We start from the raw sequence: 57,671 nt of genomic DNA, 5'->3' as shown, positions 1-57,671 counted from the left end.
GATGCCGGCAGCGGCAATCCCAAAGCTGAGGGCGTAGCCGAGGCTTATTTTGGTTCCAATCTTCAGGCGGCGCACCTGCCGGTTGAGCCAGCCTGAGTTCTCCGATGAGTGGGCTTGCGAAGGGTTGGAAGCGGGTTCAGTTTTTGTTGGGTGAGGCTGAAAAATCATAGTTGTGCCATCCGTGGGCGAGTGGGGAATGGGCGGCTGGGCGGGCAGCAGATTTTAGCCAGCCAGCAGCCGGGTATCCAGCTTGCTGATTGACTGCAGGAAAGTCCCCTTGACCCCAAGCCAGGGTAGATGCTTGAGATTTGTAATTTTATTGTTTAATGTTTTGTAACAGCGCGGTGTGATTTAGCGCAATATTCCCAGGGTACAGCCCCACCGGCAGCTGCCGGTGTTGGGTGCCGGTGGCTCAACCGCTGGGGAAGGGTGGGCTTTCCTGCCCGAACAATCACGCCTGCCGGTGCCTTTGAGCGGTGTGCGGGCAGCGGGCACAGGGGGCTCCCACCCCACACCGCCCCACGATTTGCCACAACCGGCAGGCTCAAGCGGGCCACCCCTCGCTCCCCGGCTGAGGCGGGGAGCGCGAAAAACCAGAAAACGCACTGCTGCCTGAAAATCTGGTAGGTTGGGATAGGGCTTGGGCGGTGCGCCGCCAGAGCGGATTAAGGCCGGTGGCTTGATAAAATTAAGGTCGTCTGTTGGATCGCGCGCTCGAACTACTGGCAGCCGCCCGCAGGCTGAATTGATGCAGCAAGTGCTGGCCGCTCACGAGATCCCCACCCGGATTGTAGATTTGGGAGCGGGGTCTTATTTGGGTGCCGGCTGTCGGGCGGCGCTGCAAGGCAAGCTCACAAGACCGCTGGAGGGCGCTGCTCCTCCTCAGTCCTGTGGAGGGGGAAGAGTCTGGCTTGCCAGAGTGACTGGGTGTCGCTTTCCGGGTATAGGATAGAAAGTCTAAGGGTTTGACCGGCAGGGGAACTGCATGCGTCTAGTAAGGAATTAACCGCTTTCATGTCTCTATTTGATTGGTTTGCAAATCGACGGAAATCTGGCCCAATTAGCAAAGACCGGCAGGAGCGCGAGATTGCCGACGGTCTTTGGAATAAATGCGAGGCTTGTGGGGTGCTCTCCTACACTAAAGACTTGCGGGCGAACCAAATGGTCTGCCTGGAGTGCGGCCATCACAACCGGGTGTTCAGTGAGGAGCGCATCCGCCAGCTAATTGACGCCAACACCTGGACGCCCCTGGATGAGGAACTGCGCCCGACTGACCCGCTGAAGTTTTATGACCGCAAGTCCTATGGGGACCGCTTGCGCGAGTACCAGGAAAAAACCCGCCTGGCCGATGCGGTGCAGACGGGGGTGGGGCAGCTGGATGGGCTAACGGTGGCCCTCGGGGTGATGGACTTCCGGTTTATGGGCGGCAGTATGGGCTCGGTTGTGGGGGAAAAACTCACCCGTTTGATAGAGCACGCCACAAAGATGGGCTTGCCGGTGATTGTTGTCTGCGCCTCTGGCGGTGCCCGCATGCAGGAGGGGATGCTGAGCCTGATGCAAATGGCCAAAATCTCTGGGGCTCTGGAGCGCCACCGCAGCGCCGGTCTGCTCTACATGCCGGTGCTGACTAACCCGACTACGGGGGGGGTGACGGCTAGCTTTGCTATGTTGGGCGACATTATTCTGGCTGAGCCAAAGGCCACTATCGGCTTTGCCGGTCGCCGGGTGATCGAGCAAACTCTGCGCGAAAAGCTGCCCGAGGATTTTCAGAGCGCTGAGGACTTGCTCTCGCACGGCTTTGTGGATGCAATTGTGCCCCGCACCCAGCTGAAGCCAACTCTGGCTAAGCTGATTTGCCTGCATTTGACTCCCCTGCCACCGGCAGCCCACCGCCTGCAAATCCCCCAAGCTATCCCCCTCGAAGAGAGCCGGTCTGGAAAAGTCACCAGTGACCGCTGAGCGGTGAGCTTCAGCAGGACTGCCCTGTTGAGAGTGCCGGTTCAGCCTGACAGACAGGCTGCTAAGGAAAATGCTTTTAATTTGCTTATTCCTGCAATTATCAGATCCGCCTAAAGCTGCTTGAAGCGATGCTCATGGGACTTGGAAATTGGCTATAATAGTGTAAGTTAAATGCATAATTTCCTGATGTGGGCCAGCCCGAGAGCCCCCTCTCACTCCCCCTCCCCGCCTGCGGGGAAGGTGGGGCCCCCTCTGGGGATAAGAGGCAGGGGGTTGGGGTGCCGGGTTCAACATCGCTTGGAATATGCAGCGCCGGCCTGCCGGCTCCCTTGACTTTGACGCTCCGGTGTGGTAGGGAGTTCTGGCGGCGCAACCGGCTGCCGGTGAGTCTGGGGTGCGAAAATCTGACGCGGGATGTCAGCAGTGGGAGTGAATCCCGCAAACGGGATTGAAATTTGACACAGGTGCATCGAAAGGTGCGTAGAAGGTGGCATTATATTGACGTGGCTCTATCAACTCCTTTCAGCTAACCATCATCATTATGGGGTTTGCCGATTTGTCTATAGCAGAAATCGCCTCCGATTACAATCTTCCTGTAGAGGAGGTTTGCCGGCTGTGCGACCGGTTGGGCATTGCCTACAAACACCCCCAGACCCGTCTGGCGTTGGAGGATGCCAAGGCAATTATGTCTCACATCATCGCTCAACGCCAGGAGAGCGGTTCTGATGGGTAACCCCCAGCAATGCCCGGGGGAAAAGTTCTGCTTCAGATAATGTCTGGGGACATGTTTGTCAACCCCGAGATGGCCGGTGTGCTGTCAGAACGGTTCGGCGGCTCCGCAGCGTGCTGGGCGGCCAGAACAGGAGTAGATACCACCGATCTAAAGCTGTGTTGAGCGTCCAATAACTAAGGCTATTTTTTGAGGAAAACCATGCGGAAAAGGTACATCTGGCTTGCTGTGGCCACTGTATTTTTGGCGTTTCAGATGTTTGTGGGTGGGGCTAGTGCGGTGCAGCTGGATGCAGCAACCCGCACGGTGCTGCTGAACGAGCAGGGTGACACTGTTGTGTTGAGCTTGAAACAAGTCGAACAGGGCAAACGCCTGTTTAACGATACTTGCTCTCAATGTCATGCGGGGGGCAAAACGAAAACAGACTACAATGTGGGTCTGTCAACAGAGACTCTGGCTGGAGCCAACCCGCCTCGCAACAATCTTGAAGCCCTGGTGGATTATCTGAAACACCCCACAACCTATGATGGGTTTGACAATATTGCTGAGTACCACCCGAGTAAAGATAGCGCTGATCTTTTCCCGGAGATGAGAAATCTCTCGGAAGATGACCTGTATGCCATCGCCGGTCACATTCTCGTCCAGCCGAATATTATTGGGCCAGCCTGGGGAGGCGGCAAGGTCTACAATTAAGAACCTGCCACAAAAATGTAAACAGTAAAATGTAAAAAGTCAAAAGTCAAATGCTTTCCTGGATCTTTTGCCTTTTTACTTTTTACTGGCATCAGAAGAGGTTGATATCCAATGCTGCGCCGATTGTTCTCAGTTCGCGGTGTTCTAGCGGTTTTAGCTGCAGTGCTTGCCGTGATGGTGGCCAGCTCGCCGGCTTGGGCGGCGAGTGTGGACCCCTATGTGTTCCGGTACTTGAAAGCTCGCGAGCCGGTGCCGGTGGAAATGGACGGACAGGGTAGCACACGCCTGTTTTCTCCGGCGGACCTGACCGCCGGCAAGCGCCTGTTTGAGCAAAGCTGCATCAACTGCCATGTGGGGGGAGCGACTTTGCCCGATCCGAGCGTGTCTCTGTCCCTGGGCGATCTCAAAGGGGCGACGCCTCCTCGCGACAATATTAACGCTCTGGTGGCCTATTTGCGCCAGCCCATGATTTATGACGGCAGCGACATCACTTTTTGGTGCCGTCAGGTGCCTGAAAGTTGGCTGTCCCAGCCAGAGATAGAAAATTTAGCGGCTTTTGTTTTGAGATCGGCGCAAACCGCCCCGGGATGGGGGACGGAAAGGTTTGATTAATTTGCCGGAATCAAAAAAATTACGCTTGGCGCTTTAGTCGGGATAAAGCAGGATTATGGTTTTTTGGCCATCTCTAGAACAGCGCATTTCCGTTAAAAAAATTATGGTTTAGCCCGGGGCGGGCTCAGGGCTTACAGCTGGTTGAGACTGCCGAGAGGTTTCTCAACCCGGGGCTGTAAGGAGTGGGTTTCCCCGACGGCAAAGGCCGGGGGCTGCGCCATCTGGAGGCGATTGCGACCCTGCCGTTTGGCCTGGTACAGGGCTCTGTCCGCCTGGTGCAATAAGTCTTGGCTGCTAAGCGGGTTGGATTGGCTGGCGATTGCGCCCCCTATGCTGATGGTGACCGGGATCGCTAAATCTTCAGACACCTGGATGGGGTTACTGGAGATGGCAGCGCACAAGCTCTCACCATAGGCCCAGGCGCTGTTTGGGCTGATTCCTGGAGCAATGCAGACGAATTCTTCCCCGCCGTAGCGATATAAAAAACTGCTGGGGCGAGTGCTGCCCTGCAAGCGTCCCGCGAGGGCGCGCAATACCCAGTCTCCCGCCTGGTGGCCGTAGTTATCGTTCACGAGCTTGAAATGATCCACATCAATCACGAAGGCGCATAAATACCGGTAGCGAGCGCCGGCCTGACGGGAGCCCACTTGCTGCAGCAGGTGGGGCAGGGTTTGCTCCAGAGCCCGCCGGTTCAGCAAGCCTGTCAGCTGGTCGGTGAGGGAAAGAGACTCTAGCAGTTCGTTGCGAGCGGAGAGTTTCTGGTTGGCCGCCAACAGGTCCCGATTGGCCGCACTCAACTGCTGCATTAACCGTCCCACGCGGAGTCCAGCTCGCACCCGCGCTTGCAATTCATTCATATCTATCGGTTTCCACAAAAACTCGTCAGCGCCAGAATCGAGCCCCTCCACCCGATCTCCGACGCTGTTGCGCCAAGTCAGCAAAATAAAGAACGCGGCTGTCAGCTGCTCATCCGCCTTCAGCTGCCGGCACATTTGCAAGCCATCCATCACCGGCATCATCCAATCGCAAATTATTAAGTCCGGATGCAGCTGCCGCGCTAGCGCCAGACCCTCTTCGCCGTTTCTGGCCACTGTGACCTGATAGCCTTCTGTTTGCAGGGTTCTTTTGAGCAGCAACCGAGTGGCCGAATCATCATCAACAATCAAAATGTGTGACATGAGATGTGGCAGCCCTGTTGAATATTAAAAAATTGTTACAAACAAGGCGACGCTGGGAGTTTTATGTATTAATATCATAGCTTTCATTCCATACCCTTCATCGCTCTGCCGGCTTGGCTTCTCAATCCAAAACTCTGCGCCATCTCCGAGGGGGACAGGCATGCCGGCGAAGTGGGAAGCCTGACGCGAAGCGCCTCCTTTCCGCTCAGGACTCGATCCCGAGCTGCCGCCAACAGCCATCAACCACCGGCCTCTGGCAATCTATTGCGGCAATGTCGCAGTCGCTTTGGGCTAGCAGAACTAGCACTCCGGGGAACCGCGCCGCCCTCTCCCGACTGTTAAAGATTTTGAATGGATTGAGCGTGAGTTTTCCACTGTTCGAGCTGTCTTCTGCCACCATAACTTGGCCTGAGAGGTTATTCATCAAGAAAAAGTGAAGTCACTTGAAACCGGCTTTCTTCTCGTGGGCACGCCGGAAGTAGGGGTGGGGCAAGCTCACATCCGAAAAAACCCAGAGACATTTTTGCAGTGAGTCCGCAGTTAGCAGGGGCGAGCTCACTCACATCCGGAAAAACCCATAGACATCTTGCGCGCACCGGCCCCTATAACGTCAGCAAGATTCCCGGTTTCTGGTCCCGGTGCTATCTTAACAATTATTTTATAAACCGGCTCCCAGTCCTGCTGAGAGCCCTTCGCCCCCCGCAGGATTGCGGCTCTTGCGGATTGACCCAGGTATTTTTCGAGCTGGGGCGTTCCCACTGACCCCGCAGCCACCCCCCCCGGATCTTAGATAATGCAATCCTCCGGATTGCTTGTCGCAATTATCGCCGGCGGGCGACTTATAGCCCTTTCTTGCGGGGAGTCTGCGCCAGCAGTGCCAACCCCGCAAGAGGAATAATCTGTTTAATTAATCTTATTAAGACCTCCCCCTCTCACCATCTCAGCCTCAATCCCAGTCGCAAGTAATTAAACGGAAAATAGGCTAGGGGTGAGGTCTGCGGCCAGATTGAGGCGCGGAAAGAACATCAGGGCTGAGAGCGAGCCAATGGTTGCGACCCTAAAGGTTTTTCCGAGGGAGTATTGACAAAATGCGACATAATTTGATATAAGCAAAAATTTTAAAAAGACGAATAGATTTTTCCCCTTTCCCCTCTCGCCTGGGTTAAGAAGTGGGCTTTTTGCCGGCTTGCGGGTGTAGCTCCGCATGGTGTCGCGTTTTGTGTCAGCGAAGCGGATAAAATGAGGTCTTAGAAAAATTTCCTGTGTTTAGTAGAGGAGCACTATGTTGAAGAGACTCTTATCCGCTGTCCTGATCGCGCTGGCAGCGCTGACCGTTTTCACGGGTCAGCCGGCTCTAGCTGACGGCGCTGCCGGTGCCAAGATTTTTAGCGCCAACTGTACAGCTTGCCACGCCGGCGGCGGCAACGTGGTGATGCGCAACAAGACTCTGAAGAAGGAAGCTCTGGAGAAGTACAAGATGAACTCTGCAGCGGCAATTATCAAGCAGGTGACGAACGGCAAAAATGCCATGCCGGCGTTTAAGGGTCGTCTGAATGCAAAGCAAATCGAGGACGTTGCCGCTTACGTTTTGGACCAATCGGCAAAAGACTGGAAATAGGGCCATCCGAACGACTGAACCGGCAACCCACTGAATGGGGTTGACAAAATGATTGGTTAAGAATATAATCCTCCAGCCTGTCTGGAGGTTTTTTGTTTTGGGGGGTGCCGGTTGGGAGGGGGGGTGGACAGGCGGGGGATGGGGTGGACAGGGGAGAACCCCACCCCCAACCCCCGATTGTCCGCTGCGGGGAGGGGGCTAAGAGACGCCTGGACTGCGCCGGGACGCCTGCGCCGGGACAGGGGAGATGCCGGTCCAAAGTCGGGGTGGGGGGGACAGGCGGGGGGACAGGTAGCGGGACAGGGGAGAGGCCGGTGCAAAGTTGGGGTGGGGGGACAGGTAGGGGCGTAGGACAGGCGTCTCGCCTGTCCTACGGTCCGCGCCCCAAGTCAATACTGCGATAAAAGTGCTGATTGCAGAGGTGGTTGCCCAGCAGCTGGCTCACTCGCTGCAGTCCGCTTCTGCCGGCTCAAAGAATCCGTCGGGTCATTATGTACTTCCCAAAAGAACGCCGGAAGAACAGATGGAGAGGAATAAAGCTGCGATTGAAGGGTTAGACAAGTGAGCAGAAGAGGGAGACGAAGAGGAGCAGCGAGAGACATTTGAATATCTGCAACAAGCATGAGATGAAGACCGGCTTTCAAATCGACCTTTATTTACAAAACAATAATAATTGTGTTATAATTAGGTTCTTGGAACCTATTAACAAATCCAGGACTTACGCAAAACCTCTATCTGTAGGGTGGTTTAGCGGTAGCGTAACCCACCACACACCACATTAAGTGGCGTAAGTCCTGAAATCTCAAGGCGACACCGTTAAGGATAGAGTGCCGGTTCTGGGTGCGATGTTTGATGTCAAAGGGCTATAGGGTGATATAGCAGCAGTCACTTAAGTTAGGACGTAGGACAGGCGTCTCGCCTGTCCCTATCCTTACTAGCAAGTGAGATGCCTTGTCCATTACTGAGCTGCCTATTGCTATACTGCCTGAGATAGCAGATTGGAAAGTGTGGCGGGAGTTGCGGCGGGCGAATAAGACTGCCGGCATTGCAAGGCTTGATGAGTTTTGTTAGAAAAACTGCTAGTCGGACAGAAACTTGGGAAACTGGGCGCGGGGTTGCCGGTGGGAGAGGTTGCGCTGGGAATTGGGCGCGTAGTGCGTTCCTGGCAATCATCACTTGGGATATTCGCCGGTGTCTGGGGCGTCTGTTTTTTGGGATTCTGAAGGGGCAGGCAATTCAAGTCGAACCTTGATATCAATTGTTATTGTATTGTTGTTCTCCAAGCCTATATTAACTATATTTACTAAAGGTTCTAATGGCACATACTTTTTTGATTTAGATTCAGGAGGCGACTGAGTTTTATATCCTGCTGACTCTAGCCAGGTATTGATATTTCTCCAATTTCCTATTGGCTCATCTGGGGAATTGGCCATCTTTTTAAAGTATTGGTATAAAGTTTTACACAAAAAAACCTCAACTCCCTTGGGACTCTGGAGGAGTTTGCGGGCCATTTCAGCGGGGCTGTTACCGCACAGCAGCCCTCGCAGGTAAAGCTTTTCCGTGTTTGTCAGCCCCTTTCTGGCGCGAGGGGCCAGTTGCCGCTTGGCCTCGGCCAGGGCTTGGTACAGCCTTTGCAAGTCCCAGTAATGGGCCGCCTCGGCGAACATCTCCTCCTTATTATTTGCCATTGCAGTGCCGGGAAATTGGTAACGTGAGCCTAACTGAAAATTATAGCCTCTGTTAGTCGCCAGTTAGGTGGGGGGAGTTTATTATGGGTGTAAGCGATGAGGTTGAGCCTGCCGGCTGGTTCGCTAGCCAGTAGAAATACTCAAGCAGTGGCCAGGAGCGCGGTAGGGCTTGCGATTGGATCGCGAGACGACCGGCACCCTGATTAACCTTTAGGTTCTTCATCAAAGCACAGGTGCCAAAGCCCTCTCCTCTCAGTCCTCCAATTTAGGGAGGAAGGGGGGATAGCCCACAAGGAGTCAAGAGAAATGGTTTGGGATATTCTGCTGCAAGCCGCTGCAGCCTTTGTCCTGGGTGCAGCAGCCGGTTATGCTTTCGCTACCATTGTTGAGGCTTTATCAAGAGCTTTTGCTAGGTTATGGGAGAACCTGGTTGCAGCAGTTAAGGAGATTTGGGGATATGTAACAGAGGCAACCAAATACTATCTGGCCTTGATAGCTCAGTTTTTAGATAATAATTGGCCAGAGATTGAATCCTACCTGCGCCAAGAGTTTGGTTATAGTAGGGAGTGGCTGTTGGCTGTTTTTCAGGACGGTCTGGATACCATTCTCGCATTCATAGACCCAAGGCAAACGTATCGCGAGCCTTTTTTAATGTCAGTGAGGCCGGTGAATCAGGAGGAAGGTGTTCAGTTACCTACAGTGCAGAACCCAATGGTCACTAAACTGACGGTATAGTAAGTAAGTTTGGAGGTAGCTTAAATGGGCTTTTTCGCATGGCTTGGCGGTCTGGTAGATCAGTTGATTGACTGGCTGGGACGAGCTGCGGCTGCTTTTGTAATATCTTTAGTTTCCATCATACAAGCAGTATGGCATACCGCGATTGTCGGGGTTCTGATTCCAGCCTTTGGGATGGCCGATATTTTATGTGCAATCGTTTACGCAGGAGCAATTCTCACTGAAACTTTAATGGAGATTTGGGACCCCAAATCTCTCAACAAACCCTCACAGCTTTTCAGCATTGAGCAAGCACCTGAGAATACTCCCTTGCCCAAGCAGCGGTCAGAAGTGACAAAAGTAATGGTTCTGAAAAATCTCCAGTATTCTGAAGATCATTAAGGCCGCGATCTACATTCCGCATTAGGATTGAACTATGCCCCGCAACTCTGAACCAGAAAAGCTATGGAACCCGGAATCGGAAACTATCTATACTGTTTTAGATTTTCGCTCACCTTACCGTGAGGGTAGTTTGAGAAGGATTGAACTGTTTGGCCTACCAGGACTTAGACTGAATAACGGTCAATCTGTTGTTCCTGAGGAAACACAGCGCTTTTTCGATGATTTACTTGTTGGCCCCTTATTTAGGTCAAGTATTCGTGTCCGCGACTGTAATTTTAGGCAGCTAAAGATATGGCTGTATGACACACATACAAGACCGGAAGAAAGAGAGTATGAAGTCCCATCTATTGACAGTCGCGATTTGCCGATTGCCTCGAATGTACTGTTTTCTAAGCTAGAAGCGATTTATGTTCTTGATAATGAGTTAACCGGCCCAGAATACCAAAAGTGGGCGAGAGACGCTAAAAAACTGCTCGCGCCTCTTTTTAAGAAGTTTATCGCCCGGCCAGAACCCTGGGATATCTTGGCCAACAACTCTGTTGTTCAGTTTTTCCAAGACTTAGGTGAAACCTTAGGTAAAAACCTAGAGCCGTACAGCAAAGCCAAGAAAAAAATTACTTTCAATGCTTTGATTGTCCAAATCGACTGAAGGAGCTGATAATTGCCATGCCCAGACCTGATAGAGCGAGAGAGTTTATGGAGGCGCTTGGCTGCACCGGCATCTCTGGAAATGAGAGAAACGGTGAAGGCCAAAGAGCCAACCAAAAACAAGAAGTTGAGGGGGTTGATAAAGCCCCTGACTCCTCAATAGATTTTACCCCATATCTGAGAGATCCAAAATACACTCTAGATGATGTCATCCTGCCGAATACAACCAGACATCAGGTAGAATCAATAATAGCTGAACTGGAGTTTCAAGACTTAATTTACAGGGAGTGGGGGATGGGTGAAAAGCACAAGCTGGACAAAGCCCTCTCCGTCAACTTTTCGGGTCCGTCTGGTACAGGCAAAACTCTCACCGCTGAAGCCCTCGCTCATGCGCTAAAGCTGAAAATTTTGGTGGTTCCTTACCAGCAGCTTGAGTCTAAGTATGTTGGCGACACCCCGAAAAACATCGCCAAAGCCTTTGAGTTTGCCACCAGTCAAAAGGCAGTCCTCTTCTTCGATGAAGCAGATTCGTTCTTAGGTAAACGTCTGGAAAATGTCAGCCAATCCACTGACACTGCGGTTAACTTAACCCGCAGCGTTATGATAATGCAACTCTCTTCCTACGAGGGGATTGTCATTTTCGCCACAAACTTAATCCGTAACTACGATCCGGCTTTCATCAGCCGTATCCGGTGGAAGGTTCAGTTTGATTTACCGGATGAAGAAGCACGCGCCCAGATTTGGCAAGCTCAGATTCCCCGCAAACTTCCTTTAGATGATAAGTCGGTAGATTTTGCTGAACTTGCTAAGCAGTTTGATAAAATATCCGGTAGAGACATCAAGAATGCTGTCTTAAAAGCTGTAGTGGCTGCTGCCAAAGAAGACAAGCCCAAAGAAAAAAAGCGTGTCACCCAGTCTCATTTTAGCGAGGCAATGACTGAGATAATTGAGGCTAACAAGGCGGCTGAGAAGCAGGAATTCACAATAACGCCCGTCAATGGGAAGGTTGAGTTGCCACCTCAACCGCCTCAGTGAGAAGTGAACAAGTACCCCAGAAAAAGGATATTATGGCGACTGAATCGTTTAAAGTTTTGCAAACATTTGGCATCGATTATACCAAGTATAAAATTCTGGTTCAGGCTAAGAGCAGCAATCGTTACTTTGTCTGGTATGAAGACAAGATTGAGGCAGATGTAGGTCAAGAAGTTCTTATAACTTATGAAGGCGACAGTTGGCAGACGATAAATAACCCCTCAAATGGCAGGAGATCCAGGATAACTCATTCAGAAAAAGTGAATTAGCCGGGAAGCGCAAGCGCCCTTCCCCTCTCTCACCCCCCAATCCCACCGGCACTCCCACCCTACCCCACCCAAAAAAACTAACCTCCCCTAACCTCGCGTTGCAATAATTCCTGCAACACCGGCACTAGGGGAGGTAAATCATCGCGGATGGTTCTCCAAAGTCTTTCTGGATCTATTTGAAAGTATTCGTGAGCCATTACATTCCTCATGTCACCCATCTGACGCCAGGGAATCTGGCGATACCGCGACTGAATTTCATCAGGCACATTTATAGCAGCTTCACCGATGATGATAAAATTATACAGAATCCCTTGCCTCAAAATTCATTCCAGTCTGGCGAAATCCTCAAAAGTCATCCCAGCGGTAGTTTGCTGAATTCGCTCAATCGCTTGCAAGATATCCTGAATCCGCAGTGGCCATTCTCTAGAGGGCACGGATAGCCTCCTTGAGAACGGGTTCCCGCAAATGTTTCCTCAAAGCGTTCTCGGTTCCCAAATCTACAGAACACCCCAAGATATCCTCTAAGTAGTGCTGCACTCGTAAAAGTTGAAATAGCCCGCCAGGTTCAGCAAACTCCACTAAAAAGTCGGCATCACTGTCGGGGCGTGCTTCATCCCGCGCCACCGATCCAAACAAATCCAGCGACTTCACCCCCAAAGCTTTTAATTCTTGCCGGTGCGCCGCCAAAATTGCCAGTACCTCGTCTCTTTTCATCCTCCCTCCTGCCAATCACTTACGTTTAGTTTAGCACATCCCCGAACAAACGTGGCAGGATTTGCCGGCACTGCCGGTGCGGGATGCCGGTGTTGCCATTCCCCGGCGTTGCAGTAAGACAAGATTATATCACCAAAAACCCTATCTCTTTCTCCCCCTCCCCGCGTGTGGAGAGGGGGTTAGGGGGTGGGGTTCATTCCCCGAATATTCAACGCCATTCCCCCACCGAACCAAACACCGGCTCGCCCCGCCCCAACCCCCTACAGGTTGGCAATCTTTTGGGAAAACTAGAAAGCCGCACTGCCATTTTTCCCCTCATTCAACTGAGCTAAAGTCCGCTCTGTCAGAGCAATTGGCAACCCCTCCAGCGCCACAGAATATTCGCACTGCTGGTATTTGCCATCCTCCTGCAACCGAAACGCCAGCACCCTTTCGCCCCTGATATATACAATTCAGTATTCCGGAATTTCTAGATCCGCATACAGTTCCTTTTTTTCATCCAAATCAGTCGCAAGAGTAGTGTCAGCCTGCAATACTTGCCAACCCGCTCGAGCGGTGTTTCCGGTTCAGGAGGCGGTGACCGAGCGATCGCGCCCTAGGATTTTAGCGCGGTAGAGCGCCGCATCAGCGGCTCGGATAACCGCCTCGCCGGCCAGACCGTGCTCTGGGAAGACCGCCACGCCCAAAGAAAGGGTAATTCCGCCGAGGGGCTGCCGGTGATGCTCCATATTCAAGTGCTTAACGCCCTCACGCAGCCCCTCGGCTCGCTCCTGGGTGTGTTCCAGAGACGCTTCCGGCAGAATCAGCATGAATTCCTCACCGCCATACCGGCAGGCAATATCAGAAGAGCGGATATGCTGTTTCAAGAACAGGCCCAACTCTCGCAGCACAGCATCACCGGCTTCGTGACCGAAGGTGTCATTAAAGCGCTTAAAGTGGTCAACATCTAGCATGATAATCCCCAGGGATTGCTGTTCTCGCGAAGCGCGGTGTATTTCTCGGGTCAGCGACTCTTCCAGATAGCGCCGGTTGAACAAACCCGTAAGCGGGTCGCGAATGCTCTGGTGCTGGAGGGATTCGTACAGCTTTAAATTGGCAAGCGACAGAGAAATCTGCCTGGCCACCGTCACCGCTAACTGCTGTTTGGATCTGGTTAATTGCCCCGGTTCCATAAAACTCAAATACAGCACCCCCAGAGTTTCCCCTTGCGCCGCCATCGGGATGCAGAAATACCCGCTAGGCAAGAAATCGCGCTCCAGGTGGTTGCAGAGCAAACCGCTGCGGGTGTCTTCAACAAGATGAGGCTGCCCCCGGCGCAGCCCGATGCATTCATGGGTAGAAAACAGCGTCTGGCTAGTCACAGGTCTGCCCCAAGTGGTTATCGCTTCCACAAGGTTTCTGGAATTGCTGATTGTAAACACCGCTCCAGAATTATTAGGGAATAAGAGCGGCACCACTTGGGCAATCACCTTACAAGCCTCCTCGCGGGTCAGGCAGGTTTGCAGCAAATCGCTCATGTGGCTGAGCAAACTGATTTCGTCGTTGCGCTCCTCCAGTTCCTTCACCCAAGCCTTGAGTTGCTGGTTAGCTTGCTGCAGCGCCTCCTCCGTCCGCTTGCGCTCCGAGATATCTCGATGGATAGCAATCAGAAACAGAGGTTTGCCTGCCGTGTCGCAAAAAGCTTTAGCCGTCGTTTCGATTTCAATAAACGCTCCATTTTTTTTGCGGCTGAGGAGTTCATCGCCAAACACGCCTGTTTCCTGGATTTGGTTGATAATATTGGCAGCAGTCACCCCCTTACTGTCATGCCGGTAGAGAAAATTCAGCGGCTTGCCAATCACTTCCGAAGCCGCAAACCCAAAAATTTGTTCTGATTTGCCCATCCATTTTTGAATAGTTCCCTCCAAGTCTGTGAGGACGATGGAATCAGGCATTTGTTTCAGCAGTTCATCCGAAAAACGCAGCACCTCTTCCGCTTGCTTGCGCTCAGTGATGTCGAAAAACGAAAACACTACCCCATACGGCTCCCTCTGTTTCGGTCGGAACAGAGGTCGGGCATTCACAGAAATCCAGGTCACGATTCCTTCCGGTTTGCGAACCCCCATCACCACATTAGACTGCGGTTCGCCGGTGCGCAAAGTCACCATCGCCGGGTGAATCTCAGCCGGGAAAGGAGAGCCATCTTCGTGAATCGCACTCCAGCGCAAAGCCAGGGACGTCCGGCCCGTCATCTGATGGGCGGAAAGTCCGAGAATGCGCTCAGCGCTGGCATTGCAAGTGCTGCTCCTGCCATCTGCGTACAGCAGGACAATCCCCTCAGCTGCCGTCTCGATGGCAGAGCGATAGCGCTCTTCGCTTTCCCGCAGCGCTTCGGCAGCCTGCTTGCGCTCCGTGATGTCGCGGGTCATTTTTGCGAAGCCGCGCAGGACTCCGCTATCGTCTCGCAAGGCTGTAATCACCACATTTGCCCAGAACCGCGACCCATCTGCGCGGACGCGCCACCCTTCGTCTTCCACCTTGCCGCTGGCTGCCGCTCGCTCCAGCAACCGCTGCGGCTTGCCTTGCTGAATGTCTTCGAGTTGGTAATAGCACGAAAAATGCTTGCCAATGATTTCTTCTGTCCGATAGCCTTTAATCCTTTCCGCTGCGCGATTCCAACTCACCACATGCCCGCTTGGATCTAGCATGAAAATCGCGTAGTCTCTGACACCCTCCACCAGCAAGCGATAGATTTCTTCGCTCTGCCGCAGCGCCTGCAGAACCCGCACGCGGTGGGTAATGTCTCGATTTATACCCCGATAGCCGAGCAATTTACCCTCTGAATCGAAGACGGGGACCCCACTGGTTTCCAGAACAACCAGCCGCCCGTCTTTGTGGAGATTTGTGTTTTCCAGGCATGAGAATGGCTGGTGCTTGGCAACTATCGGGCCGAACATGTTGGCAGCGCGAAACGCCTCTTCTGGAGGCATGAGATCGAAGGGGGTTTTGCCCAGCACTTCTTCCGGCAGGAAACCCAATAAGTCGATCACTTTGGGGTTGCTGTAGGTGTAGGCACCACTTTCGTCCACTTCCCACACCCAGTCGCTGGCGGTTTCCACTAAATTGCGAAATCGCCGCGCTTGACTGTGCGGCGCTTCCTGCGCTCGGGCTGCCACAAGGGCAGCCCCTACGCTCTGGGTGATGTCGCGGATAGCCGCAATGCTTTCCTGTATCGCTGCTGGCTCATCTGTGAGTGGGGTTGCGCTCGGCCCCGCCCAAATCCCCTCGGGCGCTGGCGAGTTGGTTGCGGAGATTTCGGCTTCACTTGCCGCCGTTGCGCCCGGTTCCTGGTTTCCCCCTTCCAGGGCGACTGTCGCGCCGTCGCCGCTGCGCTCAAGAATGGATTGCAAGAAAAGCGTTTGATTGCGCAGCGTTTCGCAGAGTGCCGCCAGTTCTTCCGCCCGCGCTAAGGCATCTGCGACAGCCCGCTCTCGTGAGGTGATTTCTGTTTGCAGCTGCTGGCTAGTTGCTTCTAGTTGCTTCCTGCTGAAATGCGCTGTTTGTGCGAGACGGACTGCTAATGTCAGGAGAAAAGCCACTGCAATTCCTGCGCCTAGCGCTACCTCCGGGAGAGGGGATCGCTGCAAAGCCAGTAAGTCGGGTGCCGGCATGACTCGCACGCGCCAAGTGGTTCCATAAAACTCTATTTTTTCTTCTTTGACCCACTTCGGATTGGGCTTGCCGGCGCGATTGCTGCGGTAGATTTCTCGGTCGCCCAGGAAAATAGATATGGTGTATCCGCGCCTGATGTTCTGGTTGAGGGTGCCATCGAGCAATTCCTGAGTGCTCAAGACTCCGAGAATGTACCCGTCGGGCGTTTTTGGATTTTGAGTGGCGGATTTGGGATTGGGCAATCTCCCCCCCACTTCAGGTGCAGGACCGCGAGTCGCGCCTGTACATTGCGGCGCTTGCGAAAAAATGGGGACAGACACTAGGAAAGTCTTGCCACCCTGCGCCAGGTTGGCAGAGCCGGTGACGGTGAGGTCTTGCCGGCGGCTGGGAAGGGCCACAAGGGCCTGGCGCTGCGCTGCTAGTGCGGGGCTGAGTTTTTCCGCCGCCTGATACGCCTGCCGGCGCACAGTCCAGCTGGTGTTCAGCTCGGAGTCCGCCCACTGGATGGCAAGGTATCCGCTCCGCTGCAGGACATAGAGTGCTGCCTCGGCTTGCCATTGCTTTTGGGACGGCTTTGAGCAATTCTCCCAGCGCTTTCCCAGGGAGACTAGGGCCACGAAGAGCTGCTGCATTTGATTCGCCAGTTCGATTTTGACGCTCGCCGCTTCTAATTGAGTCTTCCGCTGAATTTCAGCGTCTTCGTGCGCCGCCAGTGCCTGCCAGAAGAAGAGAGTGATGGTTAGGGCGACGCCGCCGGCCAGCCGGTGCAGAAAACGCGACGCTGCGGACGAGAGTCTCCCCAGGACAGACGCCCTCAGGGCTGGCCAGCGCTGGGACGGGCTCTGTTTTTTCATGAAAAGTTTAGATACTTTTTTTGTTTTCATCCAGGCTGAATCAGATTATCTATATTTAGAGTTTCTTAATAAGATGATGCCTCTGTTTGGCCTCTGGCAAGACCTTTACTGCCCTTTCCGCAAAAATTATTAAACTTTCTAATGTCTTGCATATTATAGCGATATTGCGCTATAATAAAAAACCCCTCCACTGGGTAAAGAGGGGCGGCGTTCGCGCAGGGGGGGAGAGGGGGAGAACTTTTCTTGTTTGTTCCTTGTTCCTTCTTCCGGAGAGAGGAACAGAGCGAGAGTGGGGGAGAAGATGATGCTAAATTCCCCTGTCGCCTCAGGCGCTCAAACTGACGCAGGCCCAGACGCAAGCTTCCCGCTTCACCCTGGGGAGACGGCTCTTTTCAGTCCGCAGGCGTATATTCAGCCCTGCTGGGCTTGTTTTTGACTCCCGGGCTTGTGGCCCCTGAATTGCAGCGTTCACGTCCCGGTCTGTTTCAATGCCACAGCACTTGTCACACTATAATTCCTTTTCAGATCGACAATCCTAGACATGAGCGATTGGCACCCTACTGGGGGTTTCAGCAACGCTTGTGCCTTGCCCAAGTATGAAGGGAACACAGGCGTTATCTGCCGGGGATTTACTGCCAGACATCCCCTAACCCTCTTGACCGTTAAGTCATAGGGATTTCTTTTTGTCGGAATTGGGATATAGTCCGTATCTTTTACTGGGTTGTGAAGACCATAAGTCCGAGCGTCCATCTACATTCTCGTCAATCAAAGTCTATTACTGTCTGCTCTGTGAAGGAAGTTTTACAATACTCGCTCGCTCAACGACATTGGTTGAGTCCGGTAAAAGCCGCAGCGCGTAGAATCCTGCCTGTGCGGTGATTTTTCTAGTTTAGCTCCAATAAGCCGCAAGCTTAACTAATTTTGGATAAATTTTTGTAACCTGCTGCCAGCCCCCCCTCACCCCCCTGACGGCGACGCCGTAACCGCCCGGTCTCGCCCTGTCTTCTTGGCGCGGTACAGGGCGGCGTCCGCCGCTTGCAGCACCTCCTCCCGGGTGAGGCCGTGTTTGGGGAAGCTGGCCACGCCCAGCGACAGCGTTACCGGCCCGAGGGGCTGCCGCCGGTGCTGGACGTTCAAGTGCTTGACGCCAACGCGCAGCTGCTCGGCTCGCTGTTGGGTGAGCTCCAAGGACGCCTCCGGCAGGATCAGGGTGAACTCCTCGCCCCCATAGCGGCAGGCAATATCTGAACCCCGGATGGAGCCTTGCAAAAACATGGCCAATTCTTGCAGCAGGGTGTCACCGCCGTCGTGACCGAAACTGTCGTTGAAGTGCTTGAAGTGGTCAATGTCAATCATGATAATGCCTAAGGGCAGGCCGGCGCGAGCGGCTCGGTGCAGCTCTCGCTCCAGGAACTCTTCCATGTAGCGCCGGTTGAACAAACTGGTGAGCGGGTCGCGAATGCTCTGGGTTTTGAGGGTTTCCCGCAGTTTTAAGTTAGCCAAAGCTAGGGCAATGTGTTCGGAGACGGTACTGGCTAAATGCTGTTTGCCCTCGGTTAATTTTCCTGGCTCTGGCGAGCTCAAATACAGCAGCCCCAAGGAAACCCCCTGCGCCATCATCGGCACGCACAAACACTGCTCGGGCAGGGGCTGCTGGTAGTGCTGGCACGCCAGTCCGCTGCGCGTGTTTTCAAACAGGTGCGCTCGCCCGCAGCGCAGCGCCCAGCAGTCATTCGGCGCGAACACCGGCTGGCTGGTTGGGGGCGAGCCCCAGGCCGTCGCGGTTTCCACCAGATTTCCTGAGGCACTTATTATATAGATAGCTCCTGAGTGATCGGGGAACAGTTTTTGCATCAGCCGGGGAATCACCCTGTAGGCTTCCTCGAGGGTGACGCAAGCTTGCAGCAGATCGCTGAGCCGGCTCAGCAATCTGATTTCAAAGTTGGCTTCCGACAGTTCCCGGACGAGCTGCTCAACTCGGGAGGTGTGACGCTGGTATCTCAGCAAATAGGCAGTCACAAGGCCACTGAGAATTAACCCGCCGGTGAACGCCGTCCACGCCAAGTGGTATTTTTGCGCCCCTCGATACTCCGGGGTGAGTGTGAGTTGCAGTGACCAGGTGCGGTTGGCGACATTTAGCCTGCGCCGGCAAGCCGCTGGCTCCGGACATGAAAACCGCGCCCGGTGCTGGATTTCTTCGCTGTCTGGACTTACAGTGGCCCGCTGCGTTTTGGAGTCATAAAAGGCCTGGAACCTGTCTCCTGCCGCAGCTGTCTCGTCCTCCAGTAAAAAATTGAGCTTTTCCCAGTCGGGACCGTCTGACGATGCCCTGACAAATTTCGCCAGATTAAAAATGCCGGTGACAAACCCTTTTAGGTTCTGGCGGCGCGTTTGGGGGGTGTTGTGGGGGCGTCCGCTCGCGTAAATGGGCAGCGCCACCGCTATGGACGGCTGCTCTCCCCCCAGCAAAAACCGCCCCGTGGCTGTGAGGGTGCCGGTATCTCTCGCTTTTTCTAAGGCTGAGCGGAGTGTGGCGTCGGAGCCAAAGTCGAAGCCTGCCATGTTGCGAGCTGCTGGCTCGATGTAGGTGGCCGGGAAATATTCCTGGCGCGGCGCAGCCCGGCTCGTCGTCCCCTGAGGCTCTCCTTCCACTATTTGGAAGTTGGGATAGTCAGCGGAAGTTTCTGCCTCATAAGTTTGCCTGCCGGCATGGGTCACGCGAGGCAGCCACGCCAGCGCTTCCGCACTCGGATGGCGAGACAGGGTGCCGCCGGCAAACAGCCTGAACTCTTTTTGCCCCACCGTCGCGGAGGATGCCGCGTAAAAGTCCCCAACGCTTTGGACTGCTTCCAGATGGCTGTTGATACTTTTCTGCATGGCCGCAGCCAGGTTGTCCGCTCGTTTCTGCAGTTCGGCGCTCAGCCGCTCCCGCTCCCAGTCCCACGCCAGAAAAGACGCTGCAATAGAGAGTGCAACCCCGGCGCACAGCACCGCTCCTGCCTGGATGTAGCGTGGCAGAAAGGATACCTTCATTACGCCACTGACCCCCCGGCGCTCCACATTCATTAGAAGTCCCTGCTGCATATCTAATTCAGTTATAGGCGTTCGGTGCATTGGAAAGTGTGTCGCTGCTGATTCCATTCTTGTGAAGCCCCTGTGCATTATGCGAAATCTCCCTTGCGGATCGGAGCGCTGGCATCCAGTCTATTCATAATGCTCGCACTATTTTTCCGCTGAAATGGTTTTCTTTTTTATCCCGCTCTCACACCTTCTCAAACCGCTCCAACTCGCTCGCTCCCGCATCAGGGAGCGCCATTCTATGTTAGCCAAAACTAGGGCCATTGGTGAGGGCAGTTCGGTCGCCCCAGCCCGCTGTTTGGGTTTGGCTTGCTGTCCACCGATATAGGCTTGTAGCGCGTGCGATCTGATTCCACTAAAGTTAAGGGACAGTGCCATTAACTTTTAACTTCTCACTATAGAGAAAACTTGTGAAGGAACTGTGAAGTTTTTTGAAAACCGTTAGCAATTCTTGCAGATTTAGAAGCTATAAAAACCCGATCTGGGGAAATTGTCCGGTGCTTTATATCTCAAACCCACGTTAAATAAGTCACTGCACTCAAAGCCGCCCCGGCTGTCCCCACGTCTCGCCCGGCTGGAGGGATCTGGGGACTTAGACACGCTACCATCCTTTTTTGCGCTTTGAAGGCCGGCGGGAAACATTTTACGTTTAATTTTCTTCCCCTCGCTATATATAGCGCGTCTAAATCATTCGTGTAAATTTCAGACCCCCGATTTCTTAAAGAAACCGGGGGGCTGGGCCATAATTCATCCAACTGTGAGCCCCTATCGCTCGCTCAACCGGACAGGGTGCGCAATTCACTGCTCTGCTGCGTTCTAATGGCACCCCACAGCTGGCAAGCTTTTTAGAATCACCCATTACCGAGTTTTAAGAAAAAAGTCACCATGCCCATAAGTGCGGTTATCTGTCCAGGTATCCACGACCCAAAGCTAACTGAGCGGTTTCTCGAAGAGTTACTGTCAGAAGTAAATAATACATTTCCTTGCGCTTGTCAATCCGCAAATATACTGGTTTTTCCAGCCGAGTCCTGTCCGGCATACTCAGCAGCGCACATTTTGCAGTTTATCAGCGATCGTCTGGGCACTGGGCGCTGCCCCCGGCTCCCTGGGGAGCGGGGGGGAGGGAGCGCGCACAGCAGCGGCAGAGAGGTGATTTTGATCGGCTTCAGTGCCGGTGCCGCCGGAGCCATAGGAGCGGCGACCTGGTGGCAGGCGATGGGCGGCAGCGTTGCGGCGCTGATCGCCCTCGATGGCTGGGGGGTGCCGCTGTATGGCAACTTTCCCATCTACCGGCTCAGCCACGACCGCTTCACGCACTGGAGCTCGGCGCTCCTCGGTGCCGGTGAGGACAGTTTCTGTGCCGATCCGCCGGTGGAACATTTAGAATTGTGGCGAGCGCCAAAAACTGTTCAAGGTTGGTGGAACCCTAAGGCAGGTAGGGAATGGCAGCCACCGCGCCCGACAAATGCCGCCCGGTTTTTAGTTACCCTATTAGAGCGTCACGGTGCTCTCCTCCCACCTGTCTGTGAGCAATGAATCGTTTTCTGTCCCAATAGCGCTAGATAATTGCTATGCTTCCAGCCAGTCCCCCCCCCGCTGGTAGCGGGTTTCGAGCTCTGTTCAAGAATCGGCCCTTCCTGATGCTTTGGAGCGGTCAAATCCTCTCCCAGATCGGCGACAAGGTGTTTTTCGTCCTCCTGATCGGAATCCTGTCGGACTACAGCTCGCCCGATGCCTTGAAAAATTCCATGCGCTCGGCTTTAATGGTGGCTGTGACGCTGCCAGCAATTCTCTTCGGCTCGGCGGCAGGCATCTTTGTTGACCGCTTTGACAAAAAGCAAGTGCTGATTGTCACCAATGCCATGAGAGGGCTGCTGACACTGGCCATACCCATGCTGCCCAAGGAGTTTGTCATCCTGCTGGCGATCGCGTTTCTAGAATCGGTGCTGACGCAATTTTTTGCGCCGGCGGAACAAGCGGCAATTCCCCTGCTGGTGCGCAAAGAGGGGCTGCTGAGCGCAAACGCCCTGTTCACCACCACCATGCTCGGTTCTTTAATCGTTGGCTTTGCAGTGGGGGAGCCCGTACTCAGCCTCAGCAGCAAGTTGGGCGGGGACTACGGTCAGGAAATCACAGTCGGAGGGCTGTACCTGCTGGCCTCAGCGATATTTTATTTGATTCCGGTAAAAGAAACACCTCACGCCGAGCCGCCGCTAGCCTTAAACCCCTGGACTGATTTCAAGGCCGGCCTCCACTATCTCAAGCAAAACCGCTTGGTGAGCAATGCCATGCTCCAGCTAACCATTCTCTATTCCGTCTTTGCCGCCCTGACGGTTCTGGCAATTAATCTGGCGGAAGATATTGGCCTCCACTCCAACCAATTCGGCTTTCTGCTAGCAGCAGCTGGCATTGGCATGGTATTCGGTGCCGCGCTCTTGGGCCACTGGGGCGACCGCTTCCACAACAAGCCCCTGCCCCTGACTGGGTTTTTGCTCATGGGCTTTGTCCTGTGCGTGTTCACCTTAATTAAAGACCTCTGGCTGGGTTTGGCACTGAGCGCCCTGTTGGGTGTGGGAGCCTCCCTGATTGGCGTGCCCATGCAGACCCTAATCCAGCAGCAAACACCGGAACCAATGCGGGGTAAGGTTTTCGGGTTTCAGAACAATGCCGTCAATATTGCCCTGAGCGTGCCCTTGGCGATAGCCGGCCCGCTGACGGATGCCGTGGGTTTGCGGGTGGTGATGCTCGGCATGAGCGTCACTGTTTGCATCGTCGGCGTGTGGGCTTGGCTCAACACCCGCCGCGTGCTGCAAGACGTAATCTAGAGGTGTTGCCCGCCGGGCAACAAATAGCGGCTGCTTTGGGACAGGGATATCCAGGCACCGGGGGAGAACCGTTCACACTAGACACTACACGGCAGTGAAGCCGCGAGCTTTCGGCTGTGCCCTTGCCTGTGCCTTTTTCTCCCCCAAACGCACCAGAGCGACCTGCGTTCCGCCCTCTGCCGGCGGGCGAACTCCCGCATAGCGCGACGCGCGCCGCTGGCGTTACCCCCTTGCCTGTGAGTTGCTGCACAGCAGCTTTTCTAAAATTATTATCAAAATAAGATTGGAAGGTTCAGTCCTAAGGCATGATTGAAGATAAAAGATATGAAGCAATATCTAAAGTGAGGTTTTTCCGTGCAATTGCAAAGAAGTGTTGCTCTCCGGCGGGCGACTGGCGCTTTCGCCTTAATTGACAGTCTCAAGCGCCACGGCGTCAAGCATATTTTTGGCTATCCGGGCGGCGCGATTTTGCCGATTTATGACGAGCTGTACCGCGCTGAAGCGGAAGGCGGCATTGAGCACATCCTGGTGAGACACGAGCAAGGAGCCGCCCACGCCGCAGATGGCTACGCTCGCGCCACCGGCAAAGTGGGCGTCTGTTTTGGCACCTCAGGTCCGGGAGCGACCAATTTAGTCACCGGCATCGCCACCGCTCACATGGACTCTATCCCGATGGTGGTGGTCACCGGCCAGGTGGCGAGAGCGTCGATTGGCACTGATGCCTTTCAGGAAACCGATATCTGGGGCATTAGCTTGCCAATTGTCAAGCACTCTTACGTCGTGCGCGACCCCAAAGACATGGCCCGGATTGTCGCGGAAGCCTTTATGATTGCCAGCACGGGACGCCCCGGGCCGGTGCTGGTTGACGTGCCCAAGGATGTGGGTTTGGAAGAATTTGACTACCTGCCTGCCGACCCGGGCTCGGTGAAGTTGCCCGGATACCGCCCCACCGTTAAGGGCAATCCCCGCCAAATTAACCAAGCTATCAATCTCATCCGCCAAGCGCGGCGTCCTTTGCTGTATGTCGGCGGCGGGGCGATCGCCGCCGGCGCTCACGCGGAAATTCAAGAACTGGCAGAATACTTTAATATTCCGGTGACGACAACCCTGATGGGCAAGGGTGCGTTTGAGGAAAACCACCCCCTGTCTGTGGGAATGCTGGGCATGCACGGCACAGCCTACGCCAACTTCGCCGTCACCGACTGCGACTTGCTGATTGCTGTCGGTGCCCGATTTGACGATCGCGTCACCGGCAAGCTCGATCAGTTCGCCTCCCGCGCCAAAGTCATCCACATCGACATTGACCCCGCTGAGGTGGGGAAAAACCGCGCCCCAGACGTTCCGATTGTCGGCGACGTGCGGCAAGTCCTGCAAGACCTGCTGCGCCGGCTTCGCGAACTCAACGAGCCGGCTGACCCCAGCCAAACCCAGCAGTGGCGGGAGCGCATCGACCGCTGGCGCGAGGACTATCCCCTCGTGGTGCCCCACTATCCCGACAGCATCTCCCCCCAAGAGGTGATTGTGGAACTCGGGCGTCAGGCACCAAACGCCTACTACACCACAGACGTGGGCCAGCACCAAATGTGGGCGGCGCAATTCCTCAAGAATGGCCCGCGCCGGTGGATTTCTAGCGCCGGTTTGGGCACCATGGGCTTCGGAATGCCGGCAGCAATGGGCGCTAAAATAGCCCTGCCCGATCGCCAGGTGATCTGCGTTGCCGGTGATGCCAGCATCCAAATGAACATTCAGGAGCTGGGAACCCTAGCACAATATGGCATAAATGTCAAGACTGCCATCCTCAATAACGGCTGGCAAGGGATGGTGCGCCAGTGGCAAGAGGCGTTCTATCAAGAGCGCTACTCGTCCTCCAATATGGAGGCGGGGATGCCAGACTTCGTGATGCTCGCAAACGCTTACGGGATCAAAGGAATAGTGATTCGCGACCGCGCCGAACTCTCCGACGGGATAGCCGAAATGCTGGCCCACAATGGCCCCGTCCTGATGGATGTGCGCGTCAAAAAGAATGAAAACTGTTACCCAATGGTGGCTCCCGGCAAGAGCAACGCTCAGATGATTGGTTTGCCAGAGGTGAAAAAGAAGCTGGAAACAGAGATTTACTGTACCAACTGCGGGGCGAAAAATAGCTCTAACAACAGCTTCTGTCCCGAATGCGGCACCAAGCTGTAACCCCACCCCGAAGATCGCCGGCACCGGCGCACCCTACGTGGCCCTGCGCCCCGCCAGGGTTGCCACCGCATCAGCCAGCAGCGCCGGCTCGACCGGCTTGGCCAGGTGAGTCTGGAAGCAGGCTTCTAGAGCCTGCCGGCGCTCCTCCTCCCGGGCGTAAGCCGTGAGCGCCGCCGCCGGCAGATAACCCTCTTTTGTCACTTTGAGGCAATTTGACGAATTTGCGCCATTTCAGGCAACGACAGATTGGGCTTTCACCCTTGTGTGACAGAAGAGGGATATTCGTATGACAGGCGTAGGGCAGGCGTTCCCTTCAACCTCAAGCTCTAACGACCGACAAGGCGAGCGATCGCATCCGCCAGAAGGGCCGGCTCGACCGGCTTGGAGATGTGCGCCTGGAAACCGGCTTCCAGAGCCCGCTGGCGCTCCTCTTCCCGGGCGTAAGCCGTCAGAGCGGCAACCGGCACGAGTGGCTCCCCGCGCTCCTGCTGTAGCGCTCGCAGCTTGCGAATCAAACTGTAGCCATCTTCTTCTGGCATGCCGATGTCGCTGAGGATCGCGTCCGGTTTCCACTCGAGCAGCACCTCAAGCGTCTGGCGAACCGACGCCGCCGCCCGCACCTCAGCCCCGTACTCCTCAAGGATCGCCTCAAGCAATTCGCGCGTGTCGGCGTCATCATCCACCACCAGCACCCGCACGCCGGTGAGTGGGCGATCGGGAATGGGACACGGATCGCCCGGCGCTGGGGGTTCTTCCCCGATGCCCTTTTGCCCATGCCCGCTGCTCGATACCGCAAGTGGCAGCCTCAGCGTGAACGTAGCCCCCTTTCCCTCCCCCGCACTGGCAACTTCGATCGTTCCTCCGTGCAGTTCGGTAATGTGGCGCACGATTGCCAGCCCCAGTCCCAGTCCGCCGTGGGCTCTGGTGCTGCTGCTGTCCGCTTGGCGGAAGCGCTCAAACACAAATGGCAGGAACTCGGGGGAGATTCCCGTGCCGGTGTCGCTGACCTGGATTTGGGCATAGGGCGCAGGGGATTGGGGGATTGTGGATTGTGGATTGTGGATTGTGGATTGTGGATTGTGGATTGTGGATTGTGGATTGGGGATTGGAGATTGATTGTTTTCCTCGATGCTTGGTGCCCCATGCCCCATGCCCCATGCCCCATGCCCATTGCCCGACGCCCAATCGCCCATTTCCAGGGACAGCCGGACCCTCACCCGCCCCCCTGCCGGTGTGAACTTAATCGCGTTGGAGAGCAAATTCCAGACCACTTGCTGCAAGCGAGCCGGATCGCCTTTGATGGGGGAAACAGACCCAACTTTGACAAACTCCAGCTCAATGCCCTTATTCTCCGCCGCCGGACGCACAGTATCAGCCGCCGCCTCAATTACCTTGGCCAGGTCAACCGGCTGCAACTCCAGGCCCAGCTTGCCGGTAATAATCCGCGAAATATCCAGCAAGTCTTCTATCAGCTGTGACTGGCGCACAGCATTGCGCTCGATCGTCTCCAGGGCGCGTGCCGTCTTGGCTTCATCCAGTATTTGGCTGCGCAGCATCTTGGCCCAGCCCAGCATCGCCGTCAGGGGCGTGCGCAGTTCGTGGGAGACAACCGCCAGAAACTCGTCCTTCATGCGGCTAGCCCGGGCTAATTCCTCAGCCTGCTGCCGCAAAGCCTTCTCCAATTCCTTCCTCTGAGTGAGGTCAATCACAAAAGAGACACAAATATCTCGCTCCCCTTCCACCAGAGCACTGCCCAGCAGAACGGGCACGCGGGTGCCATCTTTGCGAAGATATTCTTTTTCAAAAGGAGTGCAGGCACCGGCAGCCAGCAATTCCTCTAGCGCCCGCTCGCCGGCAGCGCGGTATTCTGGCGGAGTCAAGTCCCGCAAACATATCTTGCCGGCTTGCAGCTCTGAGCGAGTGGCACCAATAATCTCTAGAAACGCATCATTTGCTTCTATGAGGTTGCCGGTCAAATCGCCGATGACAATCCCGATAATATTCGAGTCAACCAAGCGCCTCAACCGGGCTTCGCTTTGCCGCAGCGCCCGCTCTATCTGCTTGTACTCAGTTACATCGCGGCTGATGCCCAGCACAGATTCCACCGAACCGTCCAGAGCCAATTCTGGAACCAAGCGAGATTGATAGTAGCGGGTTCCGCTTGGCGTGTCGAATTGAAATTCAACCCAGCGCTCTTGTCCCGTGGCAAATATGTGGCGCAACTCCTCTTCCCATAACAGGCAGATTTCCTTAGGAAATCCTAACTCGGCGTTGCTTTTCCCGATGAACGACGCCGGCAGCATTCCTGTCGCTCGCTCTATCGCTGGGTTTACATAAAGGTGGCGCAATTCTTTATCAACCCGGGCAATGATATCCGGTGAATTTTCAGCCAGCGCCCGGAACTCTTGCTCGCGGTGGTAGAGCTCTTCCGACGCCCGTTTGCGTTCCGTGATATCGCTGAAAGATATAGCAATTCCATCCCCGAGCTTAACCGCCATATTGCGGAACCAGCCGGCGATACCTTCCGCATTATAGGGAATCTCAATATCGTGACCGGCACCCGTTTCCACCACTCGCACATAGCTGTCAAACAAGCCGCTGGTTTTGTTGCCGGGAAGTAACTCCAAAAGCCGCTGGCCGGTAAGCTCTCCGACGGTGTGGCGCAGAATTTTTGCCGCTGTGGGGTTAACATACTCCCACTCAAAATCAACAATCGCTCCCCCCGCGTCGCGAATGCTGCGCAAGACGGTAAACGCATCCAGGGAGAGTTCCTGTGCCAGACGGAAGCGCTCCTCACTGCGGCGCAGGGCTTGCTGCACCTGCTTGAGATTGGAGATGTCCTGAAAAACAATCACACCGGAAGCCGGATGCCCGTGCATCCCCGGCAGGGTATCAGCAAATACGATCAGCGGGCGAATGCCGGCGGGCGTGTGCCAGTTGATCTCAACCCCGTCGAGACGCTCGCCACGGGCCACCCGCACCCCAGGCATCGCCTCCTCGGGGATGGGATTCCCACCGGCATCGGTGCAGTAATAGCCCGTGTGGTAATCTTGAGCCGGTTTGCCCGCAGGAAATACCCCGCCAGCCATCTCGTCAGCCGCCCGATTGGCGAAAGTCACCCGCGCCGATCCGGGCTCGACAAACAGCAGCGGCACCGGCATCAGGTTGAGCGCTGCTTCCAGCCACTGCTGCTGCAGCAGCAGGGCTCGGGCTTGCTCGAGCAGCAGCTTTTCGGTGCGCTTGAGAGCGGTGATATCTGTTACGGCGGCTCCAATTCCCAGCAGCCGCCCGTCTTTGGCGCGGACGGGATAGTAGTTGGCCAGTCCGTGCTGCTCGCCAGCAGAGGCTTTTGTCTCGCCACTGATCTCCACATTAAGCACCGGCTGGCCAGTTTCCAGCACTTGTCGCAGCAGCGGCTCAACCGCGTCCGCCAATTCCGGCAAGAACTCTCGCATGGTGCGACCGATTGTTTCCCCGGCACGAACCCCATTAACCGCCGCCATATAGTCATTAATGCGAGCGCAGCGAAGATCGGGGTCAAAGAAAGCCATGCCCACGGGGGCGCTGGCCAGGAAGGTGTCCAGCAGCGCCAGAGACTCCTCCTTGCGCCGTTCCGCCTCCTGAGCCGAGCGGTAGAGCAGGGCGCTGTCAATGGCCATCGCGGCGCGCCGGGCCAGTTCCTCAGCCAGCCTCAAGTCCTCGCGCCCGTAGCGCTTGCCGGACTCCGCTGTCACGAAGACGAGCGCGCCCAGCGTTCGCCCCCGCGCTGCCAGCGGGACAGCTATGGCGGACTTGAAGCTGAATTCGCGCAGGATTTGCAGGTGATCGGCATCGCAGGCCATCTCCGCCAGCACAGCCTCAGAAATCTCGCCGAAAAGCTTTGGCTTTCCAGTTCGCAGCACGCAGGCGGTGAGGTCCGCTCTACTGGAGGAGGGCGGATAGCGCAGGTACAGCTCCCAGGCTAGCTGTATTTTGTCTGGGTGGGCGTGAGCCATTGCCAAGCGCTTGATTTCGCCGCCGGCATCCAGGATGTCAATGGCGCACCAGTCCGCAACTTGCGGCACCGCCAGATTCACCACACTGGCGAGCGTCGTCTCCCAGTCCAGGGAAGAGGCGAGCGCTGCAGAAGCCTCAAAGAGAAATTTCAGGGACTGCTCCCTGTGAACCCTGCCGGTGATATCCTCTACCAGACCAATCAGGCGCGCCGGGGTGCCGGTGTCGCCGCAAAAGACGCGGCCCATATCCGCCACCCAGCGGATAACGTTATCCGCCCAGACGACGCGAAATTCACACCGGTAGTCTTCGTTTGTGACTCGGGCGCGTCTCGCAGCCCGCACAACCCGTTCGCGGTCTTCCGGATGTATGCAATTACTGAAATCCTCGAAATCGTATTCCGATTTGTCTGGAACTGAGCCGAACATAATTTCTCGGCACCGCTCTGACCACCAAATTTTTCCGGATGCAATATCTGCGCACCACATTCCCAAGGAAGCAGCTTCCATAGCTAACCTCAGACGTTTCTCACTCTCTTGCAAAGCAATTTGAACTTGCTGGCGAGAGGCTATTTCTTGGGAGAGTTTGCGATTGGCAGATTCTAGCTCTGCGGTGCGCTCGCTGACGCGCTTCTCCAGCTCTTCGCTGAACCGGCGGCTTTGTTCTTCCGCCCGCACGCGACTGGTGATGTCTCGCGCGATTTGCGACGCTCCGATCAGCCGGTCGCTCCCGTCAAAATGGGCGCTGCAGGCAATCTCGTAGACCTTTCGCTCTAAATTTTCGTCGCCAAATTCCTCAATAACGGTGAAGTCTTCGCCGCGCAAGGCGCGACCCCAAATCTCTAGGGCTTTGGCTCGCTCCGAGGGCAAGTCTGCTAGGGCGTCATCTAACTTCATTCCCAGCTCAATTGGCTTGCCAAAGACTTTGGCAAAGTCTTTTTGATAGGCGCTGTTGAAGGCAATAAACCTGTATTCCAGATCCAGCGCCCCAATCGGGTTTGGGATGGCTTCAATGATGCACTGCAGGCGGCTGCTGGCTTCCTGCGCGGCGAGCCGCGCTTGTTCCAGCTGTGCTGTGCGCTCGGCAACTCGCTGCTCTAAAAAGGCATTGAGGGAGTGAATTTCCTGTTCCGCCCGCTTGCGGCTGGTGACGTCCTGGAAGTAAATTGACCAGCCTTCTTCCCAGGGATAGATGCGAAGGGCAAACCACTTGCCAAATCGGGGGAAAAATTCCTCGCACTCGACTGTGACTCGCTCTGTTTCGGCTTTTTGCAACAGGGAGCAACTCCCTGCGCTGACTAATTCGGGAAAAACTTCCCGCGCGAAAGAGCCGATTAGCTCTGAGGGAGTTTTGCCTAAAAGCTTTTCTGCTTGGGGGTTGATGTAGGTGAGCCGCCACTCGGTGTCCGTGCTGACAAAACCATCGGTAATGCTTTCCAGGATGTTTGCCATTCGCAGGGCAGTCTCTCGCAGCGCTTCTTCGGATTGCACGCGAGCGGTGATATCGGTGCACGCGCCCAGCATGCGGACGGCAGTGCCGGTTTCGTCGCAATAGAACCGGCCTTTTGCTGCAATCCAGTGGGTGCTGCCATCTGGCCATACGGTGCGGTATTCATCCTGGCAGTCGCCTTTTTCCGCAAGGGCGCGGTTTACCTTTTGCCAGGTCCGATCGCGATCGTCCGGGTGAAGGCACTCGAGGAAGGCTTCGCAAGTTCCCTGAAAGCTGCCCGGCGCTAGGCCAAATAGCCGTTCGAGGTTTTCAGACCAGGTAACTTTGCCTGTGCCGGTGTTCCAGTCCCAGATGCCGGTGCGACCGGCTTCTAGGGCCAGTCTCAGCTGCTCGCTGCTGGCGAGCAAGCTCCGCGCTTGCAAGCGCAAGCGTCTCTCGGACGCCTGCAAGCTGGCGATCGTAGCGCACAGCAGCGCCCCCTGCAGCACAAACAGGCTGATTTGCAGTCTGTGCAGCCAGCCGGCACCCAGCGAGTCAACTGGCTCTAGCAAAAAGTAATCGATCGCCGCCCCACTTAACGCTGTGGCCAAGAGCCCCGCTCCCAGCCCTCCATACCAGGCGCTGAGCGTCACAGGGGCAAAAAACAGCAGAAACGGTCTGATTGGCGCACCGGCGCGGTGGAGCAGCAGCACCAGCAGCAGCGTTATGGCTGGGGCGATCGCAGCCGCGCTGTAGCGCCGCAGCCGGCCCGGCTGTCTGGCCCCGCCCAGCCCCTCAGAAATCGTTACTTGTGACATATTCCGGCTTTTTTTAAAACAACTGAGCGATCGGCGCGGTCGAGAAAGTTCACCGCACGTTTGGGCTGGGAGTTCCCCGGCCTTCTCTTTCTGCTGAGTGGGGCTTTAAGGTTCCTCCGTCTCCCCCTAACCGGAGGGCGAGGCTATAATTTTCGGATGTTTAATTATCATTTTTAAGAGGGGTCTGCGGTTCAAAGCCTTATTAATCTTGAAGTCCATTTTCAGCCAGCCGCCCTGATAATATATATGAATTTTTCGCAGTTTAAGCCCGAGGAGCGCGCGGAGCGGAGCGGTGGCTCGCGTCAGGCTAATAAAAATTAAACCTTAAAGCCGGCACCCTGTCAAGGGTTTAAGAGATAATAGGTAGGGGGCAAAATTGCAAAGCGTCAAGAGAGGCCCGCCGGCTCTCCGGGGCGGGTTTCCCGGTGAGAGGTGCCTTGAGATGTGCCGGAGTGACAAAATTATAGTGGTTTTCATCCTTTGTCAGGTACTGAGAAACCCGGTTTCTTAAAGAAACCGGGTTTCTGGCATGTACTTCATCTAACTGAAAACCGCTATATCTGCTTGCCCGGTCCCTGCTGCAAATCCGCCCCTTACCCCTGCTGAAGCGAATTTAGTTTATTTTAATACAGCTCAGGGCGGGGGGGAAGAAACCCCCTCTTTCGCCGGTGGGTTTCTCAGAAACGCGGTTTTGAAGAAGGGGAGAGGGGGAAAGGGGGAGGTTTTTTTACCGCCCCTGTGAGGGGACCGCCCGCAGGAAGAAGAGAGAAGCCCACCGGCATTTAGCCCCACTGCAACCCCGTGCCGGCAACCGGCGACTCATACCGGCGCTATACTTCACCTAAGAACAGACAGCATTCCCGCCGCACGAGCGCATCCTCCTGGAGAAGTAGAAATGTTAAAAAAACCCAAAAAAAGCTGGGACCCATCTATCTGGGCGAGTTGGAAACCTTTTGGCATCGGAGAGCAGTACCCCAACAACTACTGGGAAGTTTTTCGGGCTGTGTTCGAGAACCTCGATGAGTTCCCCTACGCCTGGAAAATCCTCAATGAGGGTGTTTGCGATGGCTGCGCCCTGGGAACCACCGGCATGAAAGACTGGACGACTGACGGCATCCATGTCTGCAATGTGCGGTTGCGGCTACTGCGGCTAAACACTATGCCGGCACTGAACCCGGAACTTCTCGAAGATGTCTCGCAGTTGCAAGGTAAAAGCAGCGGAGAGTTGCGCGACTTGGGGCGTCTGCCCTACCCGATGGTGCGCCGGCGAGGAGAGCGCGGATTCCGCAGAGCCAGCTGGGATGAAGCGTTGCAATTGATTGCCGATCGCATCCGCGCCGGTGGGGGTGGGGAGCGCGGGAAAGCCGGCTTTTACCTCACCAGTCGGGGAATGCCCAATGAAAACTACTATGCCGCCCAAAAAGCTGTGCGGGCGATGGGCACGAATTCCATCGACAATGCGGCGCGGATTTGCCACTCTCCGAGCACTGCCGGTTTGAAAGCCGCCCTCGGCGTGGGAGCCACCACTTGTTCCTACAAAGATTGGATTGGCACCGATTTGCTTGTCTTCATCGGTTCCAATGTTGCCAACAACCAGCCGGTGACGGTAAAATACCTGCACTGGGCGAAAAAAGCCGGCACCAAAATCGCCGTCATTAACAACTACCGCGAACCGGGAATGGAGCGCTACTGGGTGCCCTCCATTGTGGAGAGCGCCCTGTTCGGCACCAAATTTGCCGAGCGATTTTTCCTCGTCAATGTCGGCGGCGATATCGCTTTCCTGAACGGCACGCTCAAGCACATGATTGCCAACGGCTGGCAGGACAAGTCCTTCCTCCAAAATTATACCACAGGCTTTCCAGAATTGCAAGCATCTCTCGACAGCCAATCGTGGGAAGACTTAGAGCGGGGTTCGGGGACAAACCGCGAGGAAATGCTCGCCTTCGCGCAAATGGTGGGAGAAGCGAAAAATGCGGTATTTGTCTGGAGTATGGGCATTACCCAGCACGAATGCGGGGAAGACAATGTGCGCTCTATTATTAATCTAGCACTCACTAAGGGATTTGTCGGGCGAGAGGGCTGCGGGCTGATGCCAATTCGCGGACATTCTGGCGTGCAGGGTGGGGCGGAAATGGGTTGCTATTCGACGGCATTTCCCGGCGGAAAACCGATTACTCCAGAGAGTGCTGCCGAGTTGAGCGAGCTTTGGGGGTTTGAAGTGCCGGCAACCAAAGGAATGATGGCACCTGAGATGATTGACGCCGCTCACGAAGGGCAGCTGGATGTGCTGTTTTCTGTGGGGGGTAATTTCTTGGAAGTTATGCCAGATCCGGATTATGTAGAAGCAGCGCTGCGGCGGGTGCCTTTGCGGGCGCACATGGATATTGTGCTGTCGAGTCAGATGCTGGTAGAACCGGCAGACACCGTGGTTTTGCTGCCGGCAACTACCCGCTACGAAATTCCCGGCGGGGTGACTTCAACGAGTACGGAACGCCGCATAATTTTCAGTCCGGAAATTTCCGGGCGGCGGATTGGGGAAGCTCGTCCGGAATGGGAAGTGATGATGGAACTGGCGCGGCGGGTTCGTCCGGAGATTGCGGAGAAGTTGCATTTCGAGGGAACGCCGGCAATCCGGGAAGAAATTGCCAAGACTGTCTCGTTTTATGAGGGCATAGAAAACTTGAAGGAAGCGGGAGATCAGTTCCAGTATGGGGGAGCTCACCTGTGCGCGGACTGGAATTTCCCGACGCCGGATAAGAAAGCTCATTTTGGGGCGGTGTCGCTGCCGTTTAATGGGGTGCTGCCGGTGGGGACTTTCCGGGTGACAACCCGGCGGGGGAAGCAGTTTAACAGTATGGTTCAGGAGAAGAAAGATGCGATCACCGGCGCGAAACGGGAGGCGGTTTTTATGAGTCGGGAGGATGCGGACAAGTTGGGGTTGAAGTCGGGAGAGGCGGTGGTTTTGAAGAACGAATTCGGGGAGTTGCGCGGACAGGTGTGCGTGGCGCAGGTGCTTCCGGGAAATCTGCAGGTGCACTGGCCTGAGGGGAATGTATTGTTGGATAAAGGGAAGCGGTCTAAGGTTGCCGGTGTTCCCGATTATAACGCCCTGGTGCGTCTGGAAAAGTTGTAGCACAGTAGGGTGGGTTGCCCTAAGAGGGCAACCCACCTTCCGGAACACTCAGCAATTGCAACTTGTTTCTCGAACGATGGAGCTCTGAGCTCGAACGATGGACCTCAGAGCTCGGACGATGGAGTTCAGAGCTCGAAGGATGGAGCTCCGAGCTCGAAGGATGGAGCTCCGAGCTCGGACGATGGAGCTCGGAACTCGGACAGCACCCTCAGAACGGTTCACCGATAGGATTGCCCTTCAAGTCCCACAACCGCACTGTCCCGTCATCACCGCCGCTGACGACTGTCTTCCCATCCGGACTGATGGCGACTGACTCGACAGCACCCACATGTCCTTTGAACGGTTCACCTTGGGGGTTGCCCTTCAAGTCCCACAACCGCACTGTCCCGTCATCACCGCCGCTGACGACTGTCTTCCCATCCGGACTGATGGCAACTGAGAAGACACGACCCTCATGTCCTTTGAACGGTTCACCTTGGGGGTTGCCCTTCAAGTCCCACAACCGCACTGTCTCGTCCCAACCGCCGCTGACGACTGTTTTCCCATCCGGACTGATGGCAACTGAGAAGACCAAACTCTTATGTCCTTTGAACGGTTCACCTTGGGGGTTGCCCTTCAAATCCCACAACCGCACAGTCCCGTCCTCACCGCCACTGACGAGAGTCTTCCCATCCGGACTGAAGGCGACTGAGAGGACAGAATCCTCATGTCCTTTGAACGGTTCACCTTGGGGGTTGCCCTTCAAGTCCCACAACCGCACAGTACCGTCCTCACCGCCGCTGACAACTGTCTTCCCATCCGGACTGAAGGCGACTGAGCGGAGAAGACCCTCATGTCCTTTGAACGGTTCACCTTGGGGGTTGCCCTTCAAGTCCGACAACCGCACTGTCCCGTCATCACCGCCGCTGACGACTGTCTTCCCATCCGGACTGAAGGCGACTGAGAAGACCAAACTCTCATGTCCTTTGAACGGTTCACCTTGGGGGTTGCCCTTCAAGTCCCACAACTGCACAGTACCGTCCTCACCGCCGCTGACGACTGTCTTCCCATCCGGACTGAAGGCGACTGAGCGGACCGCACCCACATGTCCTTTGAACGGTTCACCTTGGGGGTTGCCCTTCAAGTCCCACAACCGCACAGTCCTGTCCCAACTGCCGCTGGCGACAGTCTTCCCATCCGGACTGAAGGCGACTGAGAGGACATAACCCTCATGTCCTTTGAACGGTTCACCTTGGGGGTTGCCCTTCAAGTCCCACAACCTCACTGTACCGTCATCACCGCCGCTGGCGACTGTCTTCCCATCCGGACTGATGGCGACTGAGCGGACATAACCCACATGTCCTTTGAACGGTTCACCGATAGGATTGCCCTTCAAGTCCCACAACCGCACAGTACGGTCCGCACTGCCGCTGGCGACAGTCTTCCCATCCGGACTGATGGCGACTGAGTGGACAGGACCGAAATGCCTTTGGCGACGCTTGCCTTCTAGGGCCAATTTTATCCCATCCCGCAGCCCGAGAACCGGCGGCAACACCTGACTCTGCGGGAAGCGGATTTCCCCCGTCCCCTGAATTGGCGCAACTTGGGCGCTTACCGCCCCCACACTACTCCCATACTGCCTCACACCGGCACTTTCCCCCAGCGCCGGGGACACAACCGCAATAGCAGTCATCACCGCCGCAAACAAGTAACTCCACCGCCGGGAAAGGCGGTTTTTGCACCGGCACCCCACGCTTTTGAGTCGCAATTCCCGCACCCAACACCACAACTTGTCAAGGTAAGAATAATTCATCGTCAGTCATTCTCCCTGATAGCAATAATCCATGTTCGCACATACCGAATAAACTGGGTTTCTTTAACAAACCCGGTTTCTGGCCCTTCTGGCCCCTTCATGTCTCATATCATGTCCGGTGGCACCGTTGTTGTACCCCCGGTGGGGGCGGGTTTATTCATATTTTGGTCTGCGCCAGAAATCTCTTGGCAGAACCCGCCCCTACAAAGCTATGTATACAAAACCGATGCCAGCGGACATGAGATCACACTTTCGTTCTAAATCAGCGCCATCGGAGATGTTTTATCTACTCATTGTAAGGGTTCAGCAAGTAATGACACAAAACCCCAGACAGCCCTTTTATTCTCCTCCCTCTGTGCCCCCTGTTCCTCTGCAGTCTATCAAATCATTCCCCCTGCATATCTCACCCAAATTGTAGCGTATCCCAAAAGTAACGCACCCCACTACTTCTCCCCCTCCCCGAAGCGCGGAGAGGGGGTTGGGGTGCCGGGTTACCCCGCAGCCCCCACCCCCCGGAAAGCAAGCTATAATATAAGAGTTAGGGAGTTTTGGGAAAACCTTATGCAACCGATTCGACAAGGGGATGTGATTTTACTGCCGGTGGAACAGACAGAAGGGCAAAAGCTGCCTCACCTGACTCTAGCAGAAGGTGAAGTGACGGGACACAAACACCGCATCAGCGAGGGAGCGGCGGAACTGTACGAAAAAAACGGCACGCTCTACCTGAAGGTTGTTTCTGAAACCGCAATTTTAAGCCACGAAGACCATCAGGCTATCGCCATTCCCCAAGGCAGCTGGATGGTGCGGATTCAGCGAGAATACGAGCCGAAAGGATGGAGACTTGTAAAAGATTAGCATGGAAAACCTTACTGCTGAGCAAGAGGCGCTGATTCCTGCGTACCGGGAAAAGTGGAGGGCGCTCGCTCTCTCCACCGAGCCGGTGAATCGCCAGCAAGCGTCTGAGGCGGTCAAATTCGCCTATTCCGCGAGCGGGTTGAAGGAGCCTCAGATTCTTTTTTTTGACAGCCCTTACGCCGCTTTAAACACTGTTGTCCCCCTGCTGGGAACCCTGCTGAACAGCCAGCTTAACACTCAGTTGCGCCGCAATTTGGAGGGCGAGCTGTCGAGCGAGCGATGGGATGTTTGGGAGCAACTGAGCCACCGGCTGTGGCAGCAATTGGGCGGGGAATTTAACAGCCACCTGAGCGCGGAACTGAACTGCCGGTTGAAAAAGCAGCTCAGCGATGTGTTAATTGAGTGTGTTCAGCCGGAAGTTTGGGCGTGTGATGGCAGTTGGCTGGATTTTAGCGTCTCGGTTTTAAATGGCGCTCTCAATGAAAGAAAATGGCAAGCGTATCAGGCGCTAGTTCAGTCTTGCGGCTGGATTTTCCCTTACGAAATGATTTGCCTCGTCTGCAACCGGCCCCGCCAGATTCGCTTTGACAGCCAGCAGCGCCTCCACGCAGAAGGAGAGCCGGCAATTGAGTTTGATGATGGCTTCTGCATCTGGGCTTATCACGGCGTCAGGCTGCCAGAAAAATACGGCAAACTCCACCCCCACCAGTGGCAAGCGCAATGGCTTTTAAAGGAGAAAAATGCTGAGCTTCGCAGAGTGCTCATTCAGGGTATTGGTTACGGGAGAATCCTGCAAGACTTGCGAGCAACTGAATTAGATTCCTGGCAAGAGTACGCGCTCTTAAAACTCAAGAATCGGATTGATGTGGAGCCAATTTATCTGTTAAAGATGGTTTGCCCCAGCACCGGCGGCACCCACGCCACGCGGGTGCCACCTGATGTACAATCAGCTAGGGAAGCGATTCGCTGGGTGAACTGGGGAGTCGATCCAGAGGAATTTTCCGCGCAAACCTGATGAAAACACCGGCAGGAAGCAAAACCAAAAACCGAGTCTGGGTGGTAGAAAATGGCAAAGTGCGCTCCCACACAGACTCTCTCGCCACCGAAGAACCCCTGGAAATCCGCCTGATTGCCGGTGGGGTGCGCCGCACGGTGGCTGTTACCATGCGCACCCCTGGAAATGACTTCGAGCTCGCTGCCGGTTTTCTCCACACTGAGGGAGTTATTGCCAGCCGGCACGATATCCGCCGCATCAGTTACTGCGTCAATCCCGACACAGATGGCTCCCAGCGCTATAATATCCTCAACGTCCAACTCACCGCCGACACACTCCCAGATTTAGCAACCCTAGAGCGCCACTTCTACACCAGCAGCGCCTGCGGAGTCTGCGGAAAAACCAGTCTGGAAGCGCTGCGCCTGCGCGGGTGCTCCGCCATCCCTCCCGGACCGGCAGTTTCCGCCCAAATTCTGTGCACTCTCCCGGAAAAGCTTCGGGAATCCCAGCGGATCTTCCAGCGCACCGGCGGATTGCACGCTGCAGCTCTTTTCACCCCCTTTGGCGAACTGCTGGCGGTGTGCGAAGATGTAGGCCGGCACAACGCCCTTGACAAACTGGTAGGTTCCGCTCTCCTGAGCGATCGCCTCCCCCTCTCAGACTGTATCCTTATGGTTAGCGGGCGCTCCAGTTTTGAAATATTGCAAAAATCCCTCGCCGCCGGCATTCCGATTGTCTGTGCGGTGTCAGCTGCCAGCAGTCTTGCTGTCCAGCTTGCCGAGGAGTTCGGCATCACCCTGATCGGATTCCTGCGCGGGGAGCGATTCAATGTCTATTCAGGAATAGATCGTGTCCGCACAAATCCCTGAAAGCTTACCTATTCCTGTTATCCGCACGCAACTTTATAGAAAATCCGGTTAATCTATCTAATTAACCCCTCTCTTCTTAGGCGCTCCCTCACGGCAGCGGTTCCATCAAAACCCCTTCTACTCAGAAATGGGCACCCCCTTAAACGCCGCTGTTTGCGGCACATAGAGATCTATCGTGCCGGCATTGGGCGGCACTCTCAGCCAGACATAAGCATCCGCCGAGCCACCCTCGGGCATATTGGACAGAGAGACAGAGCCGGTGGAGCGCTCAGCGGGGTCAACAGCTTTGTAGGTTTCAGTCGTCTGGGGATTGCGAGCGGTTGTCTCGCCAACATTAATCATATTATCCCCCCCGAGTTGCTCCTCAAGGCGGCGAATCCGCATCTGGACATTCACCACATCGCGATTGCCGGTTTTTGGATCTTCCACCCGCTTGACTGAGAGCAATTCCACCTGCGCCTTGGTGCCGTAAGCTCGCCGCACAAACGACTCGGGCTGACTTTCAACGCTCGCTGCCGGCTGGGCTGCCGGTGTTCCGCCAGAGGGATTGACAGGTGACGTGTTTTGTGAATTCCTGCCAGAACCGGCAGCAGCGACCGGCACATTTCTAAATGTGCTTGTCTCATGGACAGAAATATCGATATTGCTAACGTCTTGTGGCACCTTCAGCACGATAGAGGCACTCACCGACTGACCTTTGCTCATGTTTATCAGAGAAATCAATCCCGACGAGCCTGTCTCACGCTCTACGGGTGGGTAGATGTCGTCGGTGACAGGATTGCGAGCGCTTGTTTGGCTGATATCCAGCATTTCCCCGCCGTCCATATCATCTAGCACATCAATGCGCATCCGCACCCTCACCTCGTCAGGATTTTGCGGACTTCGCTGGACAGAGAGCAACTCCACTTGCGCCTTATTTCCCAAACTCGGCTCCACAAATTGTCCTGGCGCAATGCTTGCCGGTGCCGGCGCAGCAGGGGCTCTGTTGGCTGGCTCGACTGGGGCGGTGTTGCCTGTACCCGTTTGATTGGGGCTAAAGGGATTTTTCACATCCCCAACTTCGATAGCTCTGTACAGCAAGTACCCCCCCGCACCGGCCAGCAGCAGGAGTACAGTAGCCGCACCAGCCAAAAAGCTGTTTAAACTGCTGCCTCTGCGACGCCCGACCTGTGCCTGCGCTGCCCGTCTTTCTATATCTTGATTGCGGACTTTCATGGGGAAATCTCCCAGAATTAGAGACGGTCCGATGCCTAACAAATATGTACTAAATCAAGCTATACCCTGACATCTGCCACAAGAGAGAAGTGTCTCTCCTGGATATTTCTGCTCAAACGCGACTGAAGCGATTAACTCGCTTCGGTCAGCCGAGCCATTTACCCCGACCGGCAGGCGGAAACTTAGAAGAGGGGGAGCGGGGGAGCTCTTGTAGAGACGAGATTGATCGCGTCTGATACGCTGGAGCTTTGGGAGTGGGGGAAAAACTTGTCTTCCTTGTTCCTTCTGCCCTGTTCCCTGTTCCAAGGCGCGCGCTCGTCGCGCCGGCTTTCCAGGTGATAGGGCCACTTTTGGAGCCGGTGGGAGCACAGCCGTAGGGAGCGCTTGCCTGTCTGGGAAATCCAAATCCGGACAGGTTTGTACTTAGTATATACTCTGTCAAGCTATCTGTGGCTATTAAATTGCATAAAAAATTTGCCTTCCCCATTGCGGGGCTGCTGCTCGTTCTGGGCGGGCACCCCCTGCGCCCCGCACCCGCTTTTGCCCAACCGGCACCCGGAGCGCCAATTTGTCCGGCGCAGCTGGGTGCGGCCATTGATGCGGTGGCCAACCGGCCCCAGTTCCAGCGGTCGCGCTGGGGAATTCTCGTGGAAACCCTCTCCCCCACCGGCAGCCGCACGCTCTACAGCCGCGAGGGCTCCCGCTATTTTATCCCGGCATCCAATGCCAAGCTGCTCACCACCGCCGCCGCCCTGGAAAAACTCGGCCCGCAGTTTCGCATTCGCACCTCGGTGTACGGCACTCCCCCCAGGGGAGGGACCGTCTCGTTGCGGGTTGTGGGGCGCGGCGATCCCAGCTTGACCGACGCCGAGCTCGCCACCCTGGCGCAGCAGCTGAAAAGCCGGGGCGTCACTCAAGTTGACCGGCTGATTGCCGATGACGGCTATTTCCAAGGAGAGCCGGTGCACCCCAACTGGGAGTGGGAAGACGTGCAAGCCGGCTACGGTGCCCCCGTCAGCAGCCTGATTCTCAATGAAAATGCCATTAACCTAACTCTAGCGCCCCAGAACCCAGGCCAGCCTTTGGGAGTGATCTGGGAGAATCCCCGGGAGGCGGTTGGCTGGCGGGTTGAGAACCGCTCCCGCACTGTAGGGCAAAATGACGAGGAGTTTGTGGACGTGGGCCGGGACCTCAACGGGCCCGTGCTGCGCGTCAGTGGCCAGCTGCGTGCCGGTTCGGAGCCGGAGCCGGTGGCTGTCGCGATAACCAATCCAGCGGAAAACTTTTTGGCGCACTTCCGCCAAGCCCTGGAGGCGGAAGGCATTGCCGTGGCGCGGACTGCTGTCGCCCGCAACAGCCCGATTGCCGGTGAGGCGGAACTGGCTGCAGTTGAGTCCCCGCCGCTCTCCGAGCTGCTGGAGGAAACCAACCAGGAGAGCAACAATCTCTATGCCGAAGTTCTCCTGCGCTCCCTGGCTGCCGGTCCTGCTTCCGGGGAAACACTGGCTGCCGGTCTGGAAGTCCTCAAAGCCACTTTAACTCGACTGGGAGTTAGCCCAGACGGCTACGTCCCAGAAGACGGTTCCGGGCTGTCCCGCCAGAACATGACCAGCCCAGAAGCTCTGGTGCAAACCCTCAGGGCGATGGCGTCTTCCCCTCGGGCAGCTATCTTCCGCGCCTCTCTGCCGGTTGCCGGTGTCAGCGGCTCTCTCAAGAACCGGTTTCGCGACACCGCCGCCCAAGGCACTGTCCTTGCCAAAACCGGCACCGTGGGCGGTGTCTCAGCCCTGTCGGGCTATGTCACCCCCCCTGACTACCCGCCCCTCGTTTTTAGCATTGTCGTCAATCAGTCCAACCAGTCTCCCGCAACCCAGCGCCAAGCCATTGACCAGATTGTGCTGCTGCTGGCCCGCCTGCGAAACTGTTCCTAAAGCAATTAACCGGATTTTATGTTTTTTTGTCGCTTGCTAATCCCGATAGCGAGTCTAAATGACCGGCGCGCCCGCTGGGGCCCAGAACCCCGGTTTCTTTAAGAAACCGGGGTTCTGAAACTTACATCAAGGATTTAGACGCGCTGTGCCAGCCAGCTTCCAGACCAACCAAATTTCATATAATCCGGCTGTACACTATATAAAACATTTTTTGGGGGCTCTCAATCGCTCACACCCAGTTTGCAGGAGTGGGGCGGGGGACTGATCGGAGCGCCCTTCCCCGAGAGGGGTGCCGGTGCAATTGCGCCGAGCGCCCCAGACGATTTAGTAACCCCGCTCCTCCTCGTATTCCGGAGCCTTAGTTTTTTCAGGGATATTGACGCGAGGAGCCTTGTAGGGCTTCGGAGACTCATCGTCCGCCCAGGCATCTGCTTCTACATCCTCGTACTCATACTCCTCCTCGTACTCACGCTCCTCGTAGCGGCGGGGTGGGGGAGTGTGCTTGCGAGCTTCGTAGCTTTCTCGGGGCTTCGCTTCGCGCCAGTTTTCTTCCTCTTCGAGCTCCTCTTCATAGTAGAGCGATTCAGCCGGTTGCTGGCGCAGGGGCTGGCGCACCACCGGCTCGGGCTGGGGTTCTTCCCACTCGTCATCATCCCACTGTTGCGCCGCCGGCGCTGCAGTGCGGACCTGCTCCGGTGCCGGCGTGCGAGCGCCGGTGCCCAGCTGCTTGTCAGCGCTCGCCACCGGCGCGTAATAAGTTTCCTCCGCCTCGCGCTCCCACGGCGGCTGGCCAATGCCCAGGCGCTCCAGCACCCCCACAGTCAGCTGAACCAGGCGCTCCTCTGCGCCCTCAAACACGATCAGGCGGTTGGGCCCACTGCTGACAATTTCCTCCACCGGCAGCTCATAAGTGCTCAGCACCTGCTCGGGGATCAGAGGCAGCCCCAGAGACGCAACGATCAGCGACAGCACCTTGCCGGTTTCGAGATTAAACTTGAAACCGCGCACTCTGCCGAGCATTTCGCCGGTTTCCGTAATCACTTCACTGTTAATCAGACTGCTGTAGGCGTCAACGTCAATATCTTCTATAACGTTCTCATCCTCAACCAGGATCACGTCCCCAATCTGGCTAATGCTGCTCAGCAGCATAAACCGGGGCATACCGGCGACCGAGAGCAGGTTGTCTCGCAAACCGAGCGCCACAACCTCCCGCCGGTCAATGTCTACCAATAGCTCCTTAACTACCCCCAGGCGCTTGCCGGTGTCGCGGGTGATCACTTGGGTATTTAAAACGTCTGAGCGCTGGCGGATTTGTTCAGATGTCATTCTGTTGCGAGTCCTGCTCTCGAATCCTATTTTTTTTAAGCCGTTAAGTGTCAGGTGTCAGGCGTCAGCAGTCAGCAGCGTCTCACCTCAAACCCGTGTGGGATAACCGGCGACCGGCGACCGCTGACTGGGACGGCGGGGCGGGTTAAATAGCGCTGACAGGTGCCGGTGCCACAACTGTCGCCTGTGAGACCGTCCCCACAACCTCTTCATACAACTATATATATATTTACACAGAAGCTCCGCTCGACTGCAACTTCAGCCCAATCACTTGGGTGTGAGCGCCTCTGGCTTGAGTGACACCGATCAGGCACTCAGGCGACTTGATCATCGGACCCTTGTGGCTGACCACAATAAACTGGGCTTGTTTCGCCTGCTGCTTAATCATTCTAGCCAATCGCTCCACATTTGCCTCGTCCAGGAACATGTCAACCTCATCAAAAGCGTAGAATGGCGAAGGGCGGTAGCGCTGCAGGGCAAAAATAAAGCTCAGCGCCGTCAGGGATTTTTCGCCCCCCGACATAGACGCCAGACGCTGCACCGGCTTGCCCTTGGGGTGGGCCACCAAGTTCAGGCCGCTGTTGAGCGGGTCCTCCGGATCGTCCAGCGTCAGAGTGCCGTCGCCCTCCGACAGTTCCGCAAAAATCCCCTGAAAATTTTCGTTCACCGCGTCGAAAGCTTCTTTAAACGCCCGCAGCCGCAGCGTCGTAAAATTCTCAATCCGCAGCAGCAGCTCAGTGCGCTCAGCTTCCAGCGTCGCCAATTTCTGGCTGAGCTCATCCAAACGAGCTTGAGTGCGGTCGTACTCTTCGAGCGCCAGCATATTCACCGGCTCCATAGCCTGCAGCCGTTTTTGCATCGCGCGCAAATTCTGCTGCAAAGACGGCAAACTGCGAGTTTCTTCCGTATCGGGCACGGCAGGCAAGGGGTCAGGCAACTCCGCCCGTCGCGCTTCCAACTGACTTTGCAGAGCTAAAAGCCCCTCCCGACGCCCCTGCTGGGTTTCCTGGAGCTTTTGCAGCTGCCACTGCAACTGCTGGAAGGCCAAATGCCGCTCTCGCAGCAGCTGTTCCGCTGCATCTCGCACCTGTTTCTCCGCTCCCAACCGGCTTTCCAGCTGAGCCAGTTCCGCCTTGATTTGGCCAATCCGCTCCTCCAGGGCGGACAGCTGTCCACTGCCGGTGGAGTGCTGGCTGTTCGCGGCATCCAGCTGCTGGCGGTATTCCTCCAGACGCCGGTGGGATTCCTGAATTTTTTCTTCCAGGCGCTGGCGCTGATTTTGCAGGTCTTGCAGGCGCTGCTCAGCTGAGCGCAGAGCCCGCTCGCACTCGGTGAACTTCGCCTCTCGCGACCGCAGCTCGACTTGCAGCAGCTGCCACTCACTGTGGGTTTGGGATTGCTCCAATTCCGCCATTGCCTGCCGGTACTGCTCCAGCTGGGCTTCTGCCGCCGGCAGCTCCACGTCCAGCACTTGCAGGCGTCCTCGGGCGTCGGAGAGTTCTTGGTTGTTTTTCAGCAGTTGCGAGCTCAGCTGCTCCTGCTGCGCCGTCATGTTTTTGAGTTCGGTTTGCAGCCCGTCGGCTTTCAGCTGGCTCTCCCGCTGCAGCTGCTTGGCTTCCTGCAGTTCGGCGGTTCGGGTTTTGAGCAGGGCACTCACCTGGCTGATAATTTCGGCGCAGCGGTCGAGAACGCGCTCAATTTCTTGCAAGCGCTCTCGCAAGGCAACTGTTTCGGCGGATTCGCCGGCGGTGCCGGTGCCGAAGTGCAAGCGGGAGCCGCCGCTGCTGGTACTGCCGCCGGTCATCGCTCCGGTTGTTTCGAGCAAGTCGCCGTCCAGGGTGACGATGCGGTATTGGCCCATTTGCCGGCGGGCGCTGTGCAGGGTGTCGAAAACGGCGGTGTTGCCGAAGATGTAGGCGAAGATGTCGCGGTAGCGGGGGTCGCAGTCAATTAGCCGGACGGCGTAGTCGATGAACCCCTCGACGGAAAGGGGGGTGAGGGGGAATCGCCCGGGCTTGATTTTGTTGAGGGGCAAGAATGTGGCCCGACCGGCTCGCTTTTGCTTGAGCAGTTCTATGCCTGCAGCCGCCACGCTGTCATCTTCGACGACAAGATTGGCCAGACGCCCGCCGGCGGCGATTTCCAGGGCCAGCTGGTATCGCGGCTCCACTCGGCCCAAGTGGGCGACGAGCCCGCACACGCCCGGGATGCCGGTCTGCAAAATCATCTGGGTGGCACCGGTGCCGCTCGCTTCTAGCATCGCTTGGGCTTGGGCTTCCAGTTTGTCGAGCTGGCGCTGCTTTTCCCGCTGTTCGGCGAGCAGGCGCTTTTGGGTTTCTTGCTGGGTTTGCAGCTCTTCTTCGGCGGCGGCGACGGTTCGCGCCAGGGCTTCTACTTGCCCGGACAGTCCGGCACGCTGCGCCAAAATATCTTCGTGAGCTGCCTGCTTTTCTGCTATATTGCGCCGCAATTCATGCAAAGTAGATGTTTGCTCTCCAATTTGTTTTTCCAGCTGGCCGGCGCGTTCTTGCAGGGTGGCGGAGCTGGTGCGCAGGGGGTTGAGGGTTTTCTGGAGGGTTTCGATTTGCCGGTGCAGGTCAGTTTGCTGGCCAGCCCAGGTTTCGGCGCTCGCCGCCAGGGCAACGGCAAGCTGCCGGCACGAGTCCAGGGCGCTCTGGGCTTCATCGCGGGCTGCGCCTAGTGCGGCTAGCTGCTGGACTTGCCCCTCGATTTGCCCTGCAGTTTCTGCAAGATTTTGCTGGTGGGTGTTGACTTCTTTTTCGGTTTGTGCTATGCGCTGTTCGGTTTCGCGGCGAGCGGAAAGCAGGTCGCGCTGGCGGTTTTGCAGCTGCCGGTATTCGGCTTCTTGGGTGGCGAGGGCGGATTGAACGGCGAGGAGTTCTTCTTCGCCGAGGGATTTGACGAGGGCGTTGAGCCGGTCAAGTTCGGCGGTGGATTCTTGGATTTGGGCGGTGAGTGTGGCGTGCTGTGCGGTCAGGAAGGCGCTTTCGCGGTCGCCTGCTTCGATCTGTTCGCGCAGCTGCCACTCTTGCTGCTGGAGCTTTTGGAACAGGAGGACTGCTTCCCAGAGTTCTTTTTGTTGGATTTCGGCGCGGAGTTTTTGGTATTTTTCGGCTTTGGCGCGGTCAGCCGCCAGCCGGTCGCGCTGGGACACTAGCTCTCGTTCGATGATGCGGCTCCGCTCTTCGCGCTCTTTTACTTCGTCTAATTTTTCTTTGGCTAGAGAAATTTTGCGGTCGAACTGGGCGACACCGGCAAGTTCGTCGATAATCTCGCGGCGCTCGCGGGGGTTCATGGTGATGATGCCGGTGACGTCGCCTTGCAGGACGACGTTGTAGCCTTCTGGGTAGATGCGCAGCAGGTTGAGCTGGTCGTGCAGTTCGGTGAGGGTGGAGGGGCTGCCATTGATGTAATAGGTGGAGGTGTAGGTGCCCTGTTTTGTCACCCGCAGTTTGCGCATCACGCTCCATTCTAGGAGGTGGGAGGCCAGGATTTGGGGATTTGGGGATTCTGCTGAGCCGTTTTGCCCGTCGGGAGGGCCGGCTCCGTCACCGGCATCATCGCTGGCAGTTGGCTGGTAATCTGTTTTTGCGGCGAGGAAATCTGGGGCGTCGGATATGTCCAATGTGACGGTGACGCTGGCTTCAACGGTGCCGCGCCCGTTGAGCTGGCTGTGGTTGACTAAATCGGGCAAGCGTTCTGCCCGCATTCCCTTGGAGGAGGACAGTCCCAGGGCGAAGAGCAGGGCGTCGAGGATGTTTGATTTGCCTGACCCGTTTGGCCCAGAAACTACGGTAAATACCGGCAGCAGCGGAATCGCTGTCGTCCCGCCGAAGGATTTGAAGTTGGTGAGTTCCAGGCGCTTGATGTGAACCATGCAGGCTGCAGGCCAGGTTTTGGGAGCCGGTAAAGGGGTTATTTATCAGTGTAGCGATGCTGTACGGGGGATCGCGGGGGCTGTCGGGATGAAAGGCGGTTGGGTGTGGGGCGCGCCGGCGTGGGAAGGTGCGCCAGGGGAGGGCGGCAGGTGAGGGGCGGCTGTTGGGGAGTTCCGCTGGTTGCTGAGTCAGGGCTTTTGTCTTGTGACCCATTTTCTTTGGGGATGAAACAGTTGCGCTCTTCCCCAGCTCCTTAAAAAAGGGGGGGAGCCTGAAGTATCTGTTTTTTTTACCGCCGCCGTGAAGGAGCGCCAAGGGAAGAAAATAGAGGGATTTTCACAAATTATGTAGAGCGGCTGTTGGGGAAGTCCGCGCCCTAAATGGCGGCTGCTATAACTCGTAGGGTGCCTTCCCTTTTAGGGAACGCACCCTACCTCTAAAAGCTGAGCGAGAGGCGCTGAAAAAAGCCAAGGACTCTCAAGTATATCCTTGATGAAAATGTAAGCCGGCTCTGCCAGGGGAAACCCCTAATAGGTGATTATCCTGGCCTGCACCCAATGCCCTATGTCCCATTCCCCATGCCAGTCAAGTGTTGCCGGCATGTAACGTGATTCCAGAAAATAGTGTATACTAGAAATAGCGTAAAGGTGAAAAGTTTATGACAGCACCGGCCCATTCCCAACAAACCACCACAATCGAGCTGCAACTCAGCGAAGACCAGAAGAAGACTTTGGAAGAAGCTGCCGCCAGGAGGTGCATGACTCTGAGCGAGTATCTGCTCGACATCGCCGTGAATGCAGCTACAGAAGAAATCCCCGAGCCAGAGTCAATTGTTCTGTCTGAGCGGGACTGGGACATATTTGTCTCCGCACTCGAAAACCCCCCGGAACCCAATGAAGCCTTGAAAGCAGCCATCAAAGAAAATCAGGAAAAATACGGAAAGTGGTAAGCAGTAATGGATTGGATTTTTGGCCCGATAGATGAGAGCGTCAGGAAAGAAGATTTCGACTGCGGCGTTCCGGAATTAAATGACTACTTGCAAAAATACGCTCGCCAAAATCACAGAAGAGGGATAGCCACAACCTTTGTGGCTATCCCCCAAGATGGAGACGGGCGAGTAGCAGGTTATTATTCCACCAGTATGGGTGAAATAAAACGTGAGTCTCTCCCCGAAAAGTACAGGAGAGGATTGCCCCGCTACCCCATTCCCGCTCTGCGTATGGGAAAACTTGCTGTCGATCAGTCAATGCAGGGGAAAGGGCTGGGAAAAGAACTGCTGATGCAATGCTTTCGCAAGGCTGTTCGCCTTTCATCTGAAGTGGGCATAGTTGCTGTGACAGTCGATGCTTTGAATGAACCAGCAAAACAGTTCTATATGAAATACGGTTTCATTCCTTTAGAAAATGATCGGCTCTCACTTTTTATCCCACTCTCAACAATATTGAGAGCGATTGAATAGGCTAAAAGAATTGCCGGTCGCCCCACCGGCAATCCCCCCACCGGCGATGAACTGACCCAACTCTCACCCCCCCTCTGCCGACACACTTTTCTTCTCCCAGCCATAATAAAAGATTTGGGAAATCTCTTTTTCCCTCTTCCTTGGCGCACAGGCGCGTCTTGGCGGTTCATTAAAACAACCAAATCAACTGTCCGCCCTTAGCCGGAAAAATTCCAAATAACGGCTCTCCAAAGCCGGTGCCCCACGCCCCATGCCGGCGCGCCCCACCGCCGGGGTCCAATTCTGGAATCCCCACATCTCCCTAAACCGACAAGTAACATAGAAGCAATGGGAAGAAGGAATTACGGATGGCTACTGCTCTTGAGATAGCGAATCAAGTCGTCAATCTTGTTAACGAACGGCGCAGTCTGGTTGGTTTGCCGGCGCTGACCCTAGACACTCAGCTGAACACTGCAGCGGACGCCCACAGCACGGATATGGCGCTCAATGACTTTTTCGGTCAGGAAGGCTCCAATGGCTCGACTGCGGCTACCCGGATCGCAAATGCCGGCTATAATTTTATCACCTATGCGCAGAATATCGCAGCCGGCGAGGCGACGCCAGAGGAAGTGGTAGCGTCATGGTTCAGCACCGGCGAAGGCAGCAACCTGCTCAAGTCTGACGTTACTAATATTGGCGTTGGCTTGTATTACCTGGAAAATGATACGGGCCGGTTTAATGAAAACTATTACTGGACTGTACTTGTCGCCAGTCGGGGCTCTAGCAGTGTCCCGATTGTGGGCAGCACGGATGAGCCCAACAGCCTCGAAGGTGCGGCAGCGGACAATACGATCGTCGGCGGGGATGCTGACGACACCCTGCTGGGGAATACGGGCAACGACTCCATCGTGGGAAACGCTGGGAATGACGCGATCGACGGGGTGGAAGGGAACGATACCCTGATCGGCAATCAGGGCAACGATACCATTCTCGGGAACTCGGGCAGCGACTACCTCTCGGGCGGCAAAGGCAATGACCAGCTGACCGGCGAGCGGGGAGATGATACAATTTTTGGCGGTTTGGGCAGCGACACCCTGCAGGGCGGTTTGGGGAGCGACTCCCTCGACGGCGGCGAGGGGAATAATGTCATTGAGGGGAACGAGGGGCTGGACACGCTGATTGCCGGTGCGGGCAACGACAGCCTTTCGGGGGGTTCAGAAACCGATTTCCTCAGTGCCGGTGAGGGGAAAAACTTTTTGGACGGTGCTGGGGGCGACGATACGCTGCTGGCGCTGTCCGGCGATGACACCCTGCTGGGGGGGGACGGCAGCGACTACCTGGACGCCGGCGCGGGGAACAACTCGCTGGAGGGCGGTGCTGGCAGTGACACCCTCTTGAGCCAGACTGGCAATGATACCATTTATGCCGGTTCGGGGGACGACTCGATCGCGGCGGGAGGGGGAGTAAATTATGTGGAGGGCAATGAGGGAAAGGATACCATCACTGCCGGTGATGCCAGCGACACTGTGTTTGCCGGTGCGGGCGATGACTCGATTCGGGCGGGCGGGGGCAACAATTTTGTGGAGGGCAATGAGGGGAAAGATACGATCGTTGCCGGTGACGGGAATGACAGCCTGTTTGGCAATGGGGAGGATGACTCGCTGATCGCCGCTGCGGGTAACAATTATGTGGAGGGCAATGACGGGAAGGACACTCTGATCGCTCTTGACGGGAACGACACTCTGATCGGCGGTGCGGGCGACGACTCTCTCGATGCCGGTTCGGGCAATAATATTTTGCAGGGCGAGCGAGGAAATGATACGCTTATCGCTTTTGACGGCAGGGACAGCCTCTATGGCGGTTTGGACAGTGACCTGCTGTTTGCCGGCGCGAGTAGCGATTTTGTGGATGGGGATCAGGGGAATGACACCCTGTTTGGCAATCAGGGCAATGACACCCTGCTGGCGGGTGCCGGCGACGACCTCACTTTCGGCGGCAAAGATCGGGACTCCATTGATGCCGGCGCTGGCAGCGATCAGTTCAACGGCAATCTGGGTGAAGATACCCTGCTTGGCGGTGCCGGCAGCGACTTGGGCTTCGGGGGCCAAGATAGCGACTTGCTGTTCGGGGAGTTCGGAGATGACACTCTCTACGCCGATCGGGGCGATGATACCGTCGCCGGCGGTTCCAACGCTGACCTTATCTATGGAGGCGATGGCAGCGACCTGGTTTATGGCGACTTCAGTGACGATACCCTACTCGCCAATCTCAGCAGTGATAAGGCCGGTGGCGTCTCAGGAGATGACACCCTCTACGGCAACGCCGGCGCTGACACCCTGATCGGTGGCGCGGGGAACGACCTGATGGCGGGTGGCCAAGGGAACGACAGTGTGTTCGGGGGTGCCGGTGACGACAGCTTGCTGGGCAATTTGGGCTCGGACACCCTCATTGGCGGCGAGGGGAGCGACACGTTTGGCTTGCAGCTTGGTGGCACAGCCCGCATCAATGATTTCATTGCGGGAACTGATTTTCTGGTGCTCAGCGAAGAGCTCAATTTTGACAGTTTGGTGTTCTTTAACGGTTCTGAGGCTAACACTTCAGAAATTTACGTCCGGATTCAGATTGAGGACACGACCGCCGGCGATACTGGGACTGGCGGCACCGGCACCCCCGAGCCGGTGTTCATCAATCAGCTGTTAGCGGTGGTGGTGGGCGTTCAAGCCAGTAGCTTCTCCAGCTCGAACTTTGTTTTACCGCCTTCTGAGAGCGACACACTTTCCTAGTAACCGCAGGGAGAGGAGCGCAGATTATAGGGTATATTCTACCAATTTGGGAGGCAAGGATGTCCGGATTTGGGATTGAAAAATTCCGCCCTTTATCCTTTTCATCACAAGGAGAAAATACTATAGCAATAGACAGTCAGTTTAGGACACGCTCGATACGAAGTATGGGCGTAGGTACGGCTTCCCCCTAGCCTTGATATCTCTGGGACAGGCGAGACGCCTGTCCTACGTTCGCGCCCTAGGTGGCTAGTGCTAGAACTATCCCAACTTGGTATTGTGGCGGTTTTCAGTTAGATGAAGTGCCAGGAACCCGTTTTTTTTAGAAAGTACAAGAAACCGGGTTTCTTGAAGAACCCCGGTTTCTGAACCGATTTCTGGCCCGCAGTCGGGCTTGACAGTGACTGTATCGATCAGCCCTTGGAGCCAGAGCGCTTCTCCCGCTCCCTGCGTCTGCGGTCGCGCCACTCGGCGGCGGTGAGATATGCGACGCCGCCGGTGACAGCCACCAGCATCCCTATAGCCATAATAGATAGAACAATCAGGACCGGATTTTCCACAACTGACGATTTCAGAGGTTAAATTTAGGGATTAATTTTAGCACAAAAACTGCCCCGCAGGTAGGGGTGAGCGCAGAGATTTTTTGGACCGGCAAAAACATCTGCCGGACGCTCTGGGGTGGGGGCTTCCTGCCCTTTGCCGTGGCAGGCTCCAGGTGCCGGGTGCGGCGCAGGCGTTCTGGCCGGCGCGGGCACTTGGCAAGGGGTTGGGCACAGAAGCGACCTGTCGCGCCCCCACTCCCCATCTGGGGGAAGTCCGATTCACCGGCACTTAAAAACGCCTTGACTTGCCGGCGGGCCACTGGCGGCGTCAGTCCTGATAGGGGGGCAGTTCTCCCAGGATCTTGAACCTGACGTGATTGATGGCGAGTTCGCCAATAGAAACCTCTTCTTTCTTAACCAAGGTGTTTTCAATTTGCAGGCTGGCAAAGCGCAATCCCTTGCCAATTTCAATATGATACCAAGCCAAGCCCATAAAAAATCGCATCGGATACGGGCCTCTTTCTTGGGTGTCGTCAGGATTGGATTCCATCGGCACCCAGCCAAATCCGGGGATGTAGAATTCCAGCCAGACGTGGTTGAAGTCGGGCATGAGGGGGACAAACATCCGGTCGGCATGGGGCGGGCACTTGTAGCGACCGATGGTGCGGCAGGCAATGCCATTGAGGCGCATCAGGGCGAGCAAGACTCCCACATACTCCCCGCAGGAGCCTACGCCCCGATCCAGCACCACATCGGGGGTGTCAATCTGGGGTTTAATGCCGTAGGACAGCTCGTCGTAGACGAAATTGCGAATGCTCAGCACCTGGCGCAGCAGGTTAGTTTCTCTGGCAATGGCTTCCCGGGCTGCCCTGCGGACAATATCCGTGCCCATTGCTAAGTTATCATTATCTACCAGGTAGCGCTGCTGGAAGTCAGGCGGCAGTGGGGGCAAGTCTTCCACCTCGCGGGGGGTGAGGCGGTATTTGACACTCCAGACTTCGAGGAGCGCTTTCCAGCCAAATATGCGGGATTCGTGAGGTTTGAGCGTGTCAAACTTAAACACGGCGATGCGCTCTCCATCGTGGATTTCTTCAGTGAAGGGCATGCCAACCGGCTCGACGCGCAGCACGCGCTGCCGGTGGGTGTTGGAGGGAAGGGCAATCCGCCATTCCAGGTTTTCTAGGTGCACCTGATCGAGGGGAGCGAGCTCTTCGACATAAGACATCTCAAGGAGATAGCCGTTGGAGAGGGCGAAGCGACCGGCTTCATTATAGTGAAAGTAAAGGGGGTGAATGAATGTGCGGTCGCGAAACGTCAGCTGGTAAGGATCGGAAGAGTTGGGATCGTCCCGGATGTAGGCTTCTTCTCCCGCATACGCCACATAGAGGATATCCTGGCCTGAAACCGGGTCGGTGTGAAAAGCTAGGCCCGAGGGGGATTCAAAGGGGGTGAGGACGCTAAAGCGCAGGCTGCCGGTGCCCCGCTCCAGGCAGTATACGGTTTGCTCGAGGGCGTCGCAAACCCACAGTTCCTCCCCCCGCACGGTGATGTTTTCCACTCCGACACCAGGTGCGTAGAACTTGGTAATCTGCTTGCCGGTATCGCGGTTGAAAATGAGAATGGAGCCGGCTCTCTGACAGGTGACGTAAACGGTCGATTCCCAAACAGCAACTCCGTTGGCGGTGCCGGGGAGGCTGACAAAATGCTGGGGGGTGAGATCGGGCAGGTTGCAGAAATAAACGTTTTCGTCGCGGGTGAACCAAAGAGTGCCCTCCCAAACAGCCAAGCCGGTGACGCCGGCAAAGTCTTGAGCCTGATAAGGATTGAGAATCGTCGTGTTTTCGCTGGCGCAATCAATTTGGAGCAGATGCCCCCGGACTGTGTCAGTGGCTAGCAGGGCGTCCCCTGCAAAGGCAATGCCGTGCAGCGCATAGGCTGCATGGGGCCTGATCGTCCGCAACCAGGGATTTTGGGTCAGTGGGAGAACTGGTGAGTCGGGAGCCATGTCTAATTTATCGTGCATAATAGTTTGGAGTATCCAACTAACCCGTTAACGCGGACTGTTTTTTGGATCGTTTCAGGGCAATGCATCGTCTAGAGACAATACCCGTCCGCCTGCCTTAACGTTGGGCGAGCTGAGCCCCTGATTAGGATACAACTTCCTCCTACCCTGAGAGGGTAGCGAATTTAGCCGGCTCCCATCAGCACCCGGGGGCGCTCGATTGCGGGCAGGGCGGCTGCCTTCGAGGCACAGAGGCAGATCCTGCCACTTCCGACATTCCATCTGCGGGTTTTTCCCGCTGTGCAACCAGACTCCTTGCCCTCACCCCCCTGACCCCCGACAAGAAAATTTCTTGCTCCCGTCTTCCGGTTGGGGCTGGCGGTTGGGGAGTGGTAGGTGTGAGGCTGGCACAAAAGCCGGGTGGCCAGAACGCACCCGCATCAGGGGTGCGGACTGCTGAGCGCCGTTGGCTCCTGCGCCACTCGCTGCCTTGTAGTATTGAGATAGAGCGGCTTCGTGGCTGGGTGGCAACACCGGCTCAACGCGCAACCGTATTTCAAGATAACACGATTTACCAAAGGGTTATTGTAGTATGGCTAGGATGAAGTATGGCCTGCAGCTGCTTCCACTGTCGTTAGCCCTATCCTTAGGACTTGCCGCCACCACTAGCTTGCCGATTTTGGTGCGGGCGCAGTCACAGGAAACTGGGGTCAGTCAAAGCATCGCTGGAAATTGGAACGCATTTAACCCCCCTAACCGAGGGCTTCCCGGTGAGGGGCGGCAAGAAGGTGGGGGTGTGCGCGGGGGCAATTGCCCCAACATTCAAAATAAGCTAATCGCTCTGATTCCGGCCACAAATATGGGGCTGACCGTATCGGAGTACCCCACACTCTACTGGTATGTCCCGGAAACAGCGGGGAGCGAAACTCCCGCCCCTGAAATGGAGTTTGTCTTGCAGGATGAAGATGGCAAGGAGGTGTACAATTCCGGGAAACTGCCAGCCCTGACAAGTGCCGGGATTGCCAGCTACACCGTGCCGGCTAAATCTAGCAAACCTTTAGAAGTGGGGAAAAACTATCAGTGGTTCTTCTCAATTATATGCAATCCAGATGACCGTTCAGGAGATGTGAGAGTGCAGGGGTGGATTAAACGGGTGGAAAAGAGCGAGACTCTGGCGCAGGCTCTGGAAGCAGCTCCTGAAAAGAAGCGCCCTTTTATTTATGCCAGAGAGTCTCTGTGGTTTGACACTCTCTCATCTCTGGCTCAGCTGCAAATGCAGAATCCTACTGATGAAGTCTTAGCTAACAAATGGGAAGAACTTTTGAATTCCGTTTCTCTAGGGAATTTGGCTAAAGCTCCCTTTGTTGAGATCAAAAAATCCCCCAGTTCGGCTTCCACTCTTTAATTAAATCAGGCGGAGACTCATCTAAAATAATCATAATTATCACAAAAACGGGTCTTTGGGGCGAGATAAGCCGTTTTTTGCCTGGACAATAAACCCGGTTTCTTCTTAAGAAACCGGGGGGGTGAGGGAACCCTGGAAAAAAGCCATCTGCGTTGAAATACCCGACGCAAAAGAAAGCCGGTTTCTTGCAGGTTTCGGGAGGAGAAACCGGCTCTGTTTTTTAGGAGTTAAGCTGTTCCGCTCACTCCTCTCTCACCAGAATCATCTGTGGCTTTCCCCCCGCCGCATAAATCTCCCACATCGCCCGGTAAGCTTTTTCCAAATTTATCACAAAGCGGCGCGTGTCGAACAGGGGATAAGTCAGCCGGTTCGCCGCCAGCTTCTCCCTCAACTGCTGCAACTCACCGGCATTTTTCCCCAAACGCACTGCCATTGTCTCATACTCCCGCAAATCCCCGGCAATCAACTCAGGCAAACCCACCGCACTCAACAAACTCGCCCCGACGCGAGAGGCAAAAGTTTGTCCCGGGCAAGTCAGCACCGGCACCCCCACCCACAAAGCGTCACTCGCCGTCGTGTGCGCGTTATAACAATAGGTATCCAGCACCAAATCAGCCAGCTTCAGCCGAGCCAAATGTTTCCGTTTTGGCAAAAAGCCGGCCAAAACAAGCCGGTTCGGCGCAACTCCCCGCGCCGCAGCTTCGCGCCGGAAATTCGTCTTCGTCTCCTCCTTCTCAGCATACAGCCAAAGGGCGCTCCCCTCAACCTCCAACAGCACCCTCATCCAAATATCAAAGATTTGCGGATCTATCTTGTAAGCTTGGTTAAAACAAGCAAACACAACTTCATTTTCTGGCAATCCCCATTCCGTGCGAGTCGCGGGTTCGGTATCCACCGGCTGCTGGCTGTCATTCACCTGGTAGCTGTGCGGCAAAAGCACCAATTTCTCGGTAAAATACTCCGCAGATGCCGGTGGTGTCACCGCCGCATCGGAGATGATATAATTAATAAAGTCAGCCCCCATTCCGGAGATCCCAGATAGCTGACTTGAATTGGGGCGGGGCGCAAGGCGAAAATCTCAAAGCGAGCATCCCGCGTGTACCCCTTCAAATCCACCAAAATGTCAATCCCATCTGCGTGAATGCGCTTGGCGCACTCCGCTGCAGATTCCTCCGCCAAGTTGCGGAAGTGTTCGCTGTCGCTAACAATGCGCTTCCTGTAAAAGCTGTCGTCATCTAGCCCCAGAGAGTAGGTAAAAATCTCAAACTCTTCTCGGGCGTGCGCTGCAAACATTCCCAGGATTAAATGACTGGTGGCGTGATTGTGGAAGTCAGCGGAAACATATCCAATCCGCAGTCGCCCCTCCCGCGAGCGCGAGTGCGCGAAATTCAGAGACTGTCGCTGTTTTTCGATACGCCGGCTCACTGCAGTGGCGTGACTGATAGCAATTGCCAGTTGCGCGCTCGGCTCTCCAAAAAATGATAAACTATCAAAGGGAACAGCATCGGTAACTTATTATTTGGTTTCCTGTCTCCGCCGCTATTATCTGGTTCCCAGTCTCCGCCGCTATTATCTGGTTCCCAGGCTCCGCCTGGGAACCCTTCTTTTAGCTGGTTCCCAGTCTCCGCCGCTATTATTTGGTTTCCTGTCTCCGCCGCTATTATCTGGTTCCCAGTCTCCGCCTGGGAACCCTTCTTTAGAGGCTCCGCCTCGTTTACTATATCACAAGCACGAGGCTCTGCCTCGTGATTTGCGTTCCCAGGCTCCGCCTGGGAACGAAGAATACCCTTTGACTCCGACAGTAAGCGAGAGGTGTCAAATGTCAGCCGGCGCTCAATTTCATCATCCTGAAATCCCAACGCCATCGGGCGGCTGACTCCGGGGATCGCCTGAACATCGTACAATTCTGTAATAATGCCTTCAAAGCGGAGCCAGCCTGCAATACTGCCGGTGTTCAGCTCAATCGCCATTAATCCGCACCAGGGTTGGTAATTTTTGGCGGTTAATTCATCGTCAAGGGGGAGCTCTGAAAAGCTCTTATCCCTTCTCGGTTTGGAGAGTCCGACAATAGCATAATCTTTCCAGAATGTCAACCCCCGCAAGTAGCCAGGGCAAAAGGCGACCGGCTCAAATTTGCCGGAAAGCAAATCGGCGTATCCAAAGAAGCCGGTGCCCGAATTGTGCAGCCACAACTTGCCGTGATAGAATCGGGGGGAGTGGGGCATCGACAAGCCGGCACAGACAATTTCATTAGAGGGCACATCAATCACCACACCGCCATCGCGCCGGCAGGTTCGCCACCCATCTATTATATCAGAGCGACTGCAGGCGGTGACAAAGCGCGGCTGCCCATCAACCACTGCCAAACCGTTGAGGTGACAGCGGTCTTCTGTTACAAT

The 57,671-nt window shown here is 55.8% G+C and carries 48 protein-coding genes and 1 pseudogene (2 of these 49 only partly in view); 26 read left to right on the top strand and 23 right to left on the bottom strand.

Features of this window, described 5'->3' with window-relative positions; genetic code table 11:
- Positions 1-168: the start of a sensor histidine kinase gene (locus tag OSC10802_RS0133135; RefSeq protein WP_017721062.1), read on the bottom strand. Its footprint begins 1,614 nt before the window's first position; the window shows 168 of its 1,782 coding nt (coding positions 1-168); the start codon lies at positions 166-168; its stop codon lies beyond the left edge, outside the window.
- Between the two features lie 155 nt (positions 169-323).
- The gene (locus OSC10802_RS51890) at positions 324-557 is read right to left on the bottom strand and encodes a hypothetical protein (protein WP_155969025.1); all 234 of its coding nucleotides are present in this window, start codon (positions 555-557) and stop codon (positions 324-326) included.
- A 457-nt stretch (positions 558-1,014) separates the two neighbouring features.
- On the opposite strand from OSC10802_RS51890, the gene accD reads away from it, so the two are divergent.
- On the top strand, positions 1,015-1,959 hold the full coding sequence (accD, locus tag OSC10802_RS0133120; protein ID WP_017721061.1) for an acetyl-CoA carboxylase, carboxyltransferase subunit beta: 945 nt from the start codon (positions 1,015-1,017) through the stop codon (positions 1,957-1,959).
- 287 nt (positions 1,960-2,246) lie between these two features.
- Here the strand turns inward: accD and OSC10802_RS55155 are convergent, their stop codons facing one another.
- Positions 2,247-2,453: a hypothetical protein gene (locus OSC10802_RS55155; protein ID WP_155969023.1), complete on the bottom strand. Its 207-nt coding sequence runs from the start codon at positions 2,451-2,453 to the stop codon at positions 2,247-2,249.
- Between the two features lie 47 nt (positions 2,454-2,500).
- Here OSC10802_RS55155 and OSC10802_RS0133115 point away from each other — a divergent pair, with 47 nt between their 5' ends.
- The 3 genes from OSC10802_RS0133115 (at position 2,501) to psbV2 (ending at position 3,994) form a co-directional block, all read left to right on the top strand.
- The gene (locus OSC10802_RS0133115; protein WP_017721060.1) at positions 2,501-2,692 is read left to right on the top strand and encodes a hypothetical protein; all 192 of its coding nucleotides are present in this window, start codon (positions 2,501-2,503) and stop codon (positions 2,690-2,692) included.
- 198 nt (positions 2,693-2,890) lie between these two features.
- On the top strand, positions 2,891-3,382 hold the full coding sequence (gene psbV, locus OSC10802_RS0133105; RefSeq protein ID WP_017721059.1) for a photosystem II cytochrome c-550: 492 nt from the start codon (positions 2,891-2,893) through the stop codon (positions 3,380-3,382).
- A gap of 111 nt (positions 3,383-3,493) precedes the next feature.
- Positions 3,494-3,994 (top strand): photosystem II cytochrome PsbV2, encoded by a 501-nt coding sequence (gene psbV2, locus OSC10802_RS0133100; RefSeq protein ID WP_017721058.1) that lies wholly within the window; start codon positions 3,494-3,496, stop codon positions 3,992-3,994.
- Positions 3,995-4,125: 131 nt separating this feature from the next.
- Here psbV2 and OSC10802_RS43030 read toward each other — a convergent pair whose 3' ends face one another.
- Both OSC10802_RS43030 and OSC10802_RS0133090 read right to left on the bottom strand, forming a co-directional pair.
- Entirely contained in the window at positions 4,126-5,172 is a 1,047-nt protein-coding gene (locus OSC10802_RS43030; protein WP_017721057.1) for a diguanylate cyclase, read from the bottom strand.
- 205 nt (positions 5,173-5,377) lie between these two features.
- Entirely contained in the window at positions 5,378-5,596 is a 219-nt protein-coding gene (locus tag OSC10802_RS0133090) for a hypothetical protein (protein ID WP_017721056.1), read from the bottom strand.
- Positions 5,597-6,457: 861 nt separating this feature from the next.
- Between OSC10802_RS0133090 and petJ the strand changes: the two genes are divergently transcribed.
- From petJ to OSC10802_RS51875, 3 genes are all read left to right on the top strand, one after another.
- A complete protein-coding gene (gene petJ, locus OSC10802_RS0133075) occupies positions 6,458-6,790 on the top strand; it encodes a cytochrome c6 PetJ (RefSeq protein WP_026099026.1) in 333 nt (110 codons plus the stop codon).
- A gap of 143 nt (positions 6,791-6,933) precedes the next feature.
- A complete protein-coding gene (locus tag OSC10802_RS51880; RefSeq protein WP_155969021.1) occupies positions 6,934-7,194 on the top strand; it encodes a hypothetical protein in 261 nt (86 codons plus the stop codon).
- A gap of 2 nt (positions 7,195-7,196) precedes the next feature.
- Positions 7,197-7,355, top strand: coding sequence for a hypothetical protein (locus OSC10802_RS51875; protein ID WP_017721052.1), 159 nt, complete (start codon positions 7,197-7,199; stop codon positions 7,353-7,355).
- Positions 7,356-7,962: 607 nt separating this feature from the next.
- On the opposite strand, the gene OSC10802_RS0133065 is transcribed toward OSC10802_RS51875, so the two are convergent.
- Positions 7,963-8,478, bottom strand: a complete 516-nt coding sequence (locus OSC10802_RS0133065; protein WP_026099025.1) for a hypothetical protein — start codon at positions 8,476-8,478, stop codon at positions 7,963-7,965.
- A gap of 306 nt (positions 8,479-8,784) precedes the next feature.
- Here OSC10802_RS0133065 and OSC10802_RS0133060 point away from each other — a divergent pair, with 306 nt between their 5' ends.
- Genes OSC10802_RS0133060 through OSC10802_RS0133040 form a run of 5 tightly spaced genes read left to right on the top strand, consistent with a single transcriptional unit; the run spans position 8,785 to position 11,543 of the window.
- Positions 8,785-9,213: a hypothetical protein gene (locus OSC10802_RS0133060; RefSeq protein WP_017721050.1), complete on the top strand. Its 429-nt coding sequence runs from the start codon at positions 8,785-8,787 to the stop codon at positions 9,211-9,213.
- Positions 9,214-9,237: 24 nt separating this feature from the next.
- Positions 9,238-9,594, top strand: a complete 357-nt coding sequence (locus tag OSC10802_RS0133055; protein ID WP_017721049.1) for a hypothetical protein — start codon at positions 9,238-9,240, stop codon at positions 9,592-9,594.
- Positions 9,595-9,628: 34 nt separating this feature from the next.
- Positions 9,629-10,243, top strand: coding sequence for a hypothetical protein (locus OSC10802_RS51865; RefSeq protein WP_155969019.1), 615 nt, complete (start codon positions 9,629-9,631; stop codon positions 10,241-10,243).
- Positions 10,244-10,260: 17 nt separating this feature from the next.
- Complete coding sequence (locus OSC10802_RS0133045; protein WP_155969017.1) at positions 10,261-11,277, top strand: ATP-binding protein; 1,017 nt, start codon at positions 10,261-10,263, stop codon at positions 11,275-11,277.
- Positions 11,278-11,309: 32 nt separating this feature from the next.
- The gene (locus OSC10802_RS0133040; protein ID WP_017721046.1) at positions 11,310-11,543 is read left to right on the top strand and encodes a hypothetical protein; all 234 of its coding nucleotides are present in this window, start codon (positions 11,310-11,312) and stop codon (positions 11,541-11,543) included.
- A gap of 77 nt (positions 11,544-11,620) precedes the next feature.
- Here OSC10802_RS0133040 and OSC10802_RS43025 read toward each other — a convergent pair whose 3' ends face one another.
- From OSC10802_RS43025 to OSC10802_RS0133005, 6 genes are all read right to left on the bottom strand, one after another.
- Positions 11,621-11,863, bottom strand: coding sequence for a HepT-like ribonuclease domain-containing protein (locus OSC10802_RS43025; protein WP_017721045.1), 243 nt, complete (start codon positions 11,861-11,863; stop codon positions 11,621-11,623).
- Positions 11,864-11,966: 103 nt separating this feature from the next.
- A complete protein-coding gene (locus OSC10802_RS0133030) occupies positions 11,967-12,257 on the bottom strand; it encodes a nucleotidyltransferase family protein (RefSeq protein ID WP_017721043.1) in 291 nt (96 codons plus the stop codon).
- Positions 12,258-12,544: 287 nt separating this feature from the next.
- Positions 12,545-12,685 (bottom strand): hypothetical protein, encoded by a 141-nt coding sequence (locus OSC10802_RS53610; RefSeq protein ID WP_017721042.1) that lies wholly within the window; start codon positions 12,683-12,685, stop codon positions 12,545-12,547.
- A gap of 138 nt (positions 12,686-12,823) precedes the next feature.
- Positions 12,824-16,762: a PAS domain S-box protein gene (locus tag OSC10802_RS45145; RefSeq protein ID WP_017721041.1), complete on the bottom strand. Its 3,939-nt coding sequence runs from the start codon at positions 16,760-16,762 to the stop codon at positions 12,824-12,826.
- 957 nt (positions 16,763-17,719) lie between these two features.
- Positions 17,720-19,846, bottom strand: a complete 2,127-nt coding sequence (locus tag OSC10802_RS53605; protein ID WP_232731871.1) for a diguanylate cyclase — start codon at positions 19,844-19,846, stop codon at positions 17,720-17,722.
- A gap of 138 nt (positions 19,847-19,984) precedes the next feature.
- Positions 19,985-20,218 (bottom strand): hypothetical protein, encoded by a 234-nt coding sequence (locus tag OSC10802_RS0133005; protein WP_017721038.1) that lies wholly within the window; start codon positions 20,216-20,218, stop codon positions 19,985-19,987.
- A 507-nt stretch (positions 20,219-20,725) separates the two neighbouring features.
- Between OSC10802_RS0133005 and OSC10802_RS46940 the strand changes: the two genes are divergently transcribed.
- The 3 genes from OSC10802_RS46940 (at position 20,726) to ilvB (ending at position 24,852) form a co-directional block, all read left to right on the top strand.
- Positions 20,726-21,376: a hypothetical protein gene (locus OSC10802_RS46940; RefSeq protein WP_232731870.1), complete on the top strand. Its 651-nt coding sequence runs from the start codon at positions 20,726-20,728 to the stop codon at positions 21,374-21,376.
- A 35-nt stretch (positions 21,377-21,411) separates the two neighbouring features.
- The gene (locus tag OSC10802_RS0132990) at positions 21,412-22,665 is read left to right on the top strand and encodes an MFS transporter (RefSeq protein ID WP_017721036.1); all 1,254 of its coding nucleotides are present in this window, start codon (positions 21,412-21,414) and stop codon (positions 22,663-22,665) included.
- 354 nt (positions 22,666-23,019) lie between these two features.
- Positions 23,020-24,852, top strand: a complete 1,833-nt coding sequence (ilvB, locus tag OSC10802_RS0132985; protein WP_017721035.1) for a biosynthetic-type acetolactate synthase large subunit — start codon at positions 23,020-23,022, stop codon at positions 24,850-24,852.
- Positions 24,853-24,885: 33 nt separating this feature from the next.
- Here ilvB and OSC10802_RS51860 read toward each other — a convergent pair whose 3' ends face one another.
- Together OSC10802_RS51860 and OSC10802_RS43005 are read right to left on the bottom strand one after the other, a co-directional pair.
- A complete protein-coding gene (locus OSC10802_RS51860) occupies positions 24,886-25,053 on the bottom strand; it encodes a response regulator (RefSeq protein WP_017721034.1) in 168 nt (55 codons plus the stop codon).
- 125 nt (positions 25,054-25,178) lie between these two features.
- Positions 25,179-31,091, bottom strand: coding sequence for a PAS domain-containing protein (locus OSC10802_RS43005; protein ID WP_017721033.1), 5,913 nt, complete (start codon positions 31,089-31,091; stop codon positions 25,179-25,181).
- A gap of 895 nt (positions 31,092-31,986) precedes the next feature.
- Here OSC10802_RS43005 and OSC10802_RS0132970 point away from each other — a divergent pair.
- Positions 31,987-34,224: an FdhF/YdeP family oxidoreductase gene (locus OSC10802_RS0132970; protein WP_017721032.1), complete on the top strand. Its 2,238-nt coding sequence runs from the start codon at positions 31,987-31,989 to the stop codon at positions 34,222-34,224.
- Between the two features lie 208 nt (positions 34,225-34,432).
- Here OSC10802_RS0132970 and OSC10802_RS0132965 read toward each other — a convergent pair whose 3' ends face one another.
- The gene (locus OSC10802_RS0132965) at positions 34,433-36,016 is read right to left on the bottom strand and encodes a WD40 repeat domain-containing protein (RefSeq protein WP_155969015.1); all 1,584 of its coding nucleotides are present in this window, start codon (positions 36,014-36,016) and stop codon (positions 34,433-34,435) included.
- A gap of 561 nt (positions 36,017-36,577) precedes the next feature.
- On the opposite strand from OSC10802_RS0132965, the gene OSC10802_RS0132955 reads away from it, so the two are divergent.
- Genes OSC10802_RS0132955 through fdhD form a run of 3 tightly spaced genes read left to right on the top strand, consistent with a single transcriptional unit; the run spans position 36,578 to position 38,734 of the window.
- Positions 36,578-36,871, top strand: a complete 294-nt coding sequence (locus tag OSC10802_RS0132955) for a DUF8820 family protein (protein WP_017721029.1) — start codon at positions 36,578-36,580, stop codon at positions 36,869-36,871.
- A gap of 1 nt (position 36,872) precedes the next feature.
- Positions 36,873-37,886, top strand: coding sequence for a DUF6745 domain-containing protein (locus tag OSC10802_RS0132950; protein WP_017721028.1), 1,014 nt, complete (start codon positions 36,873-36,875; stop codon positions 37,884-37,886).
- A complete protein-coding gene (gene fdhD, locus OSC10802_RS0132945; RefSeq protein WP_017721027.1) occupies positions 37,886-38,734 on the top strand; it encodes a formate dehydrogenase accessory sulfurtransferase FdhD in 849 nt (282 codons plus the stop codon). Before OSC10802_RS0132950 ends, fdhD begins: the two co-directional genes overlap by 1 nt.
- Positions 38,735-38,851: 117 nt before the next feature.
- On the opposite strand, the gene OSC10802_RS45135 is transcribed toward fdhD, so the two are convergent.
- On the bottom strand, positions 38,852-39,949 hold the full coding sequence (locus tag OSC10802_RS45135; protein WP_017721026.1) for a hypothetical protein: 1,098 nt from the start codon (positions 39,947-39,949) through the stop codon (positions 38,852-38,854).
- Positions 39,950-40,398: 449 nt separating this feature from the next.
- On the opposite strand from OSC10802_RS45135, the gene dacB reads away from it, so the two are divergent.
- Positions 40,399-41,880: a D-alanyl-D-alanine carboxypeptidase/D-alanyl-D-alanine endopeptidase gene (gene dacB / locus OSC10802_RS0132935; protein WP_017721025.1), complete on the top strand. Its 1,482-nt coding sequence runs from the start codon at positions 40,399-40,401 to the stop codon at positions 41,878-41,880.
- A gap of 324 nt (positions 41,881-42,204) precedes the next feature.
- Here the strand turns inward: dacB and OSC10802_RS0132930 are convergent, their stop codons facing one another.
- On the bottom strand, positions 42,205-43,206 hold the full coding sequence (locus OSC10802_RS0132930) for a PRC-barrel domain-containing protein (protein ID WP_017721024.1): 1,002 nt from the start codon (positions 43,204-43,206) through the stop codon (positions 42,205-42,207).
- A 229-nt stretch (positions 43,207-43,435) separates the two neighbouring features.
- Positions 43,436-47,104, bottom strand: coding sequence for a chromosome segregation protein SMC (gene smc, locus OSC10802_RS0132925; protein WP_017721023.1), 3,669 nt, complete (start codon positions 47,102-47,104; stop codon positions 43,436-43,438).
- On the opposite strand from smc, the gene OSC10802_RS55150 reads away from it, so the two are divergent.
- From OSC10802_RS55150 to OSC10802_RS42990, 4 genes are all read left to right on the top strand, one after another.
- Complete coding sequence (locus OSC10802_RS55150; RefSeq protein ID WP_017721022.1) at positions 47,103-47,258, top strand: hypothetical protein; 156 nt, start codon at positions 47,103-47,105, stop codon at positions 47,256-47,258. The two genes, smc and OSC10802_RS55150, sit on opposite strands and share 2 nt — an antisense overlap.
- 505 nt (positions 47,259-47,763) lie before the next feature.
- Positions 47,764-48,054 (top strand): type II toxin-antitoxin system TacA family antitoxin, encoded by a 291-nt coding sequence (locus OSC10802_RS0132915; RefSeq protein ID WP_017721021.1) that lies wholly within the window; start codon positions 47,764-47,766, stop codon positions 48,052-48,054.
- Between the two features lie 6 nt (positions 48,055-48,060).
- Entirely contained in the window at positions 48,061-48,564 is a 504-nt protein-coding gene (locus tag OSC10802_RS0132910; RefSeq protein WP_017721020.1) for a GNAT family N-acetyltransferase, read from the top strand.
- 347 nt (positions 48,565-48,911) lie between these two features.
- Positions 48,912-51,326, top strand: a complete 2,415-nt coding sequence (locus OSC10802_RS42990) for a CAP domain-containing protein (protein ID WP_017721018.1) — start codon at positions 48,912-48,914, stop codon at positions 51,324-51,326.
- Between the two features lie 410 nt (positions 51,327-51,736).
- Here OSC10802_RS42990 and OSC10802_RS53600 read toward each other — a convergent pair whose 3' ends face one another.
- Positions 51,737-51,883 carry a hypothetical protein gene (locus tag OSC10802_RS53600; protein ID WP_017721017.1) on the bottom strand — a complete coding sequence of 49 codons (147 nt, stop codon included), beginning with the start codon at positions 51,881-51,883 and terminating at the stop codon, positions 51,737-51,739.
- Positions 51,884-51,966: 83 nt separating this feature from the next.
- On the opposite strand from OSC10802_RS53600, the gene OSC10802_RS51855 reads away from it, so the two are divergent.
- A complete protein-coding gene (locus OSC10802_RS51855; protein WP_155969013.1) occupies positions 51,967-52,158 on the top strand; it encodes a hypothetical protein in 192 nt (63 codons plus the stop codon).
- Positions 52,159-52,193: 35 nt separating this feature from the next.
- On the opposite strand, the gene OSC10802_RS0132885 is transcribed toward OSC10802_RS51855, so the two are convergent.
- Positions 52,194-53,870, bottom strand: a complete 1,677-nt coding sequence (locus tag OSC10802_RS0132885; protein ID WP_017721015.1) for a transglutaminase-like domain-containing protein — start codon at positions 53,868-53,870, stop codon at positions 52,194-52,196.
- A gap of 589 nt (positions 53,871-54,459) precedes the next feature.
- On the opposite strand from OSC10802_RS0132885, the gene OSC10802_RS42985 reads away from it, so the two are divergent.
- Positions 54,460-55,272, top strand: a complete 813-nt coding sequence (locus tag OSC10802_RS42985) for a DUF928 domain-containing protein (protein ID WP_044172149.1) — start codon at positions 54,460-54,462, stop codon at positions 55,270-55,272.
- A 241-nt stretch (positions 55,273-55,513) separates the two neighbouring features.
- Here the strand turns inward: OSC10802_RS42985 and OSC10802_RS53595 are convergent, their stop codons facing one another.
- The 3 genes and pseudogenes from OSC10802_RS53595 to OSC10802_RS42975 form a co-directional block, all read right to left on the bottom strand.
- Entirely contained in the window at positions 55,514-56,296 is a 783-nt protein-coding gene (locus tag OSC10802_RS53595) for an O-linked N-acetylglucosamine transferase, SPINDLY family protein (protein ID WP_017721012.1), read from the bottom strand.
- Positions 56,251-56,697 carry an O-linked N-acetylglucosamine transferase family protein gene (locus OSC10802_RS53590; protein WP_052334373.1) on the bottom strand — a complete coding sequence of 149 codons (447 nt, stop codon included), beginning with the start codon at positions 56,695-56,697 and terminating at the stop codon, positions 56,251-56,253. The genes OSC10802_RS53595 and OSC10802_RS53590 overlap by 46 nt, the downstream gene beginning before the upstream one ends.
- A pseudogene (locus OSC10802_RS42975) lies at positions 56,694-57,671 on the bottom strand (TIGR03032 family protein); its annotated part runs 405 nt beyond the window's last position; the annotation flags it as partial. The pseudogene OSC10802_RS42975 and the gene OSC10802_RS53590, both read right to left, overlap by 4 nt.

The organism is Kamptonema formosum PCC 10802 (assembly GCF_000332335.1).
GTDB lineage: Bacteria > Cyanobacteriota > Cyanobacteriia > Cyanobacteriales > Oscillatoriaceae > Oscillatoria.
Note: the sequence above shows the minus strand (reverse complement) of the source record. Positions and strands in the feature narration are given on the sequence as shown.

Excerpts from the sequence above, each read along its gene's own strand:
- OSC10802_RS0133045 (WP_155969017.1), top strand. The coding sequence starts at position 10,261 with ATGCCCAGACCTGATAGAGCGAGAGAGTTTATGGAGGCGCTTGGCTGC.
- OSC10802_RS0132885 (WP_017721015.1), bottom strand. The coding sequence starts at position 53,870 with ATGGCTCCCGACTCACCAGTTCTCCCACTGACCCAAAATCCCTGGTTG.
- OSC10802_RS0132930 (WP_017721024.1), bottom strand. The coding sequence starts at position 43,206 with ATGACATCTGAACAAATCCGCCAGCGCTCAGACGTTTTAAATACCCAA.
- OSC10802_RS42985 (WP_044172149.1), top strand. The coding sequence starts at position 54,460 with ATGGCTAGGATGAAGTATGGCCTGCAGCTGCTTCCACTGTCGTTAGCC.
- OSC10802_RS46940 (WP_232731870.1), top strand. The coding sequence starts at position 20,726 with ATGCCCATAAGTGCGGTTATCTGTCCAGGTATCCACGACCCAAAGCTA.
- OSC10802_RS45145 (WP_017721041.1), bottom strand. The coding sequence starts at position 16,762 with ATGAAAAAACAGAGCCCGTCCCAGCGCTGGCCAGCCCTGAGGGCGTCT.
- smc (WP_017721023.1), bottom strand. The coding sequence starts at position 47,104 with ATGGTTCACATCAAGCGCCTGGAACTCACCAACTTCAAATCCTTCGGC.
- OSC10802_RS42990 (WP_017721018.1), top strand. The coding sequence starts at position 48,912 with ATGGCTACTGCTCTTGAGATAGCGAATCAAGTCGTCAATCTTGTTAAC.
- accD (WP_017721061.1), top strand. The coding sequence starts at position 1,015 with ATGTCTCTATTTGATTGGTTTGCAAATCGACGGAAATCTGGCCCAATT.
- OSC10802_RS55155 (WP_155969023.1), bottom strand. The coding sequence starts at position 2,453 with ATGCCACCTTCTACGCACCTTTCGATGCACCTGTGTCAAATTTCAATC.
- OSC10802_RS0133005 (WP_017721038.1), bottom strand. The coding sequence starts at position 20,218 with ATGGCACTGTCCCTTAACTTTAGTGGAATCAGATCGCACGCGCTACAA.
- fdhD (WP_017721027.1), top strand. The coding sequence starts at position 37,886 with ATGAAAACACCGGCAGGAAGCAAAACCAAAAACCGAGTCTGGGTGGTA.
- OSC10802_RS55150 (WP_017721022.1), top strand. The coding sequence starts at position 47,103 with ATGCAGGCTGCAGGCCAGGTTTTGGGAGCCGGTAAAGGGGTTATTTAT.
- OSC10802_RS51865 (WP_155969019.1), top strand. The coding sequence starts at position 9,629 with ATGCCCCGCAACTCTGAACCAGAAAAGCTATGGAACCCGGAATCGGAA.
- OSC10802_RS0133115 (WP_017721060.1), top strand. The coding sequence starts at position 2,501 with ATGGGGTTTGCCGATTTGTCTATAGCAGAAATCGCCTCCGATTACAAT.
- OSC10802_RS0132965 (WP_155969015.1), bottom strand. The coding sequence starts at position 36,016 with ATGAATTATTCTTACCTTGACAAGTTGTGGTGTTGGGTGCGGGAATTG.
- psbV (WP_017721059.1), top strand. The coding sequence starts at position 2,891 with ATGCGGAAAAGGTACATCTGGCTTGCTGTGGCCACTGTATTTTTGGCG.
- OSC10802_RS0133055 (WP_017721049.1), top strand. The coding sequence starts at position 9,238 with ATGGGCTTTTTCGCATGGCTTGGCGGTCTGGTAGATCAGTTGATTGAC.
- OSC10802_RS0132970 (WP_017721032.1), top strand. The coding sequence starts at position 31,987 with ATGTTAAAAAAACCCAAAAAAAGCTGGGACCCATCTATCTGGGCGAGT.
- OSC10802_RS0132955 (WP_017721029.1), top strand. The coding sequence starts at position 36,578 with ATGCAACCGATTCGACAAGGGGATGTGATTTTACTGCCGGTGGAACAG.
- OSC10802_RS0132910 (WP_017721020.1), top strand. The coding sequence starts at position 48,061 with ATGGATTGGATTTTTGGCCCGATAGATGAGAGCGTCAGGAAAGAAGAT.
- OSC10802_RS0132990 (WP_017721036.1), top strand. The coding sequence starts at position 21,412 with ATGCTTCCAGCCAGTCCCCCCCCCGCTGGTAGCGGGTTTCGAGCTCTG.
- OSC10802_RS0133090 (WP_017721056.1), bottom strand. The coding sequence starts at position 5,596 with ATGAATAACCTCTCAGGCCAAGTTATGGTGGCAGAAGACAGCTCGAAC.
- psbV2 (WP_017721058.1), top strand. The coding sequence starts at position 3,494 with ATGCTGCGCCGATTGTTCTCAGTTCGCGGTGTTCTAGCGGTTTTAGCT.
- OSC10802_RS0132915 (WP_017721021.1), top strand. The coding sequence starts at position 47,764 with ATGACAGCACCGGCCCATTCCCAACAAACCACCACAATCGAGCTGCAA.
- OSC10802_RS53605 (WP_232731871.1), bottom strand. The coding sequence starts at position 19,846 with ATGCAGCAGGGACTTCTAATGAATGTGGAGCGCCGGGGGGTCAGTGGC.
- OSC10802_RS0132950 (WP_017721028.1), top strand. The coding sequence starts at position 36,873 with ATGGAAAACCTTACTGCTGAGCAAGAGGCGCTGATTCCTGCGTACCGG.
- OSC10802_RS0133030 (WP_017721043.1), bottom strand. The coding sequence starts at position 12,257 with ATGAAAAGAGACGAGGTACTGGCAATTTTGGCGGCGCACCGGCAAGAA.
- OSC10802_RS45135 (WP_017721026.1), bottom strand. The coding sequence starts at position 39,949 with ATGAAAGTCCGCAATCAAGATATAGAAAGACGGGCAGCGCAGGCACAG.
- OSC10802_RS53595 (WP_017721012.1), bottom strand. The coding sequence starts at position 56,296 with ATGGGGGCTGACTTTATTAATTATATCATCTCCGATGCGGCGGTGACA.
- OSC10802_RS0133065 (WP_026099025.1), bottom strand. The coding sequence starts at position 8,478 with ATGGCAAATAATAAGGAGGAGATGTTCGCCGAGGCGGCCCATTACTGG.
- OSC10802_RS43005 (WP_017721033.1), bottom strand. The coding sequence starts at position 31,091 with ATGTCACAAGTAACGATTTCTGAGGGGCTGGGCGGGGCCAGACAGCCG.
- OSC10802_RS43030 (WP_017721057.1), bottom strand. The coding sequence starts at position 5,172 with ATGTCACACATTTTGATTGTTGATGATGATTCGGCCACTCGGTTGCTG.
- OSC10802_RS0133040 (WP_017721046.1), top strand. The coding sequence starts at position 11,310 with ATGGCGACTGAATCGTTTAAAGTTTTGCAAACATTTGGCATCGATTAT.
- OSC10802_RS0133060 (WP_017721050.1), top strand. The coding sequence starts at position 8,785 with ATGGTTTGGGATATTCTGCTGCAAGCCGCTGCAGCCTTTGTCCTGGGT.